General features: G+C 70.3%; 53 protein-coding genes and 1 pseudogene. 27 read left to right on the forward strand and 27 right to left on the reverse strand.

All coding sequences use genetic code 11. The features are described 5' to 3' along the window. A partial coding sequence (gene plsB, locus G7B67_RS08430) for a glycerol-3-phosphate 1-O-acyltransferase PlsB (RefSeq protein ID WP_166210805.1) occupies positions 1–2,620 on the forward strand: 2,620 nt, incomplete at its 5' end. Positions 2,621–2,678: 58 nt separating this feature from the next. On the opposite strand, the gene G7B67_RS08435 is transcribed toward plsB, so the two are convergent. Then, a complete protein-coding gene (locus G7B67_RS08435; RefSeq protein WP_166210808.1) occupies positions 2,679–2,897 on the reverse strand; it encodes a YdcH family protein in 219 nt (72 codons plus the stop codon). A gap of 110 nt (positions 2,898–3,007) precedes the next feature. On the opposite strand from G7B67_RS08435, the gene ttcA reads away from it, so the two are divergent. From ttcA to G7B67_RS08455, 4 genes are all read left to right on the forward strand, one after another. Then, positions 3,008–3,904 carry a tRNA 2-thiocytidine(32) synthetase TtcA gene (gene ttcA / locus G7B67_RS08440; RefSeq protein WP_243412303.1) on the forward strand — a complete coding sequence of 299 codons (897 nt, stop codon included), beginning with the start codon at positions 3,008–3,010 and terminating at the stop codon, positions 3,902–3,904. A gap of 186 nt (positions 3,905–4,090) precedes the next feature. Continuing rightward, the gene (locus G7B67_RS08445; protein ID WP_166210814.1) at positions 4,091–4,996 is read left to right on the forward strand and encodes a recombination-associated protein RdgC; all 906 of its coding nucleotides are present in this window, start codon (positions 4,091–4,093) and stop codon (positions 4,994–4,996) included. A gap of 226 nt (positions 4,997–5,222) precedes the next feature. Beyond that, positions 5,223–6,017: a YgjP family zinc-dependent metalloprotease gene (locus G7B67_RS08450; RefSeq protein WP_425482428.1), complete on the forward strand. Its 795-nt coding sequence runs from the start codon at positions 5,223–5,225 to the stop codon at positions 6,015–6,017. Positions 6,018–6,196: 179 nt separating this feature from the next. Continuing rightward, the gene (locus G7B67_RS08455; RefSeq protein WP_166210817.1) at positions 6,197–6,688 is read left to right on the forward strand and encodes a hypothetical protein; all 492 of its coding nucleotides are present in this window, start codon (positions 6,197–6,199) and stop codon (positions 6,686–6,688) included. A 12-nt stretch (positions 6,689–6,700) separates the two neighbouring features. Here G7B67_RS08455 and G7B67_RS08460 read toward each other — a convergent pair whose 3' ends face one another. Next, positions 6,701–7,609: an alpha/beta fold hydrolase gene (locus tag G7B67_RS08460; protein ID WP_166210820.1), complete on the reverse strand. Its 909-nt coding sequence runs from the start codon at positions 7,607–7,609 to the stop codon at positions 6,701–6,703. Further along, the gene (gene hemH, locus G7B67_RS08465) at positions 7,606–8,565 is read right to left on the reverse strand and encodes a ferrochelatase (RefSeq protein WP_166210823.1); all 960 of its coding nucleotides are present in this window, start codon (positions 8,563–8,565) and stop codon (positions 7,606–7,608) included. The genes G7B67_RS08460 and hemH overlap by 4 nt, the downstream gene beginning before the upstream one ends. Positions 8,566–8,695: 130 nt before the next feature. Here hemH and G7B67_RS08470 point away from each other — a divergent pair, with 130 nt between their 5' ends. Next, positions 8,696–9,880: an SDR family oxidoreductase gene (locus G7B67_RS08470; RefSeq protein WP_166210826.1), complete on the forward strand. Its 1,185-nt coding sequence runs from the start codon at positions 8,696–8,698 to the stop codon at positions 9,878–9,880. 44 nt (positions 9,881–9,924) lie between these two features. Here G7B67_RS08470 and G7B67_RS08475 read toward each other — a convergent pair whose 3' ends face one another. The 9 genes from G7B67_RS08475 to G7B67_RS08515 form a co-directional block, all read right to left on the reverse strand. Beyond that, complete coding sequence (locus G7B67_RS08475; RefSeq protein WP_166210829.1) at positions 9,925–10,548, reverse strand: hypothetical protein; 624 nt, start codon at positions 10,546–10,548, stop codon at positions 9,925–9,927. A gap of 73 nt (positions 10,549–10,621) precedes the next feature. Next, complete coding sequence (gene fabG / locus G7B67_RS08480) at positions 10,622–11,356, reverse strand: 3-oxoacyl-ACP reductase FabG (RefSeq protein WP_166210832.1); 735 nt, start codon at positions 11,354–11,356, stop codon at positions 10,622–10,624. Between the two features lie 148 nt (positions 11,357–11,504). Next, on the reverse strand, positions 11,505–11,972 hold the full coding sequence (locus G7B67_RS08485) for a hotdog family protein (protein ID WP_484482027.1): 468 nt from the start codon (positions 11,970–11,972) through the stop codon (positions 11,505–11,507). Positions 11,973–12,027: 55 nt separating this feature from the next. Next, positions 12,028–14,364 (reverse strand): MMPL family transporter, encoded by a 2,337-nt coding sequence (locus tag G7B67_RS08490; protein ID WP_166210837.1) that lies wholly within the window; start codon positions 14,362–14,364, stop codon positions 12,028–12,030. 171 nt (positions 14,365–14,535) lie between these two features. Beyond that, positions 14,536–15,171 (reverse strand): LolA-related protein, encoded by a 636-nt coding sequence (locus G7B67_RS08495; RefSeq protein ID WP_341480466.1) that lies wholly within the window; start codon positions 15,169–15,171, stop codon positions 14,536–14,538. Then, the gene (locus tag G7B67_RS08500; protein WP_166210840.1) at positions 15,119–16,123 is read right to left on the reverse strand and encodes a lysophospholipid acyltransferase family protein; all 1,005 of its coding nucleotides are present in this window, start codon (positions 16,121–16,123) and stop codon (positions 15,119–15,121) included. The genes G7B67_RS08495 and G7B67_RS08500 overlap by 53 nt, the downstream gene beginning before the upstream one ends. Next, positions 16,120–16,395, reverse strand: coding sequence for an ApeI family dehydratase (locus G7B67_RS08505; RefSeq protein ID WP_166210843.1), 276 nt, complete (start codon positions 16,393–16,395; stop codon positions 16,120–16,122). Before G7B67_RS08505 ends, G7B67_RS08500 begins: the two co-directional genes overlap by 4 nt. A 67-nt stretch (positions 16,396–16,462) precedes the next feature. Further along, positions 16,463–17,200: a COG4648 family protein gene (locus G7B67_RS08510; RefSeq protein ID WP_166210846.1), complete on the reverse strand. Its 738-nt coding sequence runs from the start codon at positions 17,198–17,200 to the stop codon at positions 16,463–16,465. After that, entirely contained in the window at positions 17,175–17,444 is a 270-nt protein-coding gene (locus G7B67_RS08515; RefSeq protein ID WP_166210849.1) for a phosphopantetheine-binding protein, read from the reverse strand. The genes G7B67_RS08510 and G7B67_RS08515 overlap by 26 nt, the downstream gene beginning before the upstream one ends. 158 nt (positions 17,445–17,602) lie before the next feature. Here G7B67_RS08515 and G7B67_RS08520 point away from each other — a divergent pair. The 6 genes and pseudogenes from G7B67_RS08520 to G7B67_RS08545 all read left to right on the forward strand — a co-directional run. Further along, positions 17,603–18,957, forward strand: a pseudogene (locus G7B67_RS08520) (NAD(P)/FAD-dependent oxidoreductase); the annotation flags it as partial. Further along, positions 18,954–19,961 carry a chorismate transformation FkbO/Hyg5 family protein gene (locus tag G7B67_RS08525; protein ID WP_425482429.1) on the forward strand — a complete coding sequence of 336 codons (1,008 nt, stop codon included), beginning with the start codon at positions 18,954–18,956 and terminating at the stop codon, positions 19,959–19,961. The pseudogene G7B67_RS08520 and the gene G7B67_RS08525, both read left to right, overlap by 4 nt. 120 nt (positions 19,962–20,081) lie before the next feature. Further along, positions 20,082–20,330 carry a hypothetical protein gene (locus tag G7B67_RS08530; protein WP_166210855.1) on the forward strand — a complete coding sequence of 83 codons (249 nt, stop codon included), beginning with the start codon at positions 20,082–20,084 and terminating at the stop codon, positions 20,328–20,330. 60 nt (positions 20,331–20,390) lie between these two features. Next, positions 20,391–21,383, forward strand: coding sequence for a porphobilinogen synthase (hemB, locus tag G7B67_RS08535; RefSeq protein ID WP_166210858.1), 993 nt, complete (start codon positions 20,391–20,393; stop codon positions 21,381–21,383). A 39-nt stretch (positions 21,384–21,422) separates the two neighbouring features. Further along, the gene (gene aroE / locus G7B67_RS08540) at positions 21,423–22,256 is read left to right on the forward strand and encodes a shikimate dehydrogenase (RefSeq protein WP_166210861.1); all 834 of its coding nucleotides are present in this window, start codon (positions 21,423–21,425) and stop codon (positions 22,254–22,256) included. 1 nt (position 22,257) lies between these two features. Continuing rightward, the gene (locus G7B67_RS08545; RefSeq protein WP_166210864.1) at positions 22,258–22,557 is read left to right on the forward strand and encodes an antibiotic biosynthesis monooxygenase family protein; all 300 of its coding nucleotides are present in this window, start codon (positions 22,258–22,260) and stop codon (positions 22,555–22,557) included. Between the two features lie 73 nt (positions 22,558–22,630). On the opposite strand, the gene G7B67_RS08550 is transcribed toward G7B67_RS08545, so the two are convergent. Next, complete coding sequence (locus G7B67_RS08550; protein WP_166210867.1) at positions 22,631–23,173, reverse strand: gamma carbonic anhydrase family protein; 543 nt, start codon at positions 23,171–23,173, stop codon at positions 22,631–22,633. Between the two features lie 69 nt (positions 23,174–23,242). On the opposite strand from G7B67_RS08550, the gene G7B67_RS08555 reads away from it, so the two are divergent. Beyond that, on the forward strand, positions 23,243–24,667 hold the full coding sequence (locus G7B67_RS08555) for a coniferyl aldehyde dehydrogenase (protein ID WP_166210870.1): 1,425 nt from the start codon (positions 23,243–23,245) through the stop codon (positions 24,665–24,667). A 433-nt stretch (positions 24,668–25,100) separates the two neighbouring features. Here G7B67_RS08555 and polA read toward each other — a convergent pair whose 3' ends face one another. After that, positions 25,101–27,881, reverse strand: a complete 2,781-nt coding sequence (gene polA / locus G7B67_RS08560; RefSeq protein WP_166210873.1) for a DNA polymerase I — start codon at positions 27,879–27,881, stop codon at positions 25,101–25,103. A gap of 171 nt (positions 27,882–28,052) precedes the next feature. On the opposite strand from polA, the gene G7B67_RS08565 reads away from it, so the two are divergent. Next, entirely contained in the window at positions 28,053–28,352 is a 300-nt protein-coding gene (locus G7B67_RS08565; protein WP_166210876.1) for a DUF2782 domain-containing protein, read from the forward strand. Here G7B67_RS08565 and G7B67_RS08570 read toward each other — a convergent pair. From G7B67_RS08570 to rsgA, 4 genes are all read right to left on the reverse strand, one after another. Then, complete coding sequence (locus G7B67_RS08570) at positions 28,340–30,220, reverse strand: monovalent cation:proton antiporter-2 (CPA2) family protein (RefSeq protein WP_166210879.1); 1,881 nt, start codon at positions 30,218–30,220, stop codon at positions 28,340–28,342. The genes G7B67_RS08565 and G7B67_RS08570 overlap by 13 nt on opposite strands. A gap of 351 nt (positions 30,221–30,571) precedes the next feature. Then, a complete protein-coding gene (locus G7B67_RS08575) occupies positions 30,572–32,860 on the reverse strand; it encodes an NADP-dependent malic enzyme (RefSeq protein ID WP_166210882.1) in 2,289 nt (762 codons plus the stop codon). A 143-nt stretch (positions 32,861–33,003) separates the two neighbouring features. Continuing rightward, positions 33,004–34,266, reverse strand: coding sequence for a flavohemoglobin expression-modulating QEGLA motif protein (locus G7B67_RS08580; RefSeq protein WP_166210885.1), 1,263 nt, complete (start codon positions 34,264–34,266; stop codon positions 33,004–33,006). 162 nt (positions 34,267–34,428) lie between these two features. Further along, a complete protein-coding gene (rsgA, locus tag G7B67_RS08585; RefSeq protein WP_166210888.1) occupies positions 34,429–35,532 on the reverse strand; it encodes a ribosome small subunit-dependent GTPase A in 1,104 nt (367 codons plus the stop codon). A 193-nt stretch (positions 35,533–35,725) separates the two neighbouring features. Between rsgA and G7B67_RS08590 the strand changes: the two genes are divergently transcribed. From G7B67_RS08590 to G7B67_RS08600, 3 genes are read left to right on the forward strand one after another with little or no spacing between them, the layout of a single operon-like run. Beyond that, complete coding sequence (locus G7B67_RS08590; protein ID WP_166210891.1) at positions 35,726–37,015, forward strand: aminotransferase class I/II-fold pyridoxal phosphate-dependent enzyme; 1,290 nt, start codon at positions 35,726–35,728, stop codon at positions 37,013–37,015. Between the two features lie 25 nt (positions 37,016–37,040). Continuing rightward, complete coding sequence (locus G7B67_RS08595) at positions 37,041–37,676, forward strand: SGNH/GDSL hydrolase family protein (protein ID WP_166210894.1); 636 nt, start codon at positions 37,041–37,043, stop codon at positions 37,674–37,676. Further along, entirely contained in the window at positions 37,673–38,359 is a 687-nt protein-coding gene (locus G7B67_RS08600) for a class I SAM-dependent methyltransferase (RefSeq protein WP_166210897.1), read from the forward strand. Before G7B67_RS08595 ends, G7B67_RS08600 begins: the two co-directional genes overlap by 4 nt. Before the next feature lie 167 nt (positions 38,360–38,526). On the opposite strand, the gene G7B67_RS08605 is transcribed toward G7B67_RS08600, so the two are convergent. Then, on the reverse strand, positions 38,527–39,351 hold the full coding sequence (locus G7B67_RS08605; RefSeq protein WP_166210900.1) for a polysaccharide deacetylase family protein: 825 nt from the start codon (positions 39,349–39,351) through the stop codon (positions 38,527–38,529). A 219-nt stretch (positions 39,352–39,570) separates the two neighbouring features. On the opposite strand from G7B67_RS08605, the gene grxD reads away from it, so the two are divergent. The 5 genes from grxD to G7B67_RS08630 all read left to right on the forward strand — a co-directional run bounded on the left by grxD (position 39,571) and on the right by G7B67_RS08630 (position 43,204). Then, positions 39,571–40,494: a Grx4 family monothiol glutaredoxin gene (gene grxD / locus G7B67_RS08610; protein WP_166210903.1), complete on the forward strand. Its 924-nt coding sequence runs from the start codon at positions 39,571–39,573 to the stop codon at positions 40,492–40,494. A gap of 145 nt (positions 40,495–40,639) precedes the next feature. Further along, positions 40,640–41,581 carry a DegV family protein gene (locus G7B67_RS08615; protein WP_166210906.1) on the forward strand — a complete coding sequence of 314 codons (942 nt, stop codon included), beginning with the start codon at positions 40,640–40,642 and terminating at the stop codon, positions 41,579–41,581. 49 nt (positions 41,582–41,630) lie between these two features. Then, positions 41,631–42,020: a DUF1761 domain-containing protein gene (locus G7B67_RS08620; RefSeq protein WP_166210909.1), complete on the forward strand. Its 390-nt coding sequence runs from the start codon at positions 41,631–41,633 to the stop codon at positions 42,018–42,020. A gap of 154 nt (positions 42,021–42,174) precedes the next feature. Next, positions 42,175–42,519: a hypothetical protein gene (locus tag G7B67_RS08625; protein ID WP_166210912.1), complete on the forward strand. Its 345-nt coding sequence runs from the start codon at positions 42,175–42,177 to the stop codon at positions 42,517–42,519. Between the two features lie 7 nt (positions 42,520–42,526). Further along, a complete protein-coding gene (locus G7B67_RS08630) occupies positions 42,527–43,204 on the forward strand; it encodes an adenine nucleotide alpha hydrolase (protein WP_166210915.1) in 678 nt (225 codons plus the stop codon). A gap of 3 nt (positions 43,205–43,207) precedes the next feature. Here the strand turns inward: G7B67_RS08630 and G7B67_RS08635 are convergent, their stop codons facing one another. From G7B67_RS08635 to G7B67_RS08650, 4 genes are all read right to left on the reverse strand, one after another. Next, positions 43,208–43,645, reverse strand: a complete 438-nt coding sequence (locus tag G7B67_RS08635) for a hypothetical protein (protein ID WP_166210918.1) — start codon at positions 43,643–43,645, stop codon at positions 43,208–43,210. Between the two features lie 36 nt (positions 43,646–43,681). After that, positions 43,682–44,524 (reverse strand): S-formylglutathione hydrolase, encoded by an 843-nt coding sequence (gene fghA / locus G7B67_RS08640; protein ID WP_166210921.1) that lies wholly within the window; start codon positions 44,522–44,524, stop codon positions 43,682–43,684. Between the two features lie 196 nt (positions 44,525–44,720). Beyond that, positions 44,721–45,830: an S-(hydroxymethyl)glutathione dehydrogenase/class III alcohol dehydrogenase gene (locus G7B67_RS08645; RefSeq protein WP_166210924.1), complete on the reverse strand. Its 1,110-nt coding sequence runs from the start codon at positions 45,828–45,830 to the stop codon at positions 44,721–44,723. Between the two features lie 119 nt (positions 45,831–45,949). Then, positions 45,950–47,329, reverse strand: a complete 1,380-nt coding sequence (locus G7B67_RS08650; protein ID WP_166210927.1) for a glutamate--cysteine ligase — start codon at positions 47,327–47,329, stop codon at positions 45,950–45,952. A gap of 151 nt (positions 47,330–47,480) precedes the next feature. On the opposite strand from G7B67_RS08650, the gene G7B67_RS08655 reads away from it, so the two are divergent. Next, on the forward strand, positions 47,481–48,176 hold the full coding sequence (locus G7B67_RS08655) for a VIT1/CCC1 transporter family protein (RefSeq protein WP_166210930.1): 696 nt from the start codon (positions 47,481–47,483) through the stop codon (positions 48,174–48,176). Between the two features lie 5 nt (positions 48,177–48,181). On the opposite strand, the gene yihA is transcribed toward G7B67_RS08655, so the two are convergent. Next, positions 48,182–48,796, reverse strand: a complete 615-nt coding sequence (yihA, locus tag G7B67_RS08660; RefSeq protein WP_166210933.1) for a ribosome biogenesis GTP-binding protein YihA/YsxC — start codon at positions 48,794–48,796, stop codon at positions 48,182–48,184. 213 nt (positions 48,797–49,009) lie between these two features. Here yihA and G7B67_RS08665 point away from each other — a divergent pair, with 213 nt between their 5' ends. The 4 genes from G7B67_RS08665 (at position 49,010) to G7B67_RS08675 (ending at position 52,739) form a co-directional block, all read left to right on the forward strand. Further along, positions 49,010–50,896, forward strand: a complete 1,887-nt coding sequence (locus G7B67_RS08665; RefSeq protein ID WP_425482430.1) for a chloride channel protein — start codon at positions 49,010–49,012, stop codon at positions 50,894–50,896. Between the two features lie 60 nt (positions 50,897–50,956). Further along, positions 50,957–51,124, forward strand: coding sequence for a hypothetical protein (locus G7B67_RS08670; protein WP_166210936.1), 168 nt, complete (start codon positions 50,957–50,959; stop codon positions 51,122–51,124). Further along, positions 51,124–51,246 (forward strand): hypothetical protein, encoded by a 123-nt coding sequence (locus tag G7B67_RS13515; RefSeq protein WP_279303985.1) that lies wholly within the window; start codon positions 51,124–51,126, stop codon positions 51,244–51,246. The genes G7B67_RS08670 and G7B67_RS13515 overlap by 1 nt, the downstream gene beginning before the upstream one ends. Before the next feature lie 71 nt (positions 51,247–51,317). Continuing rightward, complete coding sequence (locus tag G7B67_RS08675; RefSeq protein WP_166210939.1) at positions 51,318–52,739, forward strand: hypothetical protein; 1,422 nt, start codon at positions 51,318–51,320, stop codon at positions 52,737–52,739. On the opposite strand, the gene dnaG is transcribed toward G7B67_RS08675, so the two are convergent. From dnaG to rpsU, 3 genes are all read right to left on the reverse strand, one after another. Next, positions 52,740–54,467: a DNA primase gene (dnaG, locus tag G7B67_RS08680; RefSeq protein WP_166210942.1), complete on the reverse strand. Its 1,728-nt coding sequence runs from the start codon at positions 54,465–54,467 to the stop codon at positions 52,740–52,742. Positions 54,468–54,711: 244 nt separating this feature from the next. Beyond that, entirely contained in the window at positions 54,712–55,179 is a 468-nt protein-coding gene (locus G7B67_RS08685) for a GatB/YqeY domain-containing protein (protein WP_166210945.1), read from the reverse strand. A 154-nt stretch (positions 55,180–55,333) separates the two neighbouring features. Then, positions 55,334–55,549 carry a 30S ribosomal protein S21 gene (rpsU, locus tag G7B67_RS08690; RefSeq protein ID WP_056134345.1) on the reverse strand — a complete coding sequence of 72 codons (216 nt, stop codon included), beginning with the start codon at positions 55,547–55,549 and terminating at the stop codon, positions 55,334–55,336. Between the last annotated feature and the right edge of the window lie 93 nt (positions 55,550–55,642).

Raw genomic sequence — 55,642 nt, forward strand, 5'->3', positions numbered from 1 at the left:
CGGCGCGCGCAGCCACCCCGCGCCGCCGCCGGTCCAGGCCGAGCTCGCGGTCGGGCCGCTCCCGCCCGGCCCGCGTCCATCCGCCAGCGCCGCCAGCCGCGGTCCCTGGTGGGCGCCGCTGCTGGGCAAGCTGCTGGAACCGTGGATCGGCCTGACCATCGAGCCCGCGGCGCCGGCCGACCTGGTGGACCCGCGCCCGGTCTGCTACGTGCTCGAGGATTACGGCCTGTCCAACGCGCTCGTGCTCGAGCGCGCCTGCCGCCAGGCCGGGTTGCCATCGCCGCTGCGGCCGTTGCCGGGCGATCCACTGGGGCGCAAGCGCGCGTATGTCGCGCTGTCGCGGCGCAATGCCGGCAGCACCCTCAACCGCGCCGCGCAGCTGGCGCAGAACAAGCCGGCGCCGCCGGTGAAGCGGCATTCGGATTCGCTCGCGCGGCTGCTGCAGGCCCATCGCGAGGATCCGGCGCTGGACGTGCAGCTGGTGCCGGTATCGATTTTCATCGGTCGCGCGCCGGACAAGAACAGCGGCTGGTTCTCGGTGCTGTTCTCGGAAAACTGGACGCTGGTCGGACGCTTCCGTCGCCTGCTTGCGATCCTGCTCAACGGCCGCGACACGCTGGTGCATTTCGCCCCGCCGGTCGGCGTGCGCGCGGCGATCGACGAGGCGCTGCCGCCCGAGCGCACGGTGCGCAAGCTCTCGCGCGTGCTGCGCACGCACTTCAACCGCATCCGCGAGGCCATCATCGGCCCGGACCTGTCGACCCGCCGGCTGCTGATCGACAAGGTGCTGGCCTCGGACACCGTGCGCGAGGCGATCGCCGACCAGGCGCGGCGCGAGAAGGGCGGCAAGGGCGAACAGGACGCGTGGAAGAAGGCGCACGGCTACGCCTACGAGATCGCCGCCGACTATTCGCACCCGGTGGTGCGCTCGGCCAGCTTCCTGCTCACGCCGGTGTGGAACCGCATCTACCGCGGCGTGCTGGTGCACCACCTGGACAAGCTCAAGGCCGACGCGCCGGGCCGCGAAGTGGTGTACGTGCCCAGCCACCGCAGCCACATGGACTACCTGCTGCTGAGCTACCTGCTCTACACCCATGGCATCGTGCCGCCGCACATCTTCGCCGGCATCAACCTCAACCTGCCGGTGGTCGGAACGCTGCTGCGCAAGGGCGGCGCGTTCTTCGCCCGCCGCAGCTTCCGCGGCAACGCGCTGTACGCGGCGGTGTTCCGCGAATACATGGCGCAGCTCGTCGCCGGCGGCTATTCGATCGAATACTTCATCGAAGGCGGACGCTCGCGCACCGGCCGCCTGCTCCCGCCCAAGGGCGGCTCGCTGGCGATGACGGTGCGCGCCTACCTGCGCCAGCCCACGCGCCCGGTGATGTTCCAGCCGGTCTACATCGGCTACGAGAAGCTGATGGAAGGCCGCAGCTACCTCGACGAATTGACCGGCAAGCCGAAGGCGAAGGAATCGATCTTCGGCCTGCTGCTCGGGATACCGAAGGTGCTGCGGAGCAACTTCGGCCAGGTGGTGGTGAACTTCGGAGAACCCATCCTGCTCAATGACATGCTGGCCACCCACGCGGCCGGGTGGGATGGCAGCCCGGTGGCCGAGGACGAGAAGCCGGCGTGGCTGGCCGAAACCATCGACGCCGTCGCCCAGCGCATCAACGTCAACGTCAACCGCGCCGCCGACGTCAATCCGGTCAACCTGCTCGCGCTGTCGCTGCTGTCCACGCCCAAGCATGCGATGGGCGAGTCGGACCTGCTGGCACAGATCGCGTTGTCGAAGACGCTGCTGGCCGACGTGCCCTACGGCGAGCGCATCACCGTCACCCCGCACACGCCCGAGCAGATCATCGCCCACGGCGAGGAGATCGGCCTGCTGACGCGCGTCGCGCATCCGCTGGGCGATGTGCTCAGCGTGGACGACGAGACCGCAGTGTTGCTGAGCTACTTCCGCAACAACGTGCTGCACCTGTTCACCGCGTCGGCGTGGATCGCGTGCTGCTTCCTGCACAACCGGCGCATGTCGCGGCAGTCGATGCTGCGCCTGGGACAGGCGATGTATCCGTTCCTCAAGGCCGAGCTCTTCCTGCCCTGGGACGACGACGGCTTCGCCCAGCGCATCGACCGCACGATCGACGTCTTCATCCGCGAAGGGCTGTTGTCCGAAGTCGGCGAGGACGGCGGCGATATGCTTGGCCGCAACGCCGGCCAGAGCGACGAGATGTTCCGCCTGCGCGCGATCGGGCATGCGCTGCAGCAGGCATTCGAGCGCTACTACATCGCGATCTCGGTGCTGGCGAAAAACGGCCCGGGCACGCTCGGCACCGGTGAGCTGGAAAGCCTGTGCCAGCTGGCCGCGCAGCGCCTGAGCCTGCTGTACGCGCCGGCGGCGCCGGAGTTCTTCGACAAGTCGCTGTTCCGCACCTTCATCCTCAAGCTGCGCGAACTGCGCCTGGTGTGGCCCGACGGCAACAGCAAGCTGGTGTTCGACCAGCGGCTGGACACCTGGGCCCGGGACGCCAAGGTCATCCTCGGCCGCGAACTGCGGCATACGATCGAAAAAGTGAGTCCGGAAGCGGCGGCGCGCGACACCGGCGCACCGGCCGAGTAATCGGCCCGGCGCGCGCCGGGCCCCGTTGTGCAGGATCGGGGTGCCGGCGTGGGCCGGCTCAGGCCGGCTCGTCGGGGATCAGCGCCGATTCGATCCTCGCGATGGAATCCTTCAATTGCAGCTTGCGTTTCTTCAGGCGCTTGATCGCCAGTTCATCGGCATCGACCTTCGCCTGCAGGGTGGCGATGGCGACATCGAGGTCGCGATGCTCCTGCCGCAGTTCGACCACGCGCAGCGCCAGGCGCGAGAGTTCGGCGGGATCGGTCGGCTGGTTCACGCCCGCAGCTTAATGCCAAACCGCGGCGATGTTCGCCGACGGCGCGCGGCGTGCGCGGCTAGAATGGCCGCCCGTTCCGCCGCATCCGATCGCCCGCCGTGAGCACCGTCCTGCCCCTCGCCGAACCCGTCCCGCGCCGCGCCGCCCGCGCGCACGCCGACGCGCACGAACGGCACAAGCTCGCCAAGCGCCTGCGCCACCAGGTGGGCCGCGCGATCGCCGACTTCGGCATGATCGAGGACGGCGACAAGGTGATGGTGTGCCTGTCCGGCGGCAAGGACAGCTACACCCTGCTGGACATCCTGCTGCAGCTGCAGAAGAAGGCGCCGGTCCGCTTCTCGCTCACCGCGGTGAACCTGGACCAGAAGCAGCCGGGTTTCCCGGAACACGTGCTGCCCGCCTACCTGGAATCGCTGGGCGTCGACTACAGGATCCTGGAGCAGGACACCTATTCGGTCGTCACCCGCGTCGTCCCCGAAGGCAAGACCCTGTGCTCGCTGTGTTCGCGGCTGCGCCGCGGGGCGTTGTATTCGTTCGCCGCCGAGCAGGGCTATACCAAGATCGCGCTCGGCCACCATCGCGACGACCTCGTCGCCACGTTCTTCCTCAACCTGTTCTTCCACGCCAAGCTCAGCGGCATGCCGCCGAAGCTGCTCTCCGACGACGGCCGCCACGTCGTCATCCGCCCGCTGGCCTACGTGCGCGAGGACGACATCGCCGCCTATGCGCAGGCCAAGGCCTTCCCGATCATTCCCTGCAACCTGTGCGGCTCGCAGGACAACCTGCAGCGCGTGCAGGTCAAGCGCATGCTCGAGCAATGGGAGCGCGAGTCGCCGGGACGGGTCGAGATGATCGCGCGCGCGCTGGGCGACATCCGGCCCTCGCAGCTGGGCGATCCGAAGCTGTTCGACTTCCTGAACCTCGGCGCGCGCGGGGGTGCGGCACTGGCGGATGCGCACGCGTGGCTGGCGGGGGACGCAACGGGGCGCTCGGGCGACGACGAATGAGCGCGACGTTTCCACCCGGGCAATAACGCTCTTTTCCGTCCCGCTGACCGCCATCGATGTCCTTTCGCAACCTGACCCGGTTCCCGCTTCCCTGTTTCGCTCGACCGCGCCGACGATCAACCGCATTCCCGCCGTCGCGGGAATGACGGGCAATGGACATTCCCTTTTCTCTTTGCCGGACTTTCGATGTTCTTCCGCAACCTGACCCTGTTCCGCTTCCCCTCCTCGCTCGACTTCACCGACCTTGAATCGCAGCTCGACGCGCACCGGCTCAAGCCGGTCGGACCGCTGGAGATGTCCTCGCGTGGTTTCGTCTCGCCCTTCGGCCGTGATGGCGAGGCCTTGTCGCATCGCATCGGCGATGCGATCTGGCTCACCGTCGGTGGCGAGGATCGCCTGCTGCCAGGCGCCGTCGTCAACGACATGCTCGCCCAGCGGCTGGCCGACATGGAGCAGAAGGAAGGCCGCAAGCCCGGTGGACGCGCGCGCAAGCGGCTCAAGGAAGACCTCGTGCATGAACTGCTGCCGCGCGCGTTCGTGCGCCCGAGCCGCACCGATGCGCTGCTCGACCTCGAGCACGGGCTGTGCATCGTCGACACCTCCAGCCGCAAGAGCGCCGAGGGCGTCGTCGGCGAAATCCGCCACGCGCTGGGCAGCTTCCCCGCGCTGCCGCTGAATGCGGAAGTCGCGCCGCGCGCGGTGCTCACCGGCTGGATCGCCGGCGAGCCGCTGCCCGACGGCCTGTCGCTGGGCGACGAGTGCGAGCTGAAGGACGCCGCCGACCGCGGCGCGGTCGTCAAGTGCCAGCGCCACGACCTGGCCTGCGACGAGATCGGCAAGCACCTGGAGGCCGGCAAGCAGGTGACGCGGCTGGCGCTCAATCTCGACGACCACGTCTCCTTCGTGCTCGGCGAGGACCTGGTGCTGCGCAAGTTCAAACTGCTCGATGGCGCCGTCGACCAGCTCGAATCCAGCGAGCGCGACGACCTCCGCGCCGAGCTCGATGCGCGCTTCGCGCTGATGGCGGCCGAAGCCAAGCGCCTGTTCAGCGTGCTGGAGCCGGCGTTGCGGCTGAGCAAGGTCGACGCCTGACCGCGCATCGCGGCGCGATGCCCGGAATGCTCGCCCGGCGAGTGGTTATTGCCGGCATCGCGACTGCGGAGCGTGCGGCATCGATGGGGCGCAAGCGCTCCGGCAGCGCGTCGCTGCCGATGGATCAGACGATCGCATGTTTGCCTGCGAGCGCCGGCATCGTGAAGTCCACCGACGGCGCGACGCCTACAATGGCCGTCCGTAAACGCTCCCGAAGCCGATTGCATTGATCCGTCGTTTCCTCGCACCGCAGCCGCGCACGCTCGAACGCGACACGCTGGCATTCACGCTCGCCGACGGCCGCGACATCGCGGTGCAGCGCGTGCGCAACCCGCGTGCGCGGCGGCTCAAGCTCAGCGTCGACGAGCGCGGTGCGCGCCTTACGCTGCCGCCGCGCGCGAGCCTGGTCTCCGGCGAGCGGTTCCTGGCCGAGCACAGCGACTGGCTCGCCGCGCAGCTGGCGCATTACGCGCAATCGGTGCCGCTGCCGTTGCAGCGCGACGCCACCGCATCGATCCCGCTGCGCGATGCCGATGTCCCGCTGCACTGGCAGCCGGGCCGCTACGCCAGGCTGCACTGGGCCGGGGCGAGTGCGGGCCCCACGCGCGCACCGGCGCTGGCATTCGACGTCCCGCCGCGCGGCGGCCAGGCGGCCTTGCAGCGCGCCCTGCGCGATTTCTACGAGGGCGAGGCGCGCGCCGACCTCGGCCGTTGGCTGCCTCGGTACGTGCCGTCGCTGCCGCGCCCGCCGCGCCGGCTGCAGTTCAAGCGCATGAGCTCGCAGTGGGGTTCGCTGTCGCCCGACGGCAACGTGGTGCTCGACCTGTCGCTGGTGCTGGCGCGCCCGTCCGCCTTCGAATACGTGCTGGTGCATGAGTTGTGCCATCTCATCCATGCCAATCATTCGAGCAGGTTCTGGCATGAAGTCGAAACGCGCTTTCCGGCCTGGCGCGACGAACGCGCGTATTTCCATGCACACGGACGCAGGCTCAAGTCCGCACTGCGGGCGTTGCTCGACTGACGCCGGCGCCGCGATGGGGTACGCGATGGGGTATTCGCGCTCGCAATCGCGATTGCTGGAGTAGGCCAGGGATGCGGCATTCGCCGCCTGCAGCGCCCGTCGCGCGTGGCCGGCGGGCACGCGCGATTGCGTTCACAGTGGTGCGGCGAATCCGGCCGCGACACCACCAGGGGCCTCGCGTGCGTTCATTTCTCTTTCTCGTCGCGGGTGCGCTGTGCCTTGCCGGTTGCGGCAAGTCGCCGAGCGAGCGCCTGGCCGAGGCCGCGGTCTCGGCGGCGAGCGGCCACAAGGTCGAGGTCGACAAGGACGGCGGCCAGGTCACCATCAAGAGCGACCAGGGCGATCTGAAGATCGCCAGCGGCGAGTCGGCGGCCTTGCCGGCGAGCTTCCCCAAGGACGTCTACCTGCCGGCGGAGTACAGCATCGACAGCGTCATGGAGATGCCCAACGCGCAGGTCGTCTCGCTCGCCGCCAGCGGCAGTGCGGCGACGCTGTTCGCCGACGCCAGCAAGCAGATGCAGGCCCAGGGCTGGAAGCAGACCATGGCCATGCAGCAGTCCGGCAGCGCGCAGATGCTGGCCTTCGAGAAGGACCGGCGCAGCGCGATGCTGACCTTCGACGAGCAGGACGGCGCGGTGAAAGTCGGCCTGCAGCTCACCACCAGGCAGTAACGCCGCGCGCGGTCAGGCCGCGCCGGCGGTGAGGAAATCGCCGATCGCGGCGGCGACGGCGTCCGGATTTTCCATGTGCAGGTGATGCCCGCCGGCGAGGATGCGCATGTCGCCGTCCGGCAACAGCGCCGCACGATCGCGGCGCAGCGGATCGGGCAGGTAGGGCTGCGCGGGATCGGCGTAGATCACGCGGGTCGGGCAGCCGATGCCCTCGACCAGGTTGCGCACCTGCGCCTCGGTGGTGCGCAGCATCGTGGGCAGGGTCAGGCGCGGGTCGCTGCTCCAGACGTAGCCCTGCGCCGATGCATCGGCGGGCGCCGGCACCAGCCCGCGTTCGACCAGCAGCCGCGCCACCGGCTCGCTCAGGGCGTTGGCCTGCATGCGCACGCGCACCGCGGTGGCGATGTCGGGGAAGACGCGCAGGCGCTTGCCGGGCAGGGCACGCGTGGCGGCGACCGCGTCGCGCATGCGCTGCACGGTTCGCTCGGGTGTCTCGGCCAGCGCGCCTAGCGCTTCTATCGCGACGAAGCGTTCGATCCGCTCCGGGCAGGCGGCGGCGAGCAGGCTGCCGATGCCGGCGCCCATCGAATGACCAAGCAGCGCGAACCGGGGCCAGCCCAGGGCATCGGCGATGTCGAGCACGGCGTTGACCGCGCCGGCGAACGAGTAGTCTGCGCCCGCTGCCAGGTGGGCGCTGCGGCCATGGCCGGGCAGGTCCGGAACCACCAGCTCGATGCCTTGCAACAGCGGCGCCAGCGGGACGAAGCTCGCGGCGTTGTCGAGCCAGCCGTGCAGCGCCAGCACCCGGCACGCCGGCGCGGAGGGCGACGCGGTGCGTAGCACGCGGATCGCGCCGAGTGGAATCGTGAGCGTGTCTTCGCGCAACACCTCGCGCGATGCAGGCACGGGCGCATCGCTCATGCCCAGGCCTCGAGTTCAAGCTGCAGCAGCGCCGCCAGCGCATCGGCGTGCGCGGGTGAGGCATTCAGGCAAGGGATGGCGCGCAGCTCGCCACCGCGCGCAGCGACGTGCTCGGCCAACTGCATCGCGATCTCCTCCAGCGTTTCCAGGCAGTCGACGGCAAAACCCGGGCAGGCGACATCGATCCGGCGCACGTCGCGTGCCAGCAGGCCATCGAGCACCTCCAGCGTCGATGGCTGCAGCCAGCGCTCGCGGCCGAACCGCGACTGGTAGGCGAGCGTCCACTGGCCGTCGTCCAGGCCGAGCGCGGCCGCGATCGCGCACGCACTGGCCTCGCACTGGCGCGCATACGGATCGCCGCCGTCGACGACACGTTGCGGCAGCCCATGCAGCGATAGCACCAGGTGCGCGCCGCGCCCATGCGCCTGCCAGTGCGCGCGGATCGAACCGGCGACGGCGGCGACCCAGCGCGGATCGAGGTGGTAGTCGTGGACCATCCGGACGTCGACATCGCGGCAGTCGGCCAGCGCGTCGGCGACCGACGCGGTGGTGGTGGTCGAATACTGCGGATACAACGGCAACACCAGCACCCGCGTCGCCCCGTCGGCGCGCAGCCCGGCCACGGTGGCGGCGATCGCCGGCGCGCCATAACGCATCGCGTCGGCCACCCGCATCGCCGGCAAGCGCGCTTGCAGCGCAACGGCAAGGTCATGCGTGTATACCGCCAGTGGCGAACCACGGTCGAGCCAGATCGCGGCGTACTTGGCGGCGACGCGTTTGCCGCGCAGCGGCAGGATCACGCCGTGCAACAACGGCCACCACAGCCAGCGCGGAATCTGCACCACCCGTGGATCGCCGAGGAACTCGCCGAGATAGCGGCGCACCGCGCGCGGCGTGGGTGCCGCAGGCGTGCCGAGGTTGACCAGCAGCACGGCCGTCGTGGGGGAGTCGGGCATCGCACTAGCATGGCAGCGCCGGCGCGCGAGGGCTACACGCATGCGCTGGATGACGCTGTCGCCGCAGAGGTCACGCGTTTTCAACGCAGGCCTTCGTAGGGTCGTGGTTCCCTCCCGCCCGAGCATTGCCATGGCCAGCAGGAAGACCGCCACCCGCACCCAGGCCGCACGTTCCCCCGTGTCCGGCGCGTCGACCGCGACCGGCACCCGCAGCTCGGGCAACACAGGCAAGACCGGGGAAGGCACGCGCACTGCATCGAAGCAGCAGGCGATCCAGCGCCAGGCGGATGCCTTGAATGCGGCGCGCAAGGCGGCCAGCTCCAGCGGCAAGCAGGGAGCGGCGCAGAAGCCGTCGGCCAAGACGGCATCCAAACAGGCCACCCCCAAACAGCCGGCCAGCAAGCAGGCGTCGAAAAGCGCCGGCAAGTCCGCGAAGAAGACCCCCGTCCAGGCCGGATCCCGGCGGCAGCCGCAAAACCCCCTGCCCAGGCAGCATCAGCGCAAGCCGGGCAGCGAAGCGGCGCTGGATCCGCAGCCGCGCTTCCTCGCCCCCGATTACGCCGGCAGCGGCAAGCTCGCCGGCATGACCGCGCTGATCACCGGCGGGGATTCGGGCATCGGGCGCGCGGTGGCGGTGCTGTTCGCACGCGAAGGCGCCGACGTCGCGGTGGTCTACCTGAGCGAGGAAGACGATGCGAAGACAACCCAGCGCCATGTCGAGCGCGAGGGGGCGCGCTGCGTGCTGATCGCCGGCGACGTCAAGGATCCGGCCTTCTGCCGGCAGGCGGTGGAGGAAACGGTCGACGCCCTCGGCGGGCTCGACATCCTGGTCAACAACGCCGCCTTCCAGATGCACAGCAAGTCGCTGGAGGACCTCACCGAATCGCACCTGCAGGAGACCCTGCAGACCAACATCGGCGGCTACTTCCATATGGCGCGCGCGGCGCTGCCGCACCTGCGCGAAGGCGGCAGCATCATCAACACCGGTTCGGAAACCGGCTTGTTCGGCAGCAAGGAACTGCTCGACTACTCCGCGACCAAGGGCGCGATCCACGCCTTCACCAAGTCGCTGGCCAGCAACCTGCTCGAGCGCGGGATCCGCGTCAACGCCGTCGCGCCGGGCCCGGTGTGGACGCCGCTGAATCCAGCCGACCAGACCGCCGACAAGGTGTCGAAATTCGGCCAGGACAGCGACATGGGCCGACCGGCGCAGCCGGAGGAGATCTCTCCGGCCTACGTCTTCCTCGCCTCGCCCGCGTGCGCGAGCTACGTCAACGGCGTGGTTCTGCCGGTGATGGGCGGCCCGCACGGCTGATGTCGCCGGCATGGCGCGACGGCGCCATGCCGCTCACGCCTGGCTCAAGGTTGCGCCACGCCATCGCCGGCACCCATGGTGAGTTCGGCCTTGTCGTTGGGCGCCATCCGGTCCCACTTGACCAGGTATTCGCGGCGTTTGTTCTCGATGCTCGGACGATTGGCGACGAACCACGCGTCGGCGCGGTCGGTCCGCTCGACCCATTCGCAGCCGGCCTTCCAGTCGGCAAGGTCAGGCGATTGCAGGTTGTACTGGTCGTCGGAAGTCGCATGGATCGGCAGCAGCGAAAAGCGCGCCTTCCACACTCCCGGCCGCACACGCAGCACCGCGTAATAGGTCTTGCCGGCGTCGAACGTGGCATCCATGAAATCGGCGTTCTCGGCAACGACCATGAAACGATGCTGGCCGGGGTCGACCTGATATGCGATTTCGTCGTGCGGGCCGAGCACGCCGATCAGGGTCGTCTGATCGCCGGTAATGTCGTACGTCGATGCGGCGATCGCGCCGCCCGCACGCGATGGCCGAAGGATCACGAGCATCGCCTTGCCGGCCTCCAACTGGGGAGCCTGCTGCTGCGCCGCCGGTTGCATGAGCTTGTTGGAATGCGCATGGGCCGGCGTCGATGCCAGCGCCACGCTTGTGAGCAGGATCCCGAAAAACGCCTTCATGCTTTCCCCTTGGCCTGGTTGGCGGCCGCCGTCCCCGGCGGTCCAGCCATCTATCCCGTCGGTGCGGCCGGTACTAGCCCATCGCGCCGTTGACCCCGATCACCTGCCCGTTGATGTAACCGGCGGCGTCCGAGCACAGGAAGCGCACCAGTGCGGCGACTTCGTCGGGCGTGCCGGCGCGACCGGCCGGGACCAGCGCCTTGACCTGGTCGGGGCCGAAGCTGTCATCGGCCATGCGTCCCTGGATCACGCCGGGCGCCACGACGTTGACGGTGATCCCGCGCGAGGCCATCTCGCGCGCCAGCGACTTCGACGCCCCGTGCAGCGCGGACTTCGCGGCGGCGTAATTGACCTGGCCGCGGTTGCCGAGCACCGCGGCGACCGACGAGACGCTGACGATCCGACCCCAGCGCGTGCGCGCCATCGGCAGCAGCAACGGCTGGGTGACATGGAAGAAGCCGTGCAGCGAGACGTCGATGACGCGCTTCCATTGCGCGTCGCGCATCCCGGCCATCGGGGCGTCGTCGTGGATGCCGGCGTTGTTGACCACGACCTGGATCGGGCCCGCGGCAAGCAGCGCATCGATCGCGGCGTGCGTCGCATCGCCGTCGGCAACGTCGAAGGCGACCGCTTGGGCGCTGCCGCCGCCTGCGGTGATGTCATCGACGACCGACTGCGCGCGCGCAAGGTTGCCATTGGCGTGGACGACGACATGCAGCCCGTCGGCGGCGAGCTGGCGGCAGATCGCGCCGCCGATGTCGCCGCTGCCGCCGGTGACCAGGGCGCGGCGCAATGTGTGTTCTGGCATGGGTCGTTCGACTCGGTGCCCTTCTCCCAAAGGAAGAAGGTGGCGCGCAGCGCCGGATGCGGGACGATGGCTCTGCAACAGTGCGGCGCGATCTTAGCGTGCCGCCACGCGCCCCTCACCCCAGCCCCTCTCCCATCGGGAGAAGCGGCTAGCTGCCCGGGGACGCGGCTCTGCCTTCTCCCTCGGGGAGCGTGGCCTGCAGCATCACCGCCGCGCGGCCTTCGGCCAGCAGCGCGTCGCCATGCACGATGCGGAAGGCGTACTGCCAGCCCGCGTCGCCGTCGGTCAGCACCTCCGCGTGGCATTCCAGCACGCCCGGCAGGTCGTCGATCCGCGCCACGTGCAACGCGATGCCGCGCAGCGCCACCAGCAGGCCGGGTTTTGCGCGACCGCCAGCCGCGCGCGCGCGCAGGCCGCCGTGCACCGCCATCGTCTGCGCGCCGTATTCGCACAGGTGCAGCGCGCGCAGGCGTCCCGCGCTGCGCAGCGGGTGGGCCGGGTCGCGATGGTTGTGCGCGGCGACGTGGATGCGGCGGGCATCCCACGCGCGCACTTCGTCCCACAGGCACATCGCGCCCTGGTGCGGGACCAGCGACAGGATGGCCTCGCGTCCGATCGGTGCGTCGCCATCCGTCGCAGGCGGGCACGCTGCGCCTGCCACGCGCATGTCCTCAGGCGCCATCGCCGGCCACCGCCGGTCGCCGGGTCACCAGCAGCGCCAGCACGAAGTTGCCGAACACACCGATCGCCACCGTGCTGCCGATCGCGCGCAGCACCGGGATCGACGACAGCGCCAGCAGCGCGAACACCAGCAGCGTGGTCAGGCTGCACACGATCACCGCGTGCAGCGTGCGCAGCTGCTCCTCGCGGCTGTCGCCGGCATGGTCGAAGAACAGGCCGTAATCCAGCCCCAGGCCCGCGGCGAGGATCAGCGCGACCAGGTGGAACAGGTTCAGCTCCACCCCAAAGCCGCGCAATACGGCCAGGATCAGCAGCGTCGTCAGCGCCATCGGCGCCAGCACCCGCAACACGCGACGCGGCTGCCGCAGCGCGAGCCACACCGTCGCCACCAGCAGCAGCGCGGCGATCGCCAGCGCGAACAACACCCGCTGCCGGTACTCGACCACCAGCGATTCGGAGGCCTGCTTGAGATCCAGCAGTTGCGCGCCGTGCGCGGCGGCCACCCGTGCGACCGCCGCCGGGTCGCGCAAGCCACTCAGCGAGATCAGCGCGGTGGCGTGGTCGGCGCGCTGCAGCAGCAGCCCGGACACGCTGGTCGCCAGCGGCGTGCCGGCAAGATCACGCGCGGTCAGCGGCGGCGCGCGTTTGGCGACCGCGACGTCGTGCAGGAAATCGGCAAACACATCCGGCCGGAACGGCGTCTGCGCGACGGCCTCGGCCAGCGCCGCCTCCAGCGTCGCCGTATCCGGCAGCGCCGCCTGCCGCGCGCGCTGGGTCGCGGCGCTGGGCAGGTAGCGCGCGGCGAGGTCGTAGCCGTCCAGCGCACGCCGGGTGACCAGCGCATCGAGTGGCGAGCGCAGGCGTTCGCTGGCCCGCAGCGCAGCCTCGCCATCGCGGCCGGCGACCGCGATCACGTAGCGCACGTCGGGCGCGCCGAGTGCGCCGCGCAGGCGGGCATCGCGCGCCATCGCGTCCGGTGGCACCGGCGTGAGTTTCGACAGGTCGTTCTGCCAGAACGCGCCCGGCGCGAACGCCAGCACCGCGACCGCAATCGCCGCCAGCACGAACAGCGAAGCGCGCGGACGCGGCAGCCGCGTGGTCCACGCCCACACCTGCTGCAGGCGCCGGGAATCGGCGACATCGTGCGGCCGCGGGTCGATCAACGACGGCAGCAGCAGGCGCGTGGTGAGCGCGGCGGTGGCCAGCCCGGTGATCGTGAACACCGCCAGCTGCTGCAGGCCATCGACGCCGGAGGCGAGGAAGGTGACGTAGGCGATGCAGGTCGAGGCGACGCCGGTCGCCAGCGTCGGCCACAACTCGCGCGCGCCCTGACGTGGCGAGAGCCCCGCGTGCTGGTGGCTGAAAAGATGGATCGGGTAGTCCTGCACCACGCCGATCAGGGTGAAGCCGAAGGCCACCGTGATCCCGTGCACGCCGTCGAACAGCAACGCCACCGCGCCCAGCCCCGCCAGTCCCGCGCTGGCCAGCGGCAGCACGCCCAGCAGCGGCGCCTTCCAGCTGCGATAGGCGAACCACAGCAGCAGCACCAGGCTGATGGTGTCGACGGTGCCGATCCAGCCGGCCTCGCGTTGCGTGCGATTGCCGATCTCCACCGAGATCGCGCCCGGTCCGCTGAGGCTCAGTCGCGATCCGCTCTTCGCCTTGACCGCGGCGAACGCCTGCCCGATCGCGTTCACCGCCGCCTGCTGCCCGGTGGGATCGAAGCCGGGCGCGATGGTCTCGGCCACCAGCAGCGCCTGCGTGCCGGCGCGGTCGAACCAGACATCATGCAGGCGCTGCGGCGCGTTGGCCGGCTGCCAGGATTCGGCAAGCTTGAGGGTTTCCAGCGTCGGATCGGACGACACCAGCGGTTCGACCAGCGACGCCGCCGGCGAGCCGAGGTCCTCGACCCGCGCGTCCAGCGCGTCGCGCAGCGTGGACGCATCCAGCGCCTGCGTGTCCAGCGTGTCCGACAGCAGGTAGCGATACGGACGCAGCCGTGCGGGAATCGCGTCGAGCCCGACATCGCCGTTGGCGACCAGCGCGAACTGCGGATCCGCCGCCAGGCGCTTGCGCAGCGCCTGCGATTGCCGCGCCAGTTCCTGCGGCGGCGCGCCCGACAGGCCCACCAGCAGCAGGCGCGAACCCGGACCCTCGCCGAGTTCGTCCATCAACAGTTTCTGCGCCGGGGTGTGCGGCGACGGCATGAACTTCCGCAGATCCCCGCTCAGGTGCAGGTGCTGCCCGACGAGCCAGCCGGCGCCGAGCAGCAAGGCCAGCCACAGCAGTGCGAGCAGCAGGCGGTGGGTCGAGGTCAGGGCGGTCATCGGCGCTCGCGCGTGGACATCGCCGGGCGGCGAAAGCGTGGATTGTGCCGCAGCGGCGCCGCCAGGCCATCATCGCCGCGCGGATCGGACGTTGGGCCGCGCCGGGCGGCTGCGATGGAAACTGCGAAGCTCGCGCCTGCTTACGTCACCGCGCTGCGTTGGCCGAAGCGGTCAACCCTGGCCGTGGCACAGCGTCGCCAGCGCGGCGCTGGTGCTGGCTCCGGCGGCATCGGCCGCGGCCCCTGCCAGCAGCGTGCGCTGGACCTCGCTGCCGGCAGCCGGCGTGGTCTCGATGCAGCGCAGTTCCGCGCCGCGCCCATACAGGGTGATGTCGCGCACCTTGGCCGCGAACCCAGCGTCCTTGGGTGTCAGCGTCAGCGTCCAATGCTGGCGGACGCCCTCGCTGGCGAGCCGGTAATGCTGCTCGAGCTGCGTGCGGTCGCCCGACAGCAGCGCTCCGAAACCGGCCTGCAGGCCGGCCAGTTCCGGCACCCGGGCCAGCGAGAACGTGCGCGGCGCCTTGCCGTTGCGCGCGATGCTGACGTTGCCGTCGCGGATCGTGGTGGTCTCGACGTAGGGCGCCTGAACCTCGCGCACCAGCGTGTCGGCGGCCGGTCTGCGGTATTCGCCCTGGATGCGCAAGGGCGCTTTGAGCAGCTTCGAATCGCGCAGCTCGACGAAGGCCGTGCGCGTGGGCGCCGGCCGCGCCAGGTGCGACAGGATCCAGCCGGTGTCGACCGCGTCCCCGCCGGCCTCAGGCGCGGCGCAGAGCGGTGCCATCGCCAGCACGCTCGCCGACAGCAGCATCGACGTGAGCGCGCGGCGCAGCGGCGGGCGACGGGGCGTCGGGATTCCAGAAGTCATAGAAGTTGAACCAGTTGTAGGGGGCCAGGCGCGCGTAATGTTCCAGCCGCGTGGCGTAACGGCGGATAAGCGCCGCCAGCGCCTGCGCCCGCTCGGCGCGCGGGATGTGCAGGCCATCGCTGAAGGTCTCGAAGGCTAGCTCGTAGCGGTTGCGGCCCCGATACAGGCCGAACGCCAGCACCACCGGTACGTGCAGCGCCGAGGCGATCAGCCACGGCGCGCGCGGGAATGGCGCCTCGCTGCCCAGGAACGGCACCCGCACCGCCTCGTCGCCGGGCTGCACGCGGTCGACCAGCAGCGCGACGCAATGGCCGTCGGACACCGCCTGCTGGATCGCAAGCATCAGCGACGGCCCGTCCTGCCCGGCATCGATGACGTTGCCTGCGATCACCGGGTCCAGCGCATCGAGCAGCTGCGTCATCGCCGGATTGTGGCTGGTGTCCATCACCACGCGGATGACGTAGTCCGGGCGCGCGCGCGCCAGCACCCGCATCACCTCGAAGCTGCCCAGGTGCGAGCCGAACAGCAGCACGCCCTGGCGCTTGTCCAGCTGAGCGTGCACGTCGTCCAGGCCGTGCAGGGTGAAGTCGAACTGCCGCAGCCGGCCGCTGAGCAGGAACACGCGATCCAGGATGGTCGACGCGAAGGTGTGGATGTGGCGCGCGCCATCGCGCCAGGTCGAAGGCCGGTCGAGCACGCGTTCGAGATAGCCGATCGAGGCGCGCCGCTCCGGCCCGCGCACCAGCAGGAAATACAGCGTGATCGGTCCCAGCAGCAGGCGCGCGACGCGGCGCCCGCAATAGCGCGCGATGCAGCGGATCAGCCAGATCGCGAAGCGGCCGCCGCCTTCGGGGCGCTGCTTCCACTGCGGGCCTGACTGCGTGTCGGCCCTCATGCGCAGACCTCGCCGCTGGCCAGCAGCGTGTCGCCGCGCACTACCCGGAAGCGCCAGCGCGGCGCCTCGCCGGTGACGACGATGTCGGCCGCTTCGCCGGGCAACAGCGGCTGGGCGAACTTCACCTGCGGCAGGCGCAACGGGCCCAGCGGGCCGTGCGCGGCCTCGATGGCGTCGAGCACGCGCTCGATCACCACCACGCCGGGCACGATCGGGCGGCCGGGAAAGTGCCCCGGCAGGCTGGGATGGTCGGCGGGAATGATGAACGACATGACGGACGAACCCCTGTGCGCGCGCAGCATGAGGGCCGCGCGGGGGTCATCGCAAGCGCATGCGCATTCAGCGCGTGACGTCGCGCCAGAACGCCGGGCCGAGCCCGCCCATCTGCCGCAAAAAGTCCGCCAGGTTGCGGTAACGCCCCGGGAACCGCCGTTGCCGCAGCGCGAATTCGGCCAGGAAGAAGCCGACCATGGTGACCAGGTTGAAGACCCCGGCCGCCCACGACCACCACGGTTGCGCCAGCGCCCACGGCGGCGCGATGCCGAGCGTCGCCAGCAATCCGTCGGGGACGCGCAGCAGGGCCAGCAGCAGGTTGAGCAGCGCGAGCACGCCGAGCAGCCACGCCCATGAACGCGTCAGGTTGCGCGTGTAGCGGCGCAGGTCCGGCGCCAGTTCGGTCGCCGGGATGCCGTCGAGCCCGGCCACCATGCGGGTGATCAGCGGCACCGTGCGCAGCGTGCGCGCGAAGGTCCACGCCACCGCGCCGATGATCGCCGCCGGCACCAGCAGCAGCGCCGCATGCACCCCCGCCGCGGGGACCAGCCAGGCCAGCGCCGCGAGGATCGCCACCAGCAGCAGCCACGCACCGGCGCGCCGTTCCAGCAGCGGCCGCAGCAGCACGATCAGCGCCAGGTCGGCCAGCGCCAGCGCGGCGATGCGGCCATCGCCATGCGGCTGGCCGGCCAGGCGCGAGCACAGCAGGTACGCCGCGACCAGCACCAGCCGCAGCCAGGCCGCATGCCCGGCGAGCGTGCCGCGCGGGGCGTCCGCGTCAGGCGGCCTTGTGCTGCTGGACATGCGCGGCCAGCGCGCGCAGCGAGGCGAAGATCTTGCGGTTCTCGTCGTTGTCCGAGCGCAGCTGGAAGCCGTAGCGCTTGCTGATCGCCAGCGCCAGTTCCAGTGCGTCGATCGAATCCAGCCCCAGGCCGCTGTTGAACAGGGGCGCGTCCGGGTCGATGGATTCCGGCGCGACGTCCTCCAGGTTCAGGCTGTCGACCAGGAGTTCGGCCAGTTCACGTTCGGCTGCGGTCTGCGCGGACATCGGGACGTTGATCCAGTGGGAAAGGCCGCCACCTTCAGCCATCGCGCGCCGCCGCGCAACTGCGCGCGCGACCGGCGCCGGCGCCCGCCGCTATCATGCGTGCTGGATTGCAGCGCACGAACCACCCATGACCCAACCCGTTCCCACCGCAGCGACCCGCGCCGACGGCGCGGCCGGCGCCGGGCCCGACCGCGCGCCCCGGGCGCTGGACACCGACGTGCTGGTGATCGGCGGCGGCCCCGCCGGCAGCACCACCGCGACCCTGCTGGCGCGCCGCGGCTGGAAGGTGCTGCTGCTGGAGAAGGAGCGCCATCCGCGCTTCCACATCGGCGAGTCGCTGCTGCCGATGAACATGCCGATCCTGGAGCGGCTGGGCGTGCTGGAGCAGGTGCGCGCGATCGGCGTGCTCAAGCTCGGCGCGGATTTCCCGGTCGAAGGCGGCAACTACAACGTGTTCCGCTTCGATCGCGCGCTGCGCGGCGGCGCCGGCTACGCCTTCCACGTCAAGCGCGAGGATTTCGACAAGCTGCTGTTCGACCATGCCCGCGGCGAAGGCGTCGATGCGCGCGAGGCGGTCAAAGTCGAGCGCGTCGACTTCGATGCCAGCGGCCGTCCGAAGCAGGTGCATGCGCGCGATGCCGAAGGCGAACTCGTGATCCGCGCGCGCCACGTCGTCGATGCCAGCGGGCGCGACGCGCTGCTGGGCAGCAAGCTCGGGCTCAAGCAGCGCAACCGGCGGCACCAGTCGGCGGCGGTGTTCAGCCACTACCGCAACGTGCCGCGACGCGACGGCGACGATGCCGGCAACGTCACCATCTGTCGCCATGAGCACGGCTGGCTTTGGCTGATCCCGCTGAGCGACGGCACCACCAGCGTCGGCGCGGTGTGCTCGCCGGACTACCTCAAGCAGCGTCGCGGCGAAACCGAGGCCTTCCTGCTGCGCACGCTCAATTCGGTCGAAGCCTCGCGCGAGCGCATGCGCGATGCGGTGCGCGAGGGCCCGGTGCATGTCACCGGCAACTACGCCTACGACTGCCGCCGCATGAGCGGGCCGGGCTGGTCGCTGGTGGGTGATGCGTGGACGTTCGTCGACCCGATGTTCTCCTCCGGCGTGTTCCTGGCGATGAACCACGCCGAGCGCGCCGCCGAAGCCATCGACGGCGCCCTGCGCGATCCCGCGCGCGAAGCGGCGCTGATGCGCGCGCTGGAGCGGCACCTGACGCGCGGACTGAAGGAATTCAAGTGGTTCATCTACCGCTTCACGTCGCCGACGATGAAGCGGCTGTTCGCCTCGCCGCGCAACGTGCTGCAGGTCGAGCAGGCGGTGATCTCGATGCTGGCCGGCGATGTGTTCGACGCCCGCCCGGTGCTGTGGCGGCTGCGCATCTTCCGCGTGATCTATGCCGTCACCGCGTTGCGCATCGCACCGTCGGCGCTGCGCAGCTGGTGGCAACGCAGGCGCGGCATCCGCCGCGGGCTGGCGGGCGATGCCATGCAGGCGGAAACGCCATGAGCGCGCAACGGCCCCTGCCCGCCGCCAGCCTGCCGCCGTTCGCGGTGGACTACGTCGTCGCCGCTGCGCCCGATGCGTTGCTGGCGCAGGCGGGCGTGCTGGCGGTGTTCGGCTTCGGCGGCGCGGCGCCATCGCGGCACGCGGATCCGCGCTACCTGCACGTGCCGCTGCAACCGCTCGCCGGCGCGGCGCCCTACGAGGTCTGGCGCAGCGACGGGCCGATCGCCAGCGGCCGCGACGGCGAGATCGCCTGGTCGAGCAACGGCCAGCTCGCGTTCGGCGTGATCGAGGTCGCCGAAGGCGACGGCGGCATCACCGCCGCCGCCGCGCACGCCTACGCGCGCCTGACCGCGTTCGTGCGCGACGGCCAGGCGCCGCACCTGCTGCGGATCTGGAATTACCTGGATGCGATCACCCAGGGCGATGGCGATGCCGAGCGCTACCGCCAGTTCTGCGTCGGCCGCGCGCGCGGGCTGGGCGACTTCGACCCGACCGCGCTGCCGGCGGCGACCGCGATCGGCCGCTGCGACGACGCCCGCGTGCTGCAGATCTACTGGCTGTCCGCGACCGCCCCCGGCGTACCGGTGGAAAACCCGCGCCAGGTCAGCGCCTACCGCTATCCACGCGCCTACGGTCCGCAGCCGCCGAGTTTCGCCCGCGCGATGCTGCCGCCTACCCGCGATCGGCTGCCACTGCTGCTGTCCGGCACCGCCAGCGTGGTCGGGCATGCGTCCCAGCACGCCGACGCGCTGCTGGCGCAGATCGAGGAGACCTTCGCCAATTTCGACGCGCTGCTGGGCGCGGCGCGGCAGTCGCAGCCGGCGCTGCCCGCGCAGTTCGGTGCCGGTACCCGGCTCAAGGTGTACGTGCGCGATCGCGGCGAGCTGGCACTGGTGGCCGACGCGCTGCGCGCGCGCTTCGGCAATCGCGTGCCGCACATCGTGCTGCATGCGGCCATCTGCCGGCGCGAACTGTGCGTGGAGATCGACGGCGTGCACGGGTAGGCTGCGCCGGGCGATCCGCTGGAGGTGGATCGCCGACGATCGCATTGATTCGACTTCGCGCTGCATCGCGAAGCGGGAACCACGAACCACCAGGTTCATCCACCACCAGGAGTTGGCACCATGGGTCTGATCAGCATCGTGTGGGGCATCGTCGCGCTGCTGTGGATGGTGCTGGCGCTGGTTCCGCTGCTGGGCTGGGGCAACTGGTTCCTGATTCCCTTCGCCGCCGTCGGCGCGATCATCGCCGCGATCGGCGTGCTCCTCAGCCGCGCCGGCCATCGCGGCCGCGCCAAGGCCGGGCTGGTCCTCAACGGCCTGGTGATCGTGGTCGCGATCGTCCGCCTGCACCTGGGCGGCGGCGTGATCTGACGCCACCGGCGGCTCATCGTGCGGCAAGCCAGGCCGCCGCCTGCGCCGTATCATGGCCGCATGAGCCATCCCCACACCCGTCCCCGGCGCATGCGCCGCGACGACTTCTCGCGGCGGCTGATGCGCGAGACCGTCCTGACCGCCGACGACCTGATCTATCCCGTCTTCGTGCACGAACTCTCCGGTCGCGCGCCGATCGCCTCGATGCCGGGCATCGAGCGGCTGTCGATCGACGAACTGCTGCATGTCGCCGAGCGCGCGATGGAACTGCGCATCCCCGCGCTGGCGCTGTTCCCGGTCACGGCGCCGGACGCCAAGTCGCTCGACGCCGCCGCCGCGTGGCAGGACGACGGCTTGTGCCAGCGCGCCGTGCGCGCGTTGAAGGAGCGCTTCCCGGACCTGGGCGTGATCACCGACGTGGCGCTGGATCCCTACACCAGCCACGGCCAGGATGGCCTGGTGGATCCCAGTGGCTACGTCGTCAACGACGAGACCGTGGAGGCGCTGGTCAGGCAGGCGCTCTCGCACGCCCGCGCCGGTGCCGACGTGGTCGCGCCCAGCGACATGATGGACGGCCGCATCGGCGCGATCCGCGCCGCGCTCGAGCGCGACGGCCACATCCACACCCGCATCCTGGCCTACAGCGCGAAGTACGCATCGGCCTTCTACGGCCCGTTCCGCGATGCGGTCGGCAGCGCGGGAGCGCTGGGCAAGGGCAACAAGTCCACTTACCAGATGGATCCGGCCAACGCCGCCGAAGCGCTGCGCGAAGTCGCGCTCGACCTGGACGAAGGCGCCGACATGGTGATGGTCAAGCCGGGCATGCCGTACCTGGACATCGTGCGCCAGGTGAAGGATGCCTTCGGCGCGCCGACCTTCGTCTACCAGGTCAGCGGCGAGTACGCGATGCTGCGCGCAGCGATCGGCAATGGCTGGCTTGACGAGCGTGCCTGCGTGATGGAGGCACTCACCTGCATCAAGCGCGCCGGGGCCGACGGCGTGCTCACCTATTTCGCCTTGCAGGTCGCGGCCTGGTTGAGGGAACGCGGCTGAAGCGCTTCGGCTACAAACGGCAGGCATGAAGGAGCAGGCATGAAACGGTTCGCGGTCTTCGGTCATCCGGTGGCGCATTCGCTGTCGCCGCGCATCCACGCTGCGTTCGCCCGGCAGGCCGGGGTCGCGATGGACTACGTGGCGATCGACACCAAGGATTTCCCCGCCGCGCTGCAGGCCTTCCTGGCCAGCGGCGGCGACGGCGCCAACGTCACCCTGCCCTACAAGGCGCAGGCGATGGCCGCATGCGCGGTGCTCAGTCCGCGCGCGCGCCGTGCCGGCGCGGTCAACACCCTCATCCGCAACAACGACCAGTGGCACGGCGACAACACCGACGGCGCGGGCCTGGTGCGCGACCTCACCGGCCGCCATCGGCTGGACCTCCGGCGCCGGCGCAGCCTGCTGCTCGGTGCCGGCGGTGGCGCGCGCGGCGTCGCGCCGGACCTGCTCGATGCCGGCGTCGGCGACCTCTACGTCGTCAACCGCACGCCCGAGCGCGCCGATGCGCTGGCCGATGCGCTGGGCGAGCCCGGGCGCGTGCATCCGCGTTACTTCGACGACCTGCCGGCGCTGGGAGAGTTCGACCTGGTCCTCAATGCGACCTCGGCCGCGCGCGAGGGCCGCTTTCCGAGCCTGCCGATGTCGCTGGTGGGGCCGCGCACCAGCGTGGTCGACCTGAGTTACGGCGAGGCGGCGATTCCCTTCCTTGCCTGGGGCCGGGCGGCCGGCGCGCGCGACGCGATCGATGGCCTCGGCATGCTGGTCGAGCAGGCCGCCGAAAGTTTCCAACGCTGGCATGGCGTGCGTCCGGATACCGATGCGGTGTACGCGCAGCTGCGCGAGCACGACGCGCGCCTGGTCAGCGCCGACTGAGGTGTACACGGTCGCCTGGTCGTATCGCGTCGCCGCCGGTCGCGAGGCGGCGTTCGAGGCGCTGTACGGCGCGTCCGGTGCATGGTGCCGGTTGTTCGCGGCCTCGCCCGCCTACCTCGGCACCCGGTTGCTGCGCGACGCAGGGGAGCCGCGGGAGTACGTCACCCTCGACCGCTGGCGCACGCGGGCCGACTACGAGGCCTTCCTGCAGGACAATCGCGAGGCCTATGCGCAGATCGATCGCGCGGGCGACGCGCTGACCGAAAGCGAAGCACGGCTGGGCAGCTTCGAGTCGGAGTAGGCGAAGCATCCATTGCGCCCGCCTCGTCGTCGTCGGACGGACGACCGCCGAACACCCACCCCGGCAACGCGTCCTACAGCGGCGCTTCGGCCAGGTAGCGATCCTTCAGGCGCACGTAGTGCTGGGCGCTGTAATACAGCGCTTCGATTTCGGCATCGGCCAGCACGCGCACCTTCTTCGCCGGATTGCCCAGCCACAGTTCCCCCGGGCCGACTTCCTTGCCCGGTGCGACCAGCGCGCCGGCGCCGACGAACCCGTGTTTGCGCACGATGGCGCCGTCGAGCAGGATCGCGCCCATCCCGATGAGCACCGCGTCCTCGATCCGGCAGGCGTGGATGATCGCCTTGTGGCCGATGGTGACGTCCTCGCCGATCACGGTGGCGAATCCGCCCAACTTCGCGTGCGGGCCGTCGTGGCTGACATGCACGATGCAGCCGTCCTGCACGTTCGTGCGCGCGCCGATGCGGATGAAGTTGACGTCGCCGCGCACCACCGTGCCCGGCCAGATCGATGCGTCGTCGCCCAGCACCACGTCTCCGATCAGTGTGGCGGAGCGGTCGACGTAGGCGCGTTCGCCCAGCGTGGGCAGGGTGCCGAGATAGGGACGGATGTTCATGGCGGCATTCTAGCCAGCGCGCGTGGATGGCGGCCGTAGGGTGCCAGCGGACCTCGCTACACTGGCGTGATGGACGCTGCCGACGCGACGCCGCTGCCCGAACTTCCTGCCACGTTCGCGCGCCTGCGCGCGGCCTGGGACGCACGCAGGCCGGATTTCGAACAGCGCCGAAGCGACCTGCGGCGGCTGGACGCGGCCTTCGCCGCGCGGGTCGACGCCATGCACGCGGCGATCGATGCAGATTTCGGCCACCGCTCCGCGCACGAGAACCTGCTGTCGGAAGTGATGATCGTGCGCGCCGAAATCCACCATGCCCTGCGCAACCTGCGCGGCTGGATGCGTGCGCGCCGGGTGGCGGTCGGCTGGAAGTTCTGGCCGGCGCGTGCGCAGGTGCAGGCACGGCCAGTGGGCGTCGTCGGCATCATCGCGCCCTGGAACTATCCGGTGAACCTGGCGCTGGTGCCGCTGGTCTCCGCGATTGCCGCCGGCAACCACGTCTACCTCAAGCCGTCGGAATCCACGCCGCGCACCAGCGCCTGGCTGCGCGACCTGCTGGCGGAAGTGTTTCCACCCGATCGCGTCGCCGTCGCGCTCGGCGGACCCGATGTCGGCGCCGCGTTCGCGGCCTTGCCGTTCGACCACCTGCTGTTCACCGGATCGACGGCGATCGGGCGCAAGGTGCTGGCCGCGGCCGCACCCAACCTGACGCCGGTGACGCTGGAGCTCGGCGGCAAATCGCCGGCACTGGTGGCGGCGGACTTCCCGATCGCGTCCGCGGCCGCGCGCATTGCCGCCGGCAAGTGGTTCAACGCCGGCCAGACCTGCATCGGTGTCGATTACGTGCTGGTCGACCGCGCGCGGCGCGACGCGCTGGTGCAGGCGTTCGGCGCCGAACTGGCGGCGCGCTATGGCGACCTGTCGCGGATCGACGACTACACCCGCGTCATCAACGACGCCGAGTTCGGGCGGCTGGAAGCGCTGCTGGCCGATGCCCGCGCCCGCGGCGCCCGCATCGTGCAGCCGATCGCGGTCGACCCGGCGCGCGCGCGTCGCGAACGGCTGTTCCCGCCGACGCTGGTGGTCGATGCGCCGGACGACAGCGTGCTGATGCGCGAGGAGATCTTCGGGCCGATCCTGCCGATCCGCGGCTATGCATCGATGGACGAAGCGATCGGCTTCGTCCGCGATCGCGAGCGGCCGCTGGCGCTGTATCCCTTCACCCATGACCGCGCCTTGGCCGACCGTATCGTCGACGACGCCCTCGCCGGCGGCGTCAGCGTCAACGACACCCTGCTGCATTTCGGCGTGCACGCGCTGCCGTTCGGTGGCATCGGCGCCAGCGGCATGGGCGCGATCCACGGCCACGCCGGATTCCTCGCCTTCAGCAAGCAGCTGCCCGTGTTCCGGCAGTCGCGCTGGTTCGCCGCGAGCGACCGGCTGCGGCCGCCCTACGTGGGGATGGTGGATCGCTTGATCCGGTGGTTGGCCCGCTGATCGCGAAGAGCCTTTCGACGGGCATCCAGCCGCCATGGGCCAGATCGTCGGGATGGCCGTCGCGGCAGCGCAGGCGCAGGCCCGGGGTCATGGATCGGCGCGGATGGATGATCGGTCGGCCGGGGTAATCCGCCGGCCGGGCCCCGGGTTGGCCGCGGATTGAGAGCGCCGGTGCGACACCAACGTGGCGCATGAATACGAGGCCCATAAAAAAGCCCCGCAAGCCAGGGGGGGGCTTGCGGGGCCGGGGACCGGCACCTGGGGAGGGGTAGCCGGTCCGGATCACTCCAGGGGAGGGGAGAGATCTGCGACAGACCTTGCATCTGTCGCGGGCTATATGACCAAAGGGAGCATTGATGGTTCGTGAAGGACGTCGTTAAAAATCGGTGCGGTTCAGGGGCGATTCATTGGATTTTTCAATGGCGGAAAACACTTAATGGGCCTCGTCCCAGTCGGCCCCGACGCCCACGTCGACCACCAGCGGCACCCGCAGTTCGGCGGCGCCGGTCATGCGCTCCACCACCGCCGCGCGCAGGGTGTCGACGAAGCCTTCCTCGACCTCGAACACCAGTTCGTCGTGCACCTGCAGCACCATCATCGCGCGTTGTGCGTGCGGCTCCAGCCAGCCGTGCAACGCGATCATCGCGCGCTTGATGATATCGGCGGCCGTGCCCTGCATCGGCGCATTGATCGCGGCGCGCTCGGCGCCGGCGCGCAGGCCGGCATTGCGGGCGGCGATGTTCTCCAGGTACAGGCGGCGGCCGAACACGGTTTCGACATAGCCGCGCTCGCGCGCCTCGGCGCGGGTGCGGTCCATGAACTCGCGCACGCCCGGGTAGCGGGAGAAATACAGCCCGATGTAGTCCTGCGCCTCGCCGCGGGCGATGCCCAGCTGCTTGGCCAGGCCGAAGGCGCTCATGCCGTACATCAGCCCGAAGTTGATCGCCTTGGCCGCGCGCCGCTCGTTGCCGCTGACGTCGTCCAGCGCCTTGCCGAAGACTTCCGCCGCGGTGGCGCGGTGGATGTCGACCCCGGACGCGAACGCGCGCAGCAGCGCCGGGTCCTGCGACAGGTGGGCCATGATCCGCAGCTCGATCTGCGAATAGTCCGCGGCCAGGATCCGGCGCCCGGGCGGCGCGACGAAAGCCTTGCGGATGCGGCGGCCGTCGTCAGTGCGGATCGGGATGTTCTGCAGGTTGGGATCGCTGGAGGCCAGCCGCCCGGTGGCGGCGCCGGCCTGGTGGAAGCTGGTATGCACGCGGCCGTCGTCGCGGTTGACCATCTCCGGCAGCTTGTCGGTGTAGGTGCTGCGCAGCTTCGCGAGGCCGCGGTAGTCCAGGATCACCCGCGGCAACTCGTGCTGGTCGGCGATCGCTTCCAGCGCTTCCTCGTTGGCCGAGGGCTGGCCGGTCGGCGTCTTCACCAGCGCCGGCAACTTGAGTTCCTCGAACAACAGCGCGCACACCTGCTTGGGCGAGTCGAGGTTGAACGTGCGCCCGGCGAGCTCGGTGGCCTGCTGCTGCAGCACGAGCATGCGCCGGCCGAGGTCGGCCGACTGCCGGCGCAGCTCGTCCATGTCGATCATCACGCCGTTGGCCTCGATGCGTTCGAGCACCGGCACCAGCGGGATCTCGATCTCGCGGTAGACGCGCTCCAGCGCCGGCTCGGCGGAGAGTTTTGGCCGCAGCACGCGGTGCAGGCGCAGGGTGATGTCGGCGTCCTCGGCGGCGTAGCGCGTCGCGTCGTCCAACGCCACGTGCGCGAACGGGATCTGCTTGGCGCCCTTGCCGGCGACATCGGTGTACTTGATGGTGTCGTAGCCCAGGTAACGCTTGGCCAGCGAGTCCATGTCGTGGTGGGTGGCGCCGGCGTTGAAGACGAAGCTTTCCATCATCGTGTCGTCGGCGTAGCCACGCACCTCCACGCCGTGGCAGCGCAGCACGTGCAGGTCGTACTTGCCGTGCTGGCCGATCTTGCGCTTGCCGGGGTCGGCGAACAGCGGCCGCAGCGCATCCAGCACCCCGTCCTGCGACAGTTGCGCCGGCACGCCGGGATAGTCGTGCGCCAGCGGGATGTAGGCCGCCTTGCCGGCCTCGACCGCCAGGCTCAGCCCCACCAGCCGCGCGCACAGCGCGTCGAGCGAATCGGTTTCGGTGTCGAAGGCAAATTCGTCCGCCGCCTGCAGCCGCACCACCCAGGCGTCGAGCTGCTCGCGCGTGAGCACCGTTTCGTACTCGCCCGCGGCCGACAGCGCCGGATCGATGCCGTCCACCGGCCTGGCCGCCGCTCGCGCATAGCCGGCTTCGGTGCCGCGCACGCTCACGGTCTCGCTGCGCGCGGGCGGAGCCGCCGTTCCGCCGTCGAGTTCACGCAACGCCGCGTTGAAGCCGTAGCGGGTGTACAGCGGGCGCAGCGCATCGACATGGCGCTCGCGCAGCTTCAACGCACTGGCGGGAAGTTCGAGGGCGACATCGGTCTTGATCGTCACCAGCGTGCGGTTGAGCGGCAGCCGCTCGACCGCCGCGCGCAGGTTCTCGCCGATCTTGCCGCCGATGCCGGCGGCGTTGGCGATCACGCCTTCCAGCGAGTCGTATTGCGCCAGCCACTTGGCCGCCGTCTTGGGACCACATTTGTCCACGCCGATGACGTTGTCGATGGCATCGCCCATCAGCGCCAGCATGTCGACGATCCGCGCCGCCGGTACCCCGAACTTGGCCATCACGGCGTCGTCGGTATCCAGCACGCTGCCGCTCATGGTGTTGACCAGGCGGATGCTACCGCCGCCCTCGAAGCGGCCGACCAGCTGGGCGAAATCCTTGTCGCTGGTGGAGATCGTGACCTGGCTGCCCTCACGCGCGGCCTCCAGTGCCAACGTGCCGATGACGTCGTCGGCCTCGACGCCTTCGACGCGCAGGATCGGGAAGCCCAGCGCCTCGACGATCTCGCACATCGGCTGCAGCTGCGCGCGCAGCTCGTCCGGCATCGGTGCGCGGTTGGCCTTGTACTGGTCGTACAGGTCGTCGCGGAAGGTGCGGCCGGGGGCGTCGATCACGAAGGCCGCGCAGTCGGGTTTTTCGTTCAGGTGCGCGCGCAGCATGTTGACCACGCCGAACAGCGCGCCGGTCGGTTCACCGGCGGCATTGGTCAGCGGCGGCAGCGCATGGAACGCCCGATACAGGTAGGAGGAACCGTCGATCAGGACCAGTCTGTGCATCGGTCGATTCTACGCCGGGCATCGCGCGCGGCCGGCCCACGCGCGGCCCGGCGAGCGAACACGGCGGCCACCCGGCCGCTGCGCCCGCGCCGGGACTGTGGCCCCTCCCTCACCACCCATGCGCATCGCGGCCGGCATACTGCCGCCGACCGCCACCGCCGGAGACCCGCCATGCGCCAGACGCCGATCCTGCTTCCGCTGCTGGCCCTGGCGACGCTGCTCGCCAACGGTTGCGCGACCATGGCCGATGCCGATGCGCCACCGATCCCCGCCAATGCCGTCCAGGCCACGCGGACCGCCGACAACGGCGACGTCATTTCCGAATACCGGGTCGCCGGGCAATTGCGGATGGTGCGCGTGCAGCCGGTGCGCGGCCCGGCGTATTACCTGATGGACAGCAACGACGACGGCCGCCTCGACCGCGCGCATGGCGAGGTCTCGCCGGTCTACTACAAGCTTTACGGCTGGTGATCGACGTCGCGTGACCGCGACGCCTCTGTCACCGGGCTGGTCGCGTGGTCCGGCGCTGGCTCCGTGCCGCGGTCGACCAGTGCGCCGAGCACGCCTTCGCCCTGGTCGGCGGCGAACAGCTGCTCCAGGTCGCGGCGCGCTTCCTGCGAGGTCTGGATCAACGCGGCTTCGTCGTCGTAGACCTGGTGCTGGGTATGCAGCAGCGCCTCGTCGTGGGCGCGGAAGCGGCGCGCGCGATCGGCGGCGATCGCTTCCGGCGTCCCCAGTGCGACCAGCGCGCGTTCGCCCAGGTACAGGCTGGACAGGAAGGTCTCGCGCACCACTTCCGCGCCCAGGTCCATCAGCTCCCACGCATGGCGCCGGTTGCGCGCTCGGGCGAGCACCCTGGCCTGCGGGTATTCGCGGCGCACGAGGCGCACGATCCTGAGGTTGGACTCGACATCGTCGACGGCGACGACGAACACCTTGACCCCGGCTGCGCCGGCCGAACGCAGCAGGTCGGCGCGGGCCGGATCGCCGTAGTAGATCTGGCTGCCGAAGCGGCGCACGAAATCCACCTGCTCGGGGCTGTGTTCGATGGCGACGAAGCGCACGCGCTGGGCGGCCAGCAGGCGGGCGATGATCTGCCCGAAACGGCCGAAGCCGGCGATCAGCACCTGCGGGTGCTGGTCGTCGATGGTGTCGTAGGCGCGCGCCGCGCGGCGCGACGGATGCGCGGACAGCAGCCGTGCCATCGCGATCAGCAACAGCGGGGTCAAGGCCATCGACACCCCGACGATCGCCACCAGCCGATCGCGCAGCACGCCGTCGAGCAGGCCCACGCGCTGCGCCTCGCCGAAGACGACGAACGCGAACTCGCCGCCCAGCGCCAGCACGCTGCCCAGCAGCAGCGCTTCGCGCACGTCGAGCTTGCCGGGCCGCAGGCCGACGCCGAACAGCACCGCGAATTTCACCGCCATCAACGTCGCCACGCCGGCGGCGATCAGCAGCGGCTCGGCCGCCACCCGCGCCAGGTCCATGCTCATGCCCACGGCCATGAAAAACAGGCCCAGCAGCAGGCCCTCGAAAGGCTGGATCTGCGCTTCGAGCTCGTGCCGGAATTCCGAATCGGCGAGCAGCACCCCGGCCAGGAACGCGCCCAGGCCCATGCTCAACCCGGCCAGTTCCAGCAGCCATGCGCTGCCGAGTACGACCAGCAACGCCGTGGCGGTGAAGACTTCCGGCAGCCGCGTGCGGGCGACGATGCGGAACAGGTGGCGCAGTAGCAGGCGCCCGCCGAACACCAGCGCCGCCATCGCCAGCAGGCCCTTGAGCGCCATCCACCCGAGCGGCTGCGCACCGTCCTGCGCCGACGCCGTGCCCAGCAGGGGAATCGCGGCCAGCAGCGGGATCGCGGCCAGGTCCTGGAACAGCAGGATCGCGAAGCCGAGGCGGCCGTGCTCGCTGGTCAGCGCCTTGCGCTCGGCCAGCAACTGCAGGCCGATCGCGGTCGACGACAGCGCCAGCCCGCCGCCGACCACCAGCGCCGTCTTCCAGCCCAGGTCGAGCGCCAGCGCGATGCCGCCGAGCAGCAGCGACGACAACGCGACCTGCAGTCCGCCGGCGCCGAACACCGGCTTGCGCATCACCCGCAGCCGCGACGGCGACAGCTCCAGTCCGATCACGAACAGCAGCATCACCACGCCGATCTGGCTGGCCGCGAGCACAGGCTCGACATCGGCCACCACGCGCAACCCGAACGGGCCGAGCACGACACCGGCGGCGAGATAACCCAGCACGCCGCCCAGGCGCACGCGCTTGAACACCGGCACAGCGATCACCGCGGCCAGCAGGAACACCAGTGCCAGTTCGAGTCCGCCGCCGTGCATGCCTGCCTCAGTGGACGAGAGGAAGCGGTCCAGGCCGACCGCCCGGGACAAGGACCGCCGGATCGGCGGCGCCCTGCCGTGCAGCGGGGACAGTAGCAAAGTAAGGCATGTGCCGGTCGCCCCTACGGCATCGCTGGCCGCCACTGAACCTGCGCGCACACCGCCACGGGAACCCCGGCCCGCCCGCGGCGGACGATGCGATGCCGTGGCAGCGGCTGCGTAGCGATGCCCACTTCGCGATCGCGTGCCTGTTCGCCTCGGTTGGGGTGCTTGGCATCCTGCCGTTTTCGATCTACCGACTCGGCAGTGGCCACGCCGTGCCGGGCGCGATGCCGCCGACCGGACCCCGCGTCAGGCCAGGCCGCGTTGCGCCTTGCGGATCTGCGCTTCGACCGCGGCGATGGCGGTCATGTTGACGACGCGACGCGGGGTGGAGGATGGGGTGAGGATGTGCGCCGGCTGGTCCAGGCCCATCAGGATCGGGCCGATGGCGACGCCGTCGGTCATCACCCGCACCAGGTTGTAGGCAATGTTGGCCGCGTCCAGGTCCGGCAGCACGAACACGTTGGCGCGGCCCTTGAGCGTGGAGTTGGGCATCATCCGCAGCCGCAGTTCCTCGTTCCAGGCGGTGTCGGCCATCATTTCGCCGTCCATCTCCAGCCGCGGTGCACGCGCGCGGATGAGGTCGCGCACGGCGCGCATCTTGCGGGCGCCGGGATCGTCGTGGCTGCCGAAGTTGGAATGCGAGAGCAGTGCGACCTTGGGCTCGACGCCGAAGAGCTTGAGCCGGTAGCTCGCCTGCAGCGTGGCCTCGGCGATCTGTTCGGCGCTGGGATCGACCTGCACGTGGGTGTCGAGGAAGAACCACACGCCCTGGTCGTTGATCACCGCGGTCATCGCCGAGGTGCTCTGCACGCCGGGATCCAGGCCGATCACGCTGCGCAGGTAGCCGAGCTTCTTGTGGTAGCGGCCGACCAGGCCGCAGATCAACGCATCGGCTTCGCCGCGCTCGACCATCAGCGCGCCGATCAGGGTCGGACGCGAACGCAGCAGGTTCTTGGCCGCCGCCGGGGTCACGCCGCGGCGTTCGGTCAGCGCGTGGTACTGCTGCCAGTAGTCGTCGAAGCGCGGATCGGAATTGATGTTGGTCAGCTCGAAGTCGACACCCGCGCGCATGCGCAGGCCCAGGCGGTCGATGCGCGACTGGATGACGTCGGGGCGGCCGATCAGGATCGGATGCGCCAGCTGGTCGTCGATCACCGTCTGCACCGCGCGCAGCACGGTTTCCTCTTCGCCTTCGGCATAGACCACGCGCTGGCGCTCGGCGCGCGCGCGTTCGTACACCGGCTTCATCAGCAGGCCGGTGCGGTAGATGAACTGGCCGAGCTTTTCCTCGTAGGCGTCGAAGTCGTCGATCGGACGCGTGGCGATGCCCGAATCCATCGCCGCCTTCGCCACCGCCGGCGCCAGCATCACCAGCAGGCGCGGATCGAATGGGCGCGGAATGAGATAGTCGGGTCCGAACTTCGGTGCTTCGCCGGCGTAGGAACTGCCGAGGTCGGACGATTCCATCCGCGCCAGTTGCGCGATGGCGCGCACGCAGGCGAGCTTCATCGCCTCGTTGATTTCCGTCGCGCCGACATCCAGCGCGCCGCGGAAGATGTAGGGGAAGCACAGCGCGTTGTTGACCTGGTTCGGGAAGTCCGAACGGCCGGTGGCGATGATGCAGTCCGGGCGCACGGCCTTGGCCAGCTCCGGCAGGATCTCCGGATTGGGATTGGCCAGCGCCAGGATGATCGGCCGCGGCGCCATGCTCTCGACCATTGCCTGGGTCAGCACGCCGCCGGCGGACAGGCCGAGGAAGATGTCGGCCCCGGCGACGATTTCGGCCAGCGTGCGCTTGTCGGTGTCGCGCGCGTAGCGGGCCTTGTCGGGGTCGAGCTTGTCGCGGCCGGTGTACAGCACGCCCTCGCGATCCACGGCGAGGATGTTCTGCGGCTGCATGCCGAGGGCGACCAGCATGTCCAGGCAGGCGATGCCGGCGGCGCCGGCGCCGGCGGTGGCGAGCCTGACGTCCTCGATCTTCTTGCCGACGACTTCCAGTGCGTTGAACACCGCGGCGCCGACGATGATCGCGGTGCCGTGCTGGTCGTCGTGGAACACCGGGATGTTCATCCGCTCGCGCAGCTTGCGCTCGACGATGAAGCACTCCGGCGCCTTGATGTCCTCCAGGTTGATCCCGCCGAACGTCGGCTCCATCGCGGCGATGATGTCGACCAGCTTGTCGGGGTCGCGCTCGTTGAGTTCGATGTCGAAGACGTCGATGCCGGCGAACTTCTGGAACAGGATGCCCTTGCCTTCCATCACCGGCTTGCCGGCGAGCGGGCCGATGTCGCCCAGGCCCAGCACCGCGGTGCCGTTGCTGATCACCGCCACCAGGTTGCCGCGCGCGGTGAGCGTGCTGGCGGCGTTGGGGTCGGCGACGATGGCTTCGCAGGCGTAGGCGACGCCCGGCGAATAGGCGAGCGCGAGGTCGCGCTGGGTCACCATCGCCTTGGTCGGCACGACCTTGATCTTGCCGTGCGGCGCGACGCGGTGGTAATCGAGCGCGGCCTGCTTGAAATCGTCGTGGTCGGACATCGGCGTCGGGACAGCGGGGGAAGGGGGATTCTAGCGCCGGTGGGTGTTGACGATGGCGCGGCGGTACCCAGCCGGTGGGATCGCACGATGGCCCGCGGTGCCGCCGGGGGGCTGGTGTGCGTGCGGCCCGTCCGGGCCTGCGCTTACAGCTGCAGCAGCGCCTGCTCGTCTTCGATCGAATCCAGGCGGATGCGGTTGGCGAACAGCGAGAAGGCGAGCATGCCGGCCAGCCCGTTGGCGCGTTGGACCCATTCGGGCAGCCAGCGCGGCGGCAGCAGGACGCCGGATTCGAACAGCGGCTCGAAGGCCTGCACGTCGCCGAGCGTCATCTTGCCGGCGAACAATTGCCGGCACAGGTGCAGCTTGCGTTGCCGCAGCGCCCAGCGGAAGAAGGTGTGCATGCCGATCAGGCCACGCAGGTACACCGTGTCCTTGGTGAAGGCCTGGCCGCCGGTGAGCGGCACGCCGCGGAACACGCGTTGCGTTGAGGAAAAACTTTCCGGCGGCGGCTGGCCGGCGGCGATGAAGTATTCGAACACCTGCAGGAAGTCGGCGCCATCCAATGCCATCGCGACCGCTTCGATGCGCAGGCTCACGCGCTTCATACGCTCGATGTCGATGCTGCCGGTGATCTGTTCGGCGAAGGTCGCCAGGCCTTCCTGGGTGGCGGTGGTGCGCGGCGACGACAACGCCAGGCTCGGCAGCACCGGTTGCGCGCGGCCGTTGAGGGCGGTGAGCGAATGCACGAAGGCTTCGTGCTGCAGCAGCTGGTGGCGGTCGTAGTCGCTGAACGCCGCGCCCGAACGCAGGCGGATGCGGGTGGCGCCGGCGGCGGCCTTGGAGATCAGCTGCGGGTCGAGCACGACGTCGATCACGCGCTGGTTGAAGAAATCGTCGAGGTCGTATTGCAGCTGCAGCTGAAGCGCCGTGGCCGAGATCGAGACCTGTTCGGCCGGCGACAGCAGCTCACGGTCCAGTTCGTCGGCGATGGCGATGAAGTGGCGCGCGGCATCGCGGGTGGTCGGGCCGTGGCCCGGTAGCGGCGCGTCCGGGCGGCCGAACAGGCGGATCGAACACGCGGTGACGTCGGCGGTGCCGATCGCCTCGAGCAGTTCGGCGGCGATGGACCAGGATTGCGCGGACTCGACCAGGTAGCGGCCCAGCGGGTGGTCGGGATCGGCGGCCGTGGTGATTTCGGCCAGTTCGCGCCGGGCGTCGCTGAAGTCATGGCGCGGGTACTCGACGAGCGGCAGCGCGGCGTTGCCCGCCGACCAGCGCGCGAGGAACGCGTGCTGCACGGCGATCGGCCAGCTGACCAGGTTGAGCAGCTTGATCCCGCGCACCGCCTTGACCATGCGCGCGTCGAGCGCGGCGTGGCGGGCGATGTCGGGGTCGGCTTCGCTCATGCCTGTCGCCCCTTCCCCCGCGCGCGGGGGAAGGTTGGGATGGGGGCAAACGGACGCAGGGATGCCTGCATCGCACGCAACCCCCACCCCAACCCGCCCCCGCAAGCGGGGGAGGGCGTGGAGTCAGCGGCCCTCCCCTGCACGCGGATGAGGGAGGTGCCCTCAGCGCCGGCCATTGCGCTCGTCCTGGCGTTTGCCGGTGGGGCGGCCGCCGCTCTTCTCGTCGGCCTTCTGCGCCAGCCGGGTCGCGAGCTTGTCGGCGGCGCCGGCGACTTCGTCGCGCAGCTTGAGGTAATGCGCGTAACGCGCGGCATCCAGGCGGCCCTCGGCGATCGCGTCGCGCACCGCGCAACCGGGCTCGCGCTGGTGCTGGCAGTCGCGGAAGCGGCATTGCTCCGCCAGCGCCTCGATGTCGCTGAAATTCTCGGCGACGTCTTCCTCGCCGGTCGGCTTGAGCTCGCGCATGCCGGGGGTGTCGATCAGGCAGGCGCCGGTCGGCAGCGGGATCAGCGCGCGATGGGTGGTGGTATGGCGACCGCGCGCGTCGCTCTCGCGCACCGCGGCGGTCTTCATGCGGTCGATGCCCAGCAAGGTGTTGGTCAGCGTGGACTTGCCGGCACCCGACGAACCCACCAGCACCGCGGTGGTGCCGGCCGGCAGCCACGGCGTCAGCTGCGCGACGCTCGCCGGATCCTTGGCGTTGACGCTGCGGACCGGCACGCCCTGTGCGGCGAGATCGCCGAGCACGTCGATGGCTGCCTGGGCGTCTTCGACCTTGTCGGCCTTGGTCAGCACCACCACCGGCGCGCTGCCGCTGCCCTGCACCAGCAGCAGGTAGCGCTCGATGCGGCGCGGATTGAAGTCCGCGTCCAGGCCGCAGACCACGAACACGATGTCGATGTTGGCCGCGATCACCTGCTGCTTGTAATGCTCGCCGGCGGCGCTGCGCTTGATCGCGCTGTGTCGCGGCAGCAGCGCGACGATGCGGCTCTTGCCGGGCTCGCCTTCGATCAGCACCCAGTCGCCGACCGCGGCGCGCTGCTCGCTGGGCAGGCCGCCCTTGCGATAGCTGGGCGCGCGCTGCCATTCGGGCGGGGATTCGGTGGCGTGGCTGGTGTCGGGAGCCTCGGCGACCACGTAACCGCTGCGGTGCTGCTCGCTGACCCGCGCCGGTCGCGCCTGTGGATGCGCGGCGAGGGCGGCGGCCCACTGCGGATCGGTCGCCGGCCCGGCGAACGGCCAGCCGATCGCGCGCAGGGGAGTCATGTCGGGACGTGGGCGGGCATCGGCGGATTCTAACGTCGCGGCCGCGGGCCGCCTGCGGCGCCGTGCCCGCGCGTCCCGCAAACCGCGGGTGCGGCCTGCGGCCTGACCCGGACTACGGTGGCTGCCGGGCGGGAACGGACCCGGCCGATCCGCTTTCAGCTAGGCTGGCCGCCCCATCCCGCCCGTCGCAGCGATGTCCGTCCCCCACCTGTCCACCCGCACGCGCCTGTCCGAAGTCCGTTACGAAATCCGCGGCCAGCTCGCCCGCCGGGCGCGCGAGCTCGAGGCCCAGGGACGCACGCTGATCAAGCTCAACATCGGCAATCCCGGCGCGTTCGGGTTCCGCGCGCCGGAACACCTGCAGCGGGCGATCACGGACGGCATCGCGCACAGCGATCCCTACACCCACCAGCAGGGACTGCCCGCCGCGCGCGAGGCGATCGCCGCGTTCCATCACGCGCGCGGCACGCCTTCGGCATCGCCGGACAACGTCTTCATCGGCAACGGCGTCAGCGAGTTGATCGATCTGTCCCTGCGCGCGCTGCTCGACCCGGGCGACGAAGTGCTGCTGCCCTCGCCCGATTACCCGCTGTGGTCGGCGGCGACCATTCTCAACGACGGCCAGCCGCTGTATTACCCCTGCCGTCCGGAGCGCGGGTTCCTGCCCGACCCGGACGAGATCGAAGCGCTGATCCAGTCGCGCCCGCGCGGCAAGGTCCGCGCGCTGGTGCTGATCAATCCCAACAATCCCACCGGCGCGGTGTATCCGCGTGCGCTGCTCGAACGCCTGGTCGCGATCGCCGCACGCCATGGCCTGCTGTTGATGGCCGACGAGATCTACGACGGCATCGTCTACGACGACGGGATATTCCAGCCGCTGGCACCGCTGGCCGGTGACGTGCCTTGCCTGTCGTTCGGGGGGCTGTCGAAGGTGCATCGCGCCTGCGGCTGGCGCGTGGGCTGGGCGGTGCTGTCGGGCGATGCCGCGACCAGTCGCGACCTGCACCATGCGATGGACCTGCTGGCGGCACTGCGGTTGTGCGCGAACGTGCCCGGGCAACTGGCGATCGAACACGCACTGCAGGGCGCAGCCACCATCGATGCGCTGTGCGCCCCCGGCGGCCGCCTGCACGACACGCGGCGCGCGTTGATCGACTGCTGCGCGGCCAGTGCGCACCTGTCGCTAGCGGCGCCCGACGGGGCGATCTACGGTTTCCCGGGCGTCGTCGGCGCCGCGGCACAGGGCTTCGACGACCATGCGTTCGCCCTGCAGTTGCTCGAGGAGGAAGACGTCCTGGTGGTACCGGGCTCGGGCTTCAACGTGCCCTGGCGCAACCACCTTCGGGTGACGCTGCTGCCGCAGGCCGAGGTGCTGGGCGAGGTGTTCGCGCGCATCGACCGCCTCCTTGAGCGCCGCGCCGACGCGGTATCGGCATCCCAGGTGAGCGTGGCCGACGCGATGCCCTGCCGGGAAGTGGCCTGATGCGGCGCGGCGGGTGGGCGTCGCGATGAGTCCGCCGCGCGAAACCACGCCAACGCTGTCGTACCTTGCGCTGGGCGACAGCTACACCATCGGCGAAGGTGTCGCGCCCGCCGATCGCTGGCCGGCACAGCTGGCGGCGCGGCTGCGCGATGAAGGCGTCGCGCTGGCGGATCCACGCATCATCGCCACCACCGGCTGGACCACCGACGAACTCGACGCCGGCATCGACGCTGCGCAGCCGGTGCACGAAGCCGATTTCGTCAGCCTGCTGATCGGCGTCAACAACCAGTACCGCGGGCGGCCGCTGGACGACTACCGCGCGCAGTTCGCGGCGTTGCTGGAACGCGCGATCGGCTTCGCGCACGGGCGCGCCGACCGGGTGCTGGTGCTGTCGATCCCCGACTGGGGCGTGACCCGCTTCGGCGCCCAATCCGGGCGCGACCCCGCGACCATCGCGCGTGAACTCGACGCCTGCAACGCGGCCGCACAGGCGACCTGCGATGCGCGCGGCGTCGCCTTCGTCGACATCACCGCGGTCTCGCGTGCGCAGGGCGGCGCCGATGCGATGCTCGTCGACGATGGCCTGCATCCCTCGCGCGCGATGTACGCGCTGTGGACCGACGCCGCATTGCCCGCCGCGCGCCGGCTGCTCGCGCGATGAGCGGGCTGGCCGCCTTCGACGCCGACACCGCGCGCCGCATCGCGCGCGCGTTCCTGCCAGCGCGCCGGCTCGGCAATCGCTGGAACTACCACTACAGCCGGATCAAGCTCGGCAGCGATCCGCTGTATCCGGGCGTCGCGGCCGCGCTGCGCGACAGCCGGCTGCCGCTGCTGGACCTGGGCTGCGGGATCGGGCTGCTCGCGCATGCGCTGCGCGCCGAAGGCGTGGCACTGGCGTATCGCGGCGTCGACAACGATTCGAAGAAGATCGCGCAGGCGCGGCAGGCCGCACGCGTCGCCGGGCTGGCCGAGGTCCAGTTCGCGGTCGCCGACCTGGCGTCGGCCTTTCCCGCCCACCAGGGAAGCGTCGCCATCCTCGATGTGTTGCAGTACCTGGACGATGGTGCGCAGCAGCGGCTGCTCGATGCCGCCATTGCGATGCTGGTGCCGGGGGCGAAACTGGTGCTGCGCACGGGCATCGAGGACGGCAGCGGGCGCATGCGCGTCACCAGGGCGTTCGATCGTGCGGCCAACCTGCTGGGCTGGATGAATGCCGCGCCGCGCAATTACCCGCGCGCCGATGCGCTGCGCGACACCCTGGACCGCGCCGGCCTGCGCGCCGGATTCGCGTCGCTGCGCGGCAAGACACCGTTCAACAACTGGCTGGTGGTCGCGACGCGGTAGCCTGGGGGCGCATCGGGTGCTGGTTCCCGGCAGGAGCGCCTCCGCCGCAAGCTTCTGCAAAGACGTCTGCGCGCGAAGAGCTCGCGCCTGAAGGCGCTCCTACCGAGCGCCGCGCTCTACGACGGGCGGCGATCCCATCCGATACGGCGCACGGCGACGGATGCGGTTCAGGCCGCGAGCGACGCCGGCTGCGCGGCGTCGACCGGCACTTCCAGCGCTTCGGGCAGCAAGGTGCGGTAGCCGAGCTCATCGAGCCGCTGCAGCAGCACGGCCATGCCCTCGAGGTTGCGCCCGTGCGCGGCGCCTTCGTGCATCAGCACGATCGCGCCCGGGCCGAGATTGCGCTCGACCCCGCGCAGCACGCGCTGCGGATCGGCGACGACGGCGTCGAAACCGCGCGCGTTCCAGGCCACGCGGGTGAGGCCTTCGCGCTTGAGCGCGCTGGCGACGAAGGGATTGGACATGCCGATCACCGCGCGGAACCAGCGCGGGCGGCTGCCGGTGATCTGCTCCAGGATCGCCTGCGTGCGTTCGATCTCCGCGCGCATCGTCTGCGGGCCCAGCGCCCAGAACCAGCGGGCCGGATGGGTGGCGCTGTGGTTGCCGATGCCGTGGCCGCGGCGGACGATCTCGCGCACGAGCTCCGGATGCGCGGCGGCACGCTCGCCGACGACGAAGAACGTCGCCTTCGCGCAATGCGTGTCGAGCAGGTCAAGCATCGCCAGGGTCTGATCGGACGGGCCGTCATCGATCGTCAGCCACACCGCGCGCTCGGTCGTCGGCAGGCGCGTGAGCACCGGGCAGAACAGTCGCGACTGCGGCCACAGCGTGCCCCACCAGAACGGCAGGTGGGTGGCGATCAGAAGCGGCAATCCGAGCTGCCAGGCGTGCCGCCACCAGATCACCGCGACCAGCGCCTGCGACAGCAGCAGGCAGGCAAGCCACGCGTGCGGATGGCGCGGCGGACAGTCCAGCGGGACGGGGCGATGCATCCGGGGATGATGCCGGGCGGCGGGTGAATGCGCCATCGACATGGGCGGGCGTGCCGGCATGTCGATGGCTTGCCGTGGCCTGACGCGTTTGGCTGGCAGCCGGTAGCCGGCGGCCGACGCGGTGAGCCTGCCAGGCTCCGCATGCAGGCCAATGCGTGCCCGCGATCCGCCGGCCGGTAAGATGCGCGCCCCTGCCGTGCCTCATCCAGGACCGCCGCCATGCCGCTCGATCCCGCCCTGCACCAGCGCATCGCCAGCCTGCTCGGCGCGCAACGCGTCGTGTTGTTCATGAAGGGCATGCCGTCAGCCCCGCAATGCGGCTTTTCCGCGCGCGCGGTCGCCGCGCTCGATGGCCTGGGCGTGGACTACGCGCACGTCGACGTGCTGGCCGACGCCGACATCCGCGAAGGCATCAAGTCCTACGGCGACTGGCCGACGATCCCGCAGCTGTACATCGACGGCGAACTGGTCGGCGGCAGCGACATCATCGAGCAGATGGCGCAGTCGGGCGAACTGGGCGCCGCGCTCGGCCTGCCACCGCCAGACCGCACGCCGCCGGCGCTCAACATCACGCCGGCGGCGTTCGGGATGCTGAGCCAGGCACTGCAGGATGCGGGCAGCGGCTACACGCTGCGGATCGACATCGACGCGCGCTACAACGCCAAGCTGCAACTGGCGCCGGTGGACGACAAGGCGATCGCCACCGAGATCGACGGCATCCGGGTGCAGTTCGACCTCGCCTCGGCGCGCCGCGCCGAAGGCCTGTCGATCGACTGGGTCGACGACGAGCGCGGACGCGGGCTGGTGATCGACAACCCCAACGCGCCGCCACCGGTGCGGGCGCTGACGCCGGAAGCGGCCGCCGCGCAACTGGCATCGGGCACGCTGACGCTGGTCGACGTGCGCCCGGCCGGGGAGCGCGCGCTGGCGCAGGTGCCGGCGCCGTTCTCGACCTTCGACGACGGCCTCGCCGCGCTCGAAGGCCTGCCCAAGCACACGCCGCTGGCGTTCCTGTGCCACCACGGCAGCCGCAGCGCGCAGGCGGCCGAGCACTTCCGGCAGCGCGGGTTCGCCGAGGTCTACAACGTGGTCGGCGGGATCGATGCCTGGGCGCAGTTCGACCCGGCGGTGGCGCGCTATTGATGATCCGCGCCCGATACGGCACGGGCTGAACGCGGTGCGCTCGGCGAAGGTGCGGCGTGGGCGGCTTCGCCAGCGGATTGCACGGACAGATGCAGCCGCTGCCGTGATGCGGTACGGTCGGCGCATTCTCGGGGGGGACTGAACCATGCGCATCGGACTGGTGGTCGACTCGGCCTGCGACCTGCCGGCGGACTTCCTTGCCGCCAACCACGTCACCATCCTGCCGATCACGGTGCGGATCGGCGACGCGGTGCTGGCCGACCATCGCAACGAACAGGCGACGCTGGAGTTCCTCCACGCGCAGATCGCCGAAGGCGGCGCCGAAGCGCAGACGATGCCGTTCACCGTCGAGCAGATCCGCGACCTGTTCCTGCAGAAGCTGGTGATCGATTACGACTACGTGTTCTGCATGACGATCACCCGCAGCCGCAGCCCGATCTACGACAACGCCACCCAGGCCAGCTTCGCCATCCTCAACGAATACCGCCCGGTGCGGTCGGCGGCCGGCAACGAGACGCCGTTCGCGCTGCGGGTGATCGACAGCCAGAATCTGTTCGCCGCCCAGGGCATCCTGCCGGTGGAAGCCGCGCGCCTGCGCGAGGCCGGTGAAGGCCCGCCGAAGATACGCGCGCGGCTGGAGCACCTGGCCGTGCATACCCATGGCTACATGGTCCCGCGCGACCTGTACTACCTGCGCGCACGCGCCCGCAGCAAGGGCGACCGCAGCGTCGGCCTGGTCAGCGCCGCGCTCGGCACCGCGCTGGACATCAAGCCGATCCTGCATGCCAACCGCGGCGAGACCGGGCCGGTGGGCAAGGTCAAGGGATTCGACGCCGCCGCGCAGAAGGTGCTGGGATTTGCCGCGCAACGGGTCAAGGCCGGGTTGCTGACGCCGACGATGTGCCTGAGCTACGGCGGCGAGCTGGACGAGCTGCGCGCGCTGCCGGGCTACACGCAACTGCGCGACACCTGCCGCACGCACAACATCGACGTGTACGAGAGCGTCATGAGCCTGACCGGCATGGTCAACGTCGGCAAGGGCGCGCTGGTGGTGGGCTTCGCGGCCGAGCCGCACAAGTTCGAATGAGCATCGGCGCACGCCTGCGCGTGCGCGTCCATGGCGGGGAAGGGCGGCGATGACGATCCAATGGCTCGCGATTGTGGTCGCTGCGTTGTCGGCGTTCGTGCTCGGCGGCATCTGGTACGGCCCGCTGTTCCGGCACGCATGGTGCCGCGAGGCGGGCGTGGATGCCGGCAGCAAGCCCAGGCACCCGTCGCATGTCTTCGCGCGCGCCTTCGTCGCCAGTTTCATCGCCGCCACGGCGTTCGCCTGGCTCATCGGCCCGGCGCCGGGCTTGCGGATGGCGGTGATCGACGGCGTGGTGGTCGGCCTGGGCGTGGTCGCGACGAGCTTCGCACTGAATTACGGCTTCGCCGGGCGCAGCCCGAAGCTGTGGCTGATCGATGGCGGCTACCACACGCTGCAGTTCACCTTGTACGGCCTGATCCTCGGGTTGTGGCAGTAGCCAGTCGCAGCCGCGGTGCCGGTTGTCCGCTGGGCGCAAGTGCACACCCGTAGCCCGGGTAAGCGCAGCGCACCCGCGGCGGCTGTCGGTGCGCACATCGCGCCGACGCCGGCCGACGCTACGATGTCGCCACCCCACGAGGATGCGACCGACGATGGCGACCCGCTATTACCTCACCCTGCCCGATGCCGGACAGGCCCGCGGCGACGATCCCGCCCTCGCCTTCCATGCCCAGGGCGCCGAAGGCCTGGCGCAGGAACTGCAGGACGCGCTGCGCGAGGACAGTTTGTTCCAGCGCTGGCGCGCGACCCAGGACGATCCGGACGCGGTTGATCCCGCGCTCGGCGCCACGGATCCCGGCGCGACCGTGACCGGGCAGCAGCGCGACCTGCAGGTCGACCTGGTGGCGACGACGTCCATCCCCGGCACCGTGTTCAAGCAGCGCCTGCGCCTGCTGGCGGGTCACGGATGGAAACTGACCGACGTCCGCGCGGCCTGAGGCGGCGATGGCGACCCCGGTGCTGCTCGCGTGGAGTGGCGGCAAGGACTGCGCATGGACCCTGCATGCATTGCGCCAGCGCGATGACGTCGAAGTCGTCGCACTGCTGTCGACGATCACGCTGGACTACGACCGCTCCTCGATGCAGGGGGTGCGCCGCGAGGTGCTGCACGCGCAGGCGGCCGCGGCGGGCCTGCCCCTGCTGGAAGCAGGCATCCCGGCGGCCTGCGACAACGCCATCTACGAGTCGTCCATGGCGCACGCGCTGTCGCAGGCCAGCGCGCGCTGGCCTGCGCTGCGAACGGCGGCCTTCGGCGACCTGTTCCTCGAGGACATCCGTGCCTGGCGGAAGGCACGCTGCGCGCAGATCGGCTGGGAGGTGCTGACGCCGCTGTTCGGCAGCGACACCGCCGAGCTCGCGCGCACGATGCTGCGCGGTGGGCTGCGCGCGCACGTGTGCTGCGTGGATACCCAGCAACTCGAGTCGGGTTTCAGCGGGCGCGAATTCGACTCGCCGCTACTGGACGCGCTGCCCGCCAGCGTCGATCCCTGCGGGGAGAATGGCGAATTCCATACCTGCGTGTCGGCCGGCCCGATGTTCGCCGCGCCCATCGCGCTGGAGCGCGGCCAATGCGTGCTGCGCGACCAACGCTTCGCCTACACCGACTTCAGCCTGGGACGGTGATCGTCAGCGCGGGCGTGGCACGCAATGGTCGACCTCCAGCAGGAAGCCGTCGGCGCATTGGGCGCTGTCGTTGGCCGAGGTCCGGCACAGCCCGCTGACCGGCTCGCAGCGATAGCCGGTCGGCGCGCAGTCGTTGCTGGCTCCGGCGGTGTTGCGGCTCATGGTTTCGGTTTCGCAATACGCGTGCACCAGGCTGCCGCCGCGGCGGGTGTATTCGGCCAGCTGCTGGCGCAGGCTGTCGTTCTCGCCACGCAGTTGCCGGTTCTTCTCCAGTTCCTTGCGGTATTGCCCCTGGAAATCGATGTCCATGGCATGGGTCATCGGAGCGATCAAGGGCCGCGACGCGGGCGCGGTGGCGGGCGGGGGCATGGGCGTGTTCTGGGCGAAGGCGACACCGGCGAGCAGGCAGCAGGCGGTGGCCAGGATGGGTAGCGTGCGCATGGGAGTTCCGATGGGTGAACGTCCGTCAGGCCAACGTCAGCTGGCGTGGCTGGCGGCCAGGGCCGCGGCATGCCAGGCCACATGCTCGCCGATGAAGCTGGCGATGAAGTAGTAGCTGTGGTCGTAGCCGGGCCGCAGGCGCAGCTGCAACGGATGCCCGGCGGCGGCGCAGGCGTCGCGCAGCAGCTCGGGCCGCAGCTGGGTGGCGAGGAATTCATCGTCGCCGCCCTGGTCGACCAGCAACGGCAGCCGTTCGGCCGCGCGCGCGATGAGTTCGACCGCGTCCCATCCACGCCACCCGTCGCGGTCGGCGCCGAGGTAGGCGGTGAACGCCTTCTCGCCCCACGGCACCCGCGAAGGCGCGACGATCGGGGAAAACGCCGACGCGCTGCGGTAGCGCCCGGGATTGCGCAGCGCCAGCACCAGCGCGCCGTGGCCCCCCATCGAGTGGCCACTGATCGCGCGCGCCGCGGTGGCCGGGAAATGCGTCTCGACCAGCGCGGGCAGTTCGTCGACGATGTAATCGTGCATGCGGTAGTGCGCCGACCACGGCGCCTGGGTCGCATCGAGATAGAAACCCGCGCCCTGTCCGATGTCGTAGCCTTCGGCATCGGCGACGCCCGCGCCGCGCGGACTGGTGTCGGGTGCCACCAGCACCAGGCCGTGTTCGGCCGCATACCGTTGCGCGCCGGACTTGGTGATGAAGTTCTGCTCGTTGCAGGTCAGGCCCGACAGCCAGTACAGCACCGGGCACGGATCCAGCCGCGCCTGCGGCGGCAGGTAGATGCCCAAGCGCATGTCGCAGCCCAGCGTGCCGGAGGGATGCGACCAGACCTCCTGGGTGCCGCCGAAACAGGCATGGGATTCGATGCGTTGCATGGGAACACCTCAGCTGATGGCGCGCTCTGGTGCGGGAGGAAATGTGGATGAGCGTGCGGGCTGTCCCCCGCCAGGAGAGGTGTCGCGATGCGGGCCGCAGGCCTGGAACTCATGGGCTGCGTACCCTCATCCGCCCTCCGGTCACCTTTCCCGGAGGGCGAAGGAAACGCTCGGCATGCCCACCAGGCCCACGAACTCAGAACCGGATCACCGTGCGGATCGACTTGCCTTCGTGCATGAGGTCGAAGGCTTCGTTGATCCGCTCCAGCGGCATTTCGTGGGTGATGAACGGATCGAGCTGGATCTCGCCGCGCATCGCCTGCTCGACCATGCCCGGCAGCTGCGTGCGGCCCTTGACGCCGCCGAAGGCCGAGCCGCGCCACACGCGACCGGTCACCAGCTGGAACGGGCGCGTACGGATCTCCTGCCCGGCACCGGCGACGCCGATGATCACCGACTCGCCCCAGCCCTTGTGGCAGCACTCCAGCGCCGCGCGCATGACATCGACGTTGCCGATGCATTCGAAACTGAAATCCACCCCGCCGTCGGTCATGGCGACGATGACGTCCTGCACCGGCGCCTCGGAATCCTTCGGATTGATGCAATCGGTCGCGCCCATCGCGCGCGCGAGTTCGAATTTCCCCGGATTGGTGTCCACGCCGATGATGCGGCTGGCGCCTGCCATCACCGCGCCCTGGATCACCGCCAGCCCGATGCCGCCGAGCCCGAACACCGCGACCGTCGATCCGGGCGTGACCTTGGCCGTGTTCAACACCGCGCCGATGCCGGTGGTGACGCCGCAACCAAGCAGGCAGACTTTCTCCAGCGGCGCGTCGGGATCGATCACCGCGAGCGAGATCTCCGGCACCACCGTGTACTCGCTGAAGGTGCTGGTGCCCATGTAGTGGTACAGCGGCTGGCCGTTGTACGAGAAGCGCGTCGTGCCGTCCGGCATCAACCCCTTGCCCTGCGTGGCTCGCACGGCCTGGCAGAGGTTGGTCTTGCCGGACCTGCAGAACTTGCACTGGCGGCATTCGGCCGTGTACAGCGGGATGACGTGGTCGCCGGGCTTGACGCTGGTGACGCCTGCGCCGACTTCGACCACGATGCCGCCGCCCTCGTGGCCGAGCACCGCCGGGAACAGGCCTTCGGGATCGTCGCCGCTGAGCGTGAACGCATCGGTGTGGCAGACGCCGGTGGCGAGGATGCGCACCAGCACTTCGCCGGCACGCGGTGGTTCGACGTCGATCTCGACGACCTGCAGCGGTTGCCCGGCGGCGAAGGCGACAGCGGCGCGTGATTTCATGGGTGGCTCCTGTAGTCGTTGCAGTCGTTCAATGTGACGCGATCGCTGTGCTACGTCGACGTCGTGGACGCCGCTCCTGCCGACAGCCGCGCTGCGGAAGGCGGCGACGATGGCGACGATCAATAGGCGTATTCGCGGAACACGCGGTCGATGTCGCCATTCCACTCGCCGTGGAACAGCGCGAGCTTGCGCTGCGCCGGGGTGAGATTGGCTTCGGCCGCTTCGATCATCGGCACCAGGAAGATGCTTTCGTCGGTGCCGGCCTTGTTAAGCCGCGCGCGCCGCTGCAGGCCGTGGGCGGAAATCTTCAGCGCCTCGATCGCCAGCTCGCGCACGGTCGCACCACGGAACGGCAGTGTCAGCGCGTGCTTCGGCACGCCGTCGCGCAGCGCGTGCCGCTCGGCCATGCTGAAGTCCTTGACCAGGTCCCACGCCGCGTCGAGTGCGGTGTCGTCGTACAGCAGGCCGACCCAGAACGCCGGCAGCGCGCACAGCCGGTTCCAGCGGCCGCCGTCGGCACCGCGCATCTCCAGGTATTGCTTGAGCCGCACTTCCGGGAACGCGGTGGTCATGTGGTCCGACCAGTCGCGCAGCGTCGGCAATTGTCCCGGCAGTGCGGCGAGCTTGCCGTCCATGAAGCGACGGAAGGATTGCCCGGCGAGGTCGACGTACTGCTTGTGGCCGTCGCCGGGATCGCGATAAGAGAAATACATCGGCACGTCGAGCAGGTAGTCGACGTAGCGCTCGTAGCCGAAGCCGTCCTCGAACACGAAATCGAGCATGCCGGTGCGGCCGGCGTCGGTGTCGGTCCAGATGTGCGAGCGGTAACTCTGGTAGCCGTTGGGCTGGCCTTCGGTGAACGGCGAGTCGGCGAACAGCGCGGTCGCGACCGGCTGCAAGGCCAGCGACACGCGGAACTTCTTCACCATGTCCGCTTCATCGGCGACATCGAGGTTGACCTGCACCGTGCAGGTGCGGGTCATCATGTCCAGGCCGAGCGAGCCGACCTTGGGCATGTAGTCGCGCATGATCTTGTAGCGCCCCTTGGGCATCCAAGGCATGTCCGAGCGCTTCCACTTGGGCTGGAAGCCCATGCCCAGGAAGCCCAGCTGCAGTTCGTCGGCGACGGTCCTGACCTCACGCAGGTGGCTGTCGACCTCGCAGCAGGTCTGGTGGATGGTCTCCAGTTGCGCGCCCGACAGTTCCAGTTGCCCCGCCGGCTCCAGCGACACCGAGGCGCCGTCGCGCAACAACGCGATCACCCGGCCGTTTTCTTCCATCGCGTCCCAGCCGAAACGCGTCAGGCCCTTGAGCAATGCCTCGATGCCGCGCTCGCCATCGAACGGCGGCGGGCGCAGGTCGTCGAGGCGGAAGCCGAACTTCTCGTGCTCGGTGCCGATGCGCCAGTCGGCGCGCGCGCGGCCGCCGCGGGCCAGGTAGTCGACCAGCGCGTGGCGATCGGTGATCGGGGAATCGGCAACGTTGCTCGGGCTCGACATCGCAACCGCTCGCAGGGGGGAGTGCGAGTTGGGGCCGGTCCCCGCGCATCGCAAGAGCGCGACTATAGCCCGGCGGGCACGGCGGCCCGATGGCATGGGCTTCACGACGCCGGATCGTGGAAGATGGCGTCTTCGCACCGGAGGATCCGCCATGCGCCGCTGGCATGTGGAGCAACATCGGTCCGACCGCGCCGGCTGGCTGCGCGCGGCGGTGCTGGGCGCCAACGACGGCATCGTGTCGATCGCCGGGCTAGTGGTCGGCGTCGCCGCCAGCGGCGCGGGGCATGGGGTGGTGCTGGCCAGCGGGATCGCCGGCGTCGTCGCCGGTGCGCTGTCGATGGCGGCCGGGGAGTACGTGTCGGTGCAATCGCAGGCCGATACCGAGCGCGCGGACCTGGCGAAGGAGCGCCGCGAACTGGCCGAGGATCCGGCGAGCGAGCTGGCCGAACTGACCGGCATCTACGCGCGGCGTGGCTTGCCGCCGGACCTGGCGCGCTCGGTCGCCGAACACCTCACCGCGCACGATGCGCTGGGGTCGCATGCGCGCGACGAACTGGGCATCACCGAGACCCTGCGCGCCCGCCCGGTGCAGGCGGCGCTGGCCTCGGCGGCGGCCTTCAGCGTCGGCGCGCTGCTGCCGATGGCCGCGGTGCTGCTGGCACCGGCGACGCAGGTGCAGCTGGCCACCGTGGCCACCACGCTGCTGGCGCTGTCCTTGTCCGGCGCACTGGCCGGCTGGACCGGCGGCGCGAGTCCCGTGCGCGGCGCGCTGCGCGTGGTGGCGTGGGGCGCGCTGGCGATGCTCGCGACCGCGCTGGTGGGGCGGCTGTCCGGCCTGCCGGCGTAAGCGCGCTACAGCTGCAACCAGCGCCCGACCACGGCGCGCGCTTCGTCGACGCCCTGCTTGGACTCGCCCGAGAACGTCTGCACGCTGACGGTGTCGCCAAACGCCGACGACAGCTCCTTGCGCACCGCCAGCAGCGCATTGCCCTGCGCGCCGCGACCGAGCTTGTCGGCCTTGGTCAGCAGCGCATGCGCCGGTAGTCCGCGCTGCACGGCATAGCCGAGCATCTGGCGGTCGTAGTCCTTCAGTGGGTGGCGGATGTCCATCACCACCACCAGTCCGCGCAGCGCTTCGCGGCTGCCGAAGTAGCCGTCGAGGAAGGCCTGCCAGTGCGCCTGCAAATCCTGCGGCACCTTGGCATAGCCGTAACCGGGCAGGTCGACCAGGAAGCGGTCGGTGGTGGGTGGGATGTCGAAGTACACCAGCTGCTGCGTACGGCCCGGCGTCTTGGACACGCGCGCGAGCGCGTTCTGCTGGCACAGCGCATTGAGCGCGCTCGACTTGCCGGCATTGGAACGCCCGGCGAAGGCGACTTCGTAACCGCCATCGGGCGGCAGCTGGCGCCAGGTGTGCGCGGCCAGCAGGTACTGGGCGCGGGCGAGCGGGTTGGGGACGGTGGGCATGCCGGTAGCTTCGCATGCGCGGCGGCCGGCCGGGCATCGCGGAGGGCAGTTGGCGATCACGGGACAAGCCCTGCGCGGCCAAGCGCGTGCCGGCGAACAGCCCGCAGGTGGAGCCGCTCCCGCGCGCGCACTCGGGCGATCGGCGTTGTCAACACCTGAAATCCGCGGCGATGCCGCGTAGCATCGTCGCCTGTTCACTCCACACGCTGGACGATGGCACCGCACGCTCCCGATCCCGACCATCTGCCCCTGCGCGAGGAGGCGGCCAGCCCCGGCGCACTGCCGCTGGCGCCGTCGCTGGGCATCAGCCTGGAAGCGGCCAACATGCCGCGGCGCGCGAACCTGGTCGAGCCGCGGGTGCTGTTCATCACCGCGGTGGCGATCGTGCTCGGCATCGCCGCCGGCTTCATCGCGCGGATCCTGGTGTCGTTGATCAACCTGGTGACCAACCTGTCCTTCTACGGACAGTGGTCGTTCGGCGCCGTGAGTCCGGCGAACAACCACCTGGGGCTCTGGGTCATCGCGGTGCCGGTGATCGGCGGCCTGATCGTCGGGGTGATGGCGCGCTGGGGTTCGCGCGCGATCCGCGGCCACGGCATCCCCGAGGCGATGGAGCAGGTGCTGCTCAACGAGTCGAAGATCCCGCCGCGCATCACCTTCCTCAAGCCGCTGTCCTCGGCGGTGGCGATCGGCACCGGCGGCCCGTTCGGCGCCGAAGGCCCCATCATCGCCACCGGCGGCGCGCTGGGCTCGTTCCTCGGCCAGCTGCTGCACGTCACCGGCGACGAGCGCAAGGTGCTGCTGTCGGCGGGCGCGGCCGGTGGCATGGCCGCGGTGTTCGGCTCGCCGGTCTCGGCGGTGATCCTGGCCGTGGAGCTGCTGCTGTTCGAACTGCGCCCGCGTTCGCTGATCCCGGTCGCGATGGCGGCGGTGGCGGCGGCGGGCGTGCGCTATGCCTTCCTCGGCAACGTGCCGGTGTTCGGCATGCCTCACGTCGCTGAGCCGGGCCTGGCGGCGATGGGCTGCTACGTGGTGCTGGGCGCGATGATCGGGCTGGTCAGCGTTGGCGTCACGCGACTGGTGTACGGCATCGAGGATGCGTTCGAGAAATTGCCTGTGCACTGGATGTGGTGGCCGGCGATCGGCGGCGTGGCGGTCGGCGTGGTCGGCTACTTCGCGCCGCTGACGCTGGGCGTGGGCTACACCAACATCGAGGCGATCGTGTCCGGCCATCTCGCGGTCGGCGCGCTTGCCTTCCTGTGCGTGATGAAGTTCATCTCGTGGTCGATCGCGCTGGGCAGCGGCACCTCCGGCGGCACGCTCGCGCCGTTGTTCACCATCGGCGGCGCGCTGGGCGCGCTGGCGGGTTTCGGCCTGGTCGCGGTGGCGCCGCAGCTGGGGATCGATCCGCGCATCGCCGGCCTGGTCGGCATGGCGGCGATCTTCGCCGGTGCCTCGCGCGCGCTGCTGGCGTCGGTGGTGTTCGCGTTCGAGACCACCCAGCAGCCGGCGGGCCTGCTGCCGCTGCTCGGCGGCTGCGCGGCGGCGTACCTGGTCTCGGCGCTGATCATGCGCAACACGATCATGACCGAGAAGATCGCGCGCCGCGGCGTGCGGGTGCCGACCGAGTACCAGGCCGACTACCTCGAGCAAGTGCTGGTGCGCGATGCCTGCAGCCGCGATCCGGTGTTCCTGCGCACCAGCGAGGAACTCGGCGAGGTGCGCCACCGGCTCAATTCCGGGCGCCCGGAATACCAGCACCAGGGCTTCCCGGTGATCGACGACAGCGGCCGCGTGCGTGGCGTGATCACCCGCCGCACGCTGCTCGATCCCTCGGAACCGAACATGCGCCACATCGGCGACCTCGGCCTGCGCCCGCCAGTGGTCGTGCACGAGCACCACTCGCTGCGCGAAGCCGCCGACCACATGGTTTCGGAAAACATCGGCCGCCTGATCGTCGTCGGCCACGAAGCGCCGCATCCGCTGATCGGCATGCTCACCCGCGGCGACATCCTCGCCGCCCACGGACGCCGGCTGAAAGGCACGCACGAATCGGGCCGCCACATCCGCTTCCGCGAGACCTGGCGCAAGCACTTCTGAGGCGCGTTTGACCGGCCGGGCGCGCGTGGCAGGATGGCGTGCATCCCGCGGAGGCGACACATGGCCACACGACATGACGTCCTCGCCGCTGCCGGCGGCCTTGCCATCGGCGGGGTGTTCGGCACTGCGGCGTCCACGGCCAACGCTCGCGGCAGCGACGCTGCGACCCCCGTGCACTGGGCGCCGCGCGCCGACACCATCGCGATCGCGCGTCGGGAACCAACCTGATGTTCCTCGACAATCCCGCCGTCGCCGCGGAACCTGCCGCCGCGCGCGGGCATCCTGACGCGCGTATCGGCAAGATGCCCGGCGGCAATTGCGCACGGGTGATGCACGAGGTGTGGAAATGAGGACGATGGCGCCGGTACGGCCGCGGCCTCCGCGCGGACCCGGCGGGCGACCGGGCCAGGCGACGCCGGGCATGCGCCGCGCGTCCGGGGCCCAGGCGCTTGCCCTCGCGTTGCTCGTCGCTGTTGCGGGCCTGTCGCCGCGGCCGGTGTTGGCGCAGCCGCTCCAGGCGGTGGTCGATGCGCGCGGGTTCATCGACCCCTGGGCGCTGGGCGCGCAGTTGCGGCAGGTCGACGCGTTGCCGAGTGGCGACGAGGATGGCTGCTGGCGAGGCGACGACGCGGACGGCCCGCAGGACGCCGACCCGCGACGCGCGCAGCAGCGCGAGCGGCGCATCGAGCAACGCCGGGCGCGCTGCATCGACGCGCAACGACGGATCACGGCCGCGCGCGATGCCGCCCTCGCCAGGCTGAGTCGCGCCTGGCGTCCGGCGCTGGAATCGGCGGCGACGCACGGCGATGGCGTGGCGGAAGTCGTACTGCGGCTGTGCGAGACGGCACCGCTGCTCGATCGCACCGGCATCGCCGCCGACTGCTCCAGCGACGCGGCCGACCAGGCCATCGCGCGGCGGCGATTGGAAGCGGTCGGCTTCGCGCCGGCGCTATACCATGATCGCGCGCCGCGGACGTGGCCTGACCTGGCCGATTCGAACTGCGCCCGCGGTGAAGCACCGCAGGACCGGCAATGCCGCCAGCGCGAATCGACGCAGCGCTTTGCCCAACTGCAACAGGTGATGGAGAGCGGCGCGATGTCGGTCGCGCCGCGTTATGCCAACTGCGGCCATCCCGGCAGCGATGACGACGTGCTGGTCGACGGTTGCGAGCGGGCGTGGATGCTGGACCAGGCGATCGCGGTGCGGGCACGACGTTTCTACACGATGGCGAGCACGGGTGCCGCCGACCTGTCGCTGCAGCGCGCGCCGGCGATCCAGCCATTCGAATATTGGGGTACCGCCTGGCCGTACGACACGCTGGGTCGCGTGCGCCATATCGACAACCGCGACATCGACGATCGCGCCTGGGAGGTCGCTTTCTACACGGACGTCGCGCGGGCGCTGGAGCGCGAAGAGGCCGCGATCCGCGCCGACCTTGCCCGCGATCCGCGGTGGGCCGCGTTCCTGCTGTTGCGCCATGCGCCTCCGGCACGCCGTGGGGACGAGCGTTACTTCGGCACCTGGCGCGGGACGATCTCGTCGGTCGAGGGCGGATCCGTCATCACCGTGCTGCGCGAGCGTCGCGACGGCGTCGGCATCGAGGGCAGCTATCTGCTTGGGCACCGCGACTGGGGCGAGCTGCATCCCTGCATGAAGCTGTCCGCCGACAACCTGCTATGCCAGTGGACCGACCATGCCGGCCATGGCTTCGTGAACTTCCATTTTGACTTCGACCAGGGACGATTCAAAGGGAAGTGGAATGGCCCCGAGGCGTGGTCGTTTCCCGATCCGGGCCCCTACGGCGAGGACGATCCTGGTGGTTGGAGCGGCGTGCGCGACTGATCACGCCAACCGCGCCTGCAGCAGCGCGCGCATCTCCTCCTTGTCGCTTTCATCCAGGCCGCTTTCGCGCTGCTTGGCCTGCAACTCTTCGACGCGCTGCTGCAGCATCTGCTTTTCCAGCTGCGCCATGGTGTCGAGGAATTCCTCGCGCCAGGCGGCTTCCTCGCCGGGCAACGATTGCAGCGCGAGCTTGTGCAGCGCGGCGGCTTCCTCGCGCCCGCCGAAGTGCTCGAGCAGCGCGCCCGTGGTGATTTCCGGTCGCTCGCGCACCAGCGCCACGATCTCGGCCAGCAATTCCACGCCGGGCTGGCGCAGCATCGCGAAGCGGTACGGCGGCTGCAGCGACGAGGCCAGCGCCGGCTGGTGCAGCAGGCGCACGATCGCGCTGCGCACCAGCGTCTGCCGCGGTGCATGCGCCATCGGTGCGGTGCGCGCGCGCTGCACCGGAACATGCGTCTGCGGCGAGCTCGCGCGCGCACCGACGCCGGTCAGCTCGGTCAGGCGCTGGCGCATCAGGTCGCCGAAGGCGCCGTCGGGGATCTGCGCCAGCAGCGGCTTGCAACGTTCGGCCAGGCGCGCCTTGCCATCGAGGCTGCCGAGGTTGACGTCCTTGGACAGTTCGCCGAAGAAGAATTCCGACAGCGGCATCGCCTGCGCCAGGCGCGCGGCGAATCCGTCAGCGCCTTCCTTGCGCACGATGGTGTCCGGATCCTCGCCCTCGGGCAGGAACAGGAACAGCGCCTGGCGCCCGTCCTTCATCCGCGGCAGCACCGACTCCAGCGCCTTCCAGGCCGCACTGCGCCCGGCGCGGTCGCCGTCGAAGCAGAAGTAGACATCCGGCGCGCTGCGGAACAGCAGTTCGGCGTGGTCGGGCGTGGTCGCGGTGCCGAGCGTCGCCACCGCCTGGGTCACGCCGTACTGCGCCAGCGCGACGACGTCCATGTAGCCCTCGACGACGACCAGCCGGTCGAGTTTCGGATTGGCCTGCTTCGCCTGCCACAGGCCGTAGAGCTCGCGGCCCTTGTGGAACAGCGGCGTTTCCGGTGAGTTGAGGTACTTGGGCGAGTCGTCGGCATCGAGCACGCGGCCGCCGAAGGCGATCACGCGGCCGCGGCGGTCGTGGATCGGGAACATCAGCCGGTCGCGGAACTTGTCGTAGACGTGTCCCTTGTCGTTCTTCGAGAACAGGCCCGCGCGTTCGAGCAGCGACATCCGCCGCGGATCGGTACCCAGCGCATCCTTCAAACCGCTGTAGCCATCGGGCGCATAACCGATCATGTAGGCGTCGACGATGGCGCCGTCGATGGATCGACGCTGCACGTAATCACGCGCCTTGTCGCTGGCGGCGTACTGCTTCTGGAAGAACTTCGCCGCCGCGTCGACCGCGGCGTAGAGATCGCGACTGTCGCTGTCCTCGTTGCGCACGCGGGTGTCCCGCGGCACTTCCATGCCCACGCGCTTGGCGAGCTCGTCGACGGCATCGAGGAATTCGAGCCGGTCGTAATTCATCAGGAACGAGATCGCGGTGCCGTGCGCGCCGCAGCCGAAGCAGTGGTAGAACTGCTTGGTCGGCGACACCGTGAACGATGCCGAGCGCTCGTCGTGGAACGGGCACCGCGCCGCGTATTCCTTGCCCTGGCGCTTCAGCGGCACCCGCGAGCCGACCACCTCGACGATGTCGGTGCGGGCCAACAGGTCATCGATGAAGGAATCCGGCAGGCGAGCCACGTCTAGGCTCCAGTTCCAAAGCCAGCCGCGATGATTCCCCAGCGCGCGGCGGCGCGTCGGATTTGGTCGCAAGCGAGTGCAGTCGCTGCGCGATCTTCGATGAGGTCGGGGATGCGGGCCATGCGACGCTCAGGATGCCACGGGCGCTGGATTGGGTAGGAGCGGCTTCAGCCGCGAGCTTTACGCGGCGATGCAGGCGGGGGCGGAAGAGCTCGCGGCTGAAGCCGCGCCTACCGACAACCGATCAGCCGCCGGACAGGCGCTGCTTCACCAGCTTCGACACGTCGCCCATGTCGGCGCGTCCGGCCAGGCGCGGCTTGAGCACGGCCATCAGCTTGCCCATGTCGGCGGGCGTCGCGGCGCCGGTTTCGGCGACGGCCTTGTCGATCTCGTCGATGAGTTCGGCCTCGCCCATCTTCGCCGGCAGGTAGTGCTCGATGATCGCCATCTCGTCGCGTTCGATCCGCGACAGGTCGGTGCGGCCGGCGGCGTCGTACTGGCTGATCGAGTCGCGGCGCTGCTTGACCATCTTTTCCAGCACGGCCAGCACCGCGGGGTCGTCCAGCTCGACACGCTCGTTACCCGCTTTGGGCTCGTCGACTTCGCGCTGCTTGATCGCGGCGTTGATCAGCCGGATCACGCCCAGGCGCACCTTGTCGCCGGACTTCATCGCGGCCTTCATGTCGTCGGTGAGCTGTTGCTTGAGGGTCATGGCGGGCCGGAAACGGGAGTGGGGAGGGAAATCGTAAGCGCAGCGGGCGCAAGGACGCGTGGGCGTACCGGCCCAGAACGCGGAAAGCCGGCGTCGCGGAGGCCGCGGCCGGCTTTCGTCAGGCGATGGCGCTGGCGGGCAGGCCCGCCATGGCTCAGTACAGGCGCTGGCGCTTGGTGACGTCGCGCGAGCTGCGGCGCGCCTGGCGCTTCACCGCGGCGGCGGCCTTGCGCTTGCGCTCCTGGGTCGGCTTCTCGTAGAACTCGCGCTTGCGGGTCTCGGCCAGCACGCCGGCCTTCTCGCAGGTGCGCTTGAAGCGGCGCAGGGCAAACTCGAAAGGCTCGTTTTCGCGGACTTTGACGCTGGGCATGCGGGATTCTCTGGACGGGAAACCGCCCGGTCGAGCGGGCGAGCCGCGTATGATAGCGGCTGCCTTCGCGGGGATGCAAGCCGTGTGGGCCCC

It is taken from the genome of Cognatiluteimonas telluris (assembly GCF_011320095.1).
GTDB classification, from domain to species: domain Bacteria; phylum Pseudomonadota; class Gammaproteobacteria; order Xanthomonadales; family Xanthomonadaceae; genus Cognatiluteimonas; species Cognatiluteimonas telluris.

Coding starts and splice junctions, on each gene's coding strand:
- G7B67_RS08595 (WP_166210894.1), top strand. CDS start 37,041: ATGAGTCCGCCGCGCGAAACCACGCCAACGCTGTCGTACCTTGCGCTG.
- G7B67_RS08590 (WP_166210891.1), top strand. CDS start 35,726: ATGTCCGTCCCCCACCTGTCCACCCGCACGCGCCTGTCCGAAGTCCGT.
- G7B67_RS08655 (WP_166210930.1), top strand. CDS start 47,481: ATGCGCCGCTGGCATGTGGAGCAACATCGGTCCGACCGCGCCGGCTGG.
- G7B67_RS08460 (WP_166210820.1), bottom strand. CDS start 7,609: ATGAGCGATGCGCCCGTGCCTGCATCGCGCGAGGTGTTGCGCGAAGAC.
- grxD (WP_166210903.1), top strand. CDS start 39,571: ATGCCGCTCGATCCCGCCCTGCACCAGCGCATCGCCAGCCTGCTCGGC.
- G7B67_RS08500 (WP_166210840.1), bottom strand. CDS start 16,123: ATGAGGGCCGACACGCAGTCAGGCCCGCAGTGGAAGCAGCGCCCCGAA.
- fghA (WP_166210921.1), bottom strand. CDS start 44,524: ATGCAACGCATCGAATCCCATGCCTGTTTCGGCGGCACCCAGGAGGTC.
- G7B67_RS08470 (WP_166210826.1), top strand. CDS start 8,696: ATGGCCAGCAGGAAGACCGCCACCCGCACCCAGGCCGCACGTTCCCCC.
- G7B67_RS08630 (WP_166210915.1), top strand. CDS start 42,527: ATGGCGACCCCGGTGCTGCTCGCGTGGAGTGGCGGCAAGGACTGCGCA.
- aroE (WP_166210861.1), top strand. CDS start 21,423: ATGAAACGGTTCGCGGTCTTCGGTCATCCGGTGGCGCATTCGCTGTCG.
- G7B67_RS08490 (WP_166210837.1), bottom strand. CDS start 14,364: ATGACCGCCCTGACCTCGACCCACCGCCTGCTGCTCGCACTGCTGTGG.
- G7B67_RS08580 (WP_166210885.1), bottom strand. CDS start 34,266: ATGAGCGAAGCCGACCCCGACATCGCCCGCCACGCCGCGCTCGACGCG.
- G7B67_RS08625 (WP_166210912.1), top strand. CDS start 42,175: ATGGCGACCCGCTATTACCTCACCCTGCCCGATGCCGGACAGGCCCGC.
- G7B67_RS08565 (WP_166210876.1), top strand. CDS start 28,053: ATGCGCCAGACGCCGATCCTGCTTCCGCTGCTGGCCCTGGCGACGCTG.
- G7B67_RS08620 (WP_166210909.1), top strand. CDS start 41,631: ATGACGATCCAATGGCTCGCGATTGTGGTCGCTGCGTTGTCGGCGTTC.
- G7B67_RS08550 (WP_166210867.1), bottom strand. CDS start 23,173: ATGAACATCCGTCCCTATCTCGGCACCCTGCCCACGCTGGGCGAACGC.
- G7B67_RS08600 (WP_166210897.1), top strand. CDS start 37,673: ATGAGCGGGCTGGCCGCCTTCGACGCCGACACCGCGCGCCGCATCGCG.
- G7B67_RS08635 (WP_166210918.1), bottom strand. CDS start 43,645: ATGCGCACGCTACCCATCCTGGCCACCGCCTGCTGCCTGCTCGCCGGT.
- G7B67_RS08650 (WP_166210927.1), bottom strand. CDS start 47,329: ATGTCGAGCCCGAGCAACGTTGCCGATTCCCCGATCACCGATCGCCAC.
- G7B67_RS08475 (WP_166210829.1), bottom strand. CDS start 10,548: ATGAAGGCGTTTTTCGGGATCCTGCTCACAAGCGTGGCGCTGGCATCG.
- G7B67_RS08445 (WP_166210814.1), top strand. CDS start 4,091: ATGTTCTTCCGCAACCTGACCCTGTTCCGCTTCCCCTCCTCGCTCGAC.
- hemB (WP_166210858.1), top strand. CDS start 20,391: ATGAGCCATCCCCACACCCGTCCCCGGCGCATGCGCCGCGACGACTTC.
- G7B67_RS08570 (WP_166210879.1), bottom strand. CDS start 30,220: ATGCACGGCGGCGGACTCGAACTGGCACTGGTGTTCCTGCTGGCCGCG.
- G7B67_RS08575 (WP_166210882.1), bottom strand. CDS start 32,860: ATGTCCGACCACGACGATTTCAAGCAGGCCGCGCTCGATTACCACCGC.
- G7B67_RS08525 (WP_425482429.1), top strand. CDS start 18,954: ATGAGCGCGCAACGGCCCCTGCCCGCCGCCAGCCTGCCGCCGTTCGCG.
- G7B67_RS08675 (WP_166210939.1), top strand. CDS start 51,318: ATGCGCCGCGCGTCCGGGGCCCAGGCGCTTGCCCTCGCGTTGCTCGTC.
- fabG (WP_166210832.1), bottom strand. CDS start 11,356: ATGCCAGAACACACATTGCGCCGCGCCCTGGTCACCGGCGGCAGCGGC.
- hemH (WP_166210823.1), bottom strand. CDS start 8,565: ATGCCCGACTCCCCCACGACGGCCGTGCTGCTGGTCAACCTCGGCACG.
- G7B67_RS08665 (WP_425482430.1), top strand. CDS start 49,010: ATGGCACCGCACGCTCCCGATCCCGACCATCTGCCCCTGCGCGAGGAG.
- G7B67_RS08530 (WP_166210855.1), top strand. CDS start 20,082: ATGGGTCTGATCAGCATCGTGTGGGGCATCGTCGCGCTGCTGTGGATG.
- G7B67_RS08495 (WP_341480466.1), bottom strand. CDS start 15,171: ATGCTGCTGTCGGCGAGCGTGCTGGCGATGGCACCGCTCTGCGCCGCG.
- yihA (WP_166210933.1), bottom strand. CDS start 48,796: ATGCCCACCGTCCCCAACCCGCTCGCCCGCGCCCAGTACCTGCTGGCC.
- G7B67_RS13515 (WP_279303985.1), top strand. CDS start 51,124: ATGTTCCTCGACAATCCCGCCGTCGCCGCGGAACCTGCCGCCGCGCGC.
- G7B67_RS08515 (WP_166210849.1), bottom strand. CDS start 17,444: ATGTCCGCGCAGACCGCAGCCGAACGTGAACTGGCCGAACTCCTGGTC.
- G7B67_RS08510 (WP_166210846.1), bottom strand. CDS start 17,200: ATGTCCAGCAGCACAAGGCCGCCTGACGCGGACGCCCCGCGCGGCACG.
- G7B67_RS08505 (WP_166210843.1), bottom strand. CDS start 16,395: ATGTCGTTCATCATTCCCGCCGACCATCCCAGCCTGCCGGGGCACTTT.
- G7B67_RS08645 (WP_166210924.1), bottom strand. CDS start 45,830: ATGAAATCACGCGCCGCTGTCGCCTTCGCCGCCGGGCAACCGCTGCAG.
- G7B67_RS08615 (WP_166210906.1), top strand. CDS start 40,640: ATGCGCATCGGACTGGTGGTCGACTCGGCCTGCGACCTGCCGGCGGAC.
- polA (WP_166210873.1), bottom strand. CDS start 27,881: ATGCACAGACTGGTCCTGATCGACGGTTCCTCCTACCTGTATCGGGCG.
- G7B67_RS08670 (WP_166210936.1), top strand. CDS start 50,957: ATGGCCACACGACATGACGTCCTCGCCGCTGCCGGCGGCCTTGCCATC.
- rsgA (WP_166210888.1), bottom strand. CDS start 35,532: ATGACTCCCCTGCGCGCGATCGGCTGGCCGTTCGCCGGGCCGGCGACC.
- G7B67_RS08555 (WP_166210870.1), top strand. CDS start 23,243: ATGGACGCTGCCGACGCGACGCCGCTGCCCGAACTTCCTGCCACGTTC.
- G7B67_RS08605 (WP_166210900.1), bottom strand. CDS start 39,351: ATGCATCGCCCCGTCCCGCTGGACTGTCCGCCGCGCCATCCGCACGCG.
- rpsU (WP_056134345.1), bottom strand. CDS start 55,549: ATGCCCAGCGTCAAAGTCCGCGAAAACGAGCCTTTCGAGTTTGCCCTG.
- G7B67_RS08685 (WP_166210945.1), bottom strand. CDS start 55,179: ATGACCCTCAAGCAACAGCTCACCGACGACATGAAGGCCGCGATGAAG.